Origin of the sequence: Synechococcus sp. L2F (assembly GCF_024345695.1) — a bacterium.
In the GTDB taxonomy this organism is placed as follows: domain Bacteria; phylum Cyanobacteriota; class Cyanobacteriia; order PCC-6307; family Cyanobiaceae; genus MW101C3.
In genome coordinates this window covers 785409-841019 of sequence record NZ_JAGQBP010000002.1, presented here as the reverse complement: position 1 = coordinate 841019, position 55611 = coordinate 785409, and the positions used below count along the sequence as shown (strand labels likewise).

The following is a 55611-nucleotide window of genomic DNA, read 5'->3' as shown; positions in this document are numbered from 1 at the left end:
GCTCCAGGCGGCGCCAGCTACACGCTGCGACGGGGCCACCACACCCAGCGCACCAGTTCGACCACCGCCCAGAGCAGCAGAGCGCCCACTACCCAGCCGGGCAACACCCGCAGCGGCCAGAAGGGGCGGAGGAAGAACACCCCCGCCGCCAGGGCGGTGACGGCCAGGGCGCGGCGGCGCTGACGGGCACCGGGCAGGGTCGTCAACCAGGGAGGCAGGGAGGGCCGCAGCGCCATGGCGATCGGAGACGTGGTTCCAGAATGCCAAGACTTTGCCGGCGTCAGCGCCACCCCTGCCGCCTGTGCCCAGTCCGCCAACGGCCGCTGCCCCGACGCGCGGCCCACGCACCTTGGCGCTCACCGTGCTGGGAAGCCTGGCCCTGCTGGTGCTGGGCCGCCAGGCGCTGAACGCCCGGCCCCTGCCCACCCCCGACACCGCCACGGCGGCGCTGGAACGCACGCGGCAGTGGGACCTGGACCCGGAGCGGCGCCGCGAGGCCAGCCTGCTGCTCACGGCCCGGGCGGCGGCCACGCCGGCCCGCCAGCACCAGCTGCTGCAGGGCCAGGGCTGGGGGCGCGATCCGCTCGCCGCGGTGGCGCTCAAGCTCGATGCACTGGCGGCCGGCAAGCTCGGGCAACCCCTGCTGGCCACGGCCCGCTGGCGCGAGCTGCTGCGCCGTTTCCCGGCCGACCCCGCCAGCGCCGATGCGCTCTATGCGCTGGGCCGCAATGACCCTGCCCTGCGCGCACAGCTGTGGCGCCGTTTCCCCGCCCACCCCGCCGCGCTCGCCGCCGCCGCCGAGGCGGGCCCGGGGCCGGCCCAGCGCCGGGCAGGCGCCCTGCACCTGGCCCGCTGGGGCGCGCGCTGGCCAGGGGCTGAAGGGCTGCTGCGCCAGACCTGCCAGCTGAAGGCGCCACCACTGAGCGCCGCCGAGCGGCGGGTGCTGGCACGGGGGCTGGGGGAACTGGGTGATGGCGCCGCCGCCGCGGCCTGCCTGGCGGGGGCGCCGTCTGATGCGGCCACGGAGCTGGTGATCGGCCGGGCGTTGCTGAAGGGCACGGCGGCCCAGAACCAGGCGGGCGAAGCGCGGCTGCTGGCCCTGGCCAGCCGCTGGCCGAAGGCACCGCAAGCGCTGGAGGCCGCCCGCCTGCTGAGCGGCAACGACAGCCCGACAACCCTGGCGCGGCTGGCACGGTTGCCACAGGCGTTGCAGCAGAGCGCGCCGGTGGCAGCCCGCCGCGCCGCCACCAGCGGCAGGGGCTGGCAGCAGGTGCTGGGCCGCTGGCCCACCGATCCCGCCAGCTGGGAGCTGCAGTGGGAGCTGGCGCGCGAGGCCCTGCTGAAGCGCCGCTGGGCGGCGGCGGCGGTGCTGCTCTCGGCGCTGGAGCCGCAGCAGTTGCCCAGCCCACTGGCGGCACGGCAACTGTTCTGGCTGGGCTACGCGCAGCAGGAACTGGGCGAGCAGGAGGCCGCACGCCGCTCCTGGAGCCAGCTGCTGGAGCGCAACCCCTGGGGCTACTACGGCTGGCGGGCACGGGTGCGGCTGGGGCTGGATGCCCCGCTCGCCCTGCGCAGCAACGGCAGCAGCGAGGACACCATGCCGCCCGCCCCCCCGTGGCAGCCGCTGCGCAGCGGCAACGGCAACCTCAACCGCCTGTGGCGGCTGGACCAGCCGCTGGAGAGCTGGGAGCGTTGGCGCACGGCGCGCCGCAACCAGCCGCCCCAGCAGCCGGCGGACCTCACGGTGGAGGGCCGCCTGCGCCAGGGCGTGGGCGACGACTGGACGAGCCTGGGGCAGCTGGAACTGGCCAGCCTGCGCTGGGTAGGCGCCAGCTGCCGCGCCAGCCTGCCGCTGGAGCAGGCGCTGCATCCGTTGCGTTTCGGCGCGATCTTCGGGGCGGCGGCCACGGCGGAGCGGCTCTACCCTGCCCTGCTGCTGGGGGTGGCGAAGCAGGAATCGCGCTTCACGCCGGGGGTGCGCTCGCCGGTCGGCGCCGTGGGGCTGCTGCAGCTGATGCCGGCCACGGCGGCGGAGCTGGCCGGGGCGCCCGTATCGGATGAACAGCTGCGCCAGCCGGAGGTGAACGTGCCGCTGGGGGCCCGCTACCTGAACCAGCGGCTGCGCCAGTGGAGCGGCAATCCCTTCCTGACAGCCGCCAGCTACAACGCCGGCCAGGGCTCCGTGGGCTCCTGGCTGGAGGAGCCGGCCGACCCCAGCCTCTCGCTCAGCCGCGAGCCGGAACTGTGGGTGGAGGCGATCCCGTTCCCCGAAACCCGCCTCTACGTGAAGAAGGTGCTTGGCAACGTGTGGAGCTACCAGGCGCTGGCGCAACAGCAAGGCTGCTGAGCATCCACCGCAAGGCCGCAGCCTCGATCAGCTCACTCACACCTGCAGCGGCCGCCAGATCCCCTCGAGGAACAGCCAGCGCCCCAGGCCGATGCCCACCAGCACGTAGAGGCTGAGCACCAGGGCCAGCTGCGGCGGCGGGGGCACCACCCGGATGCGGGCGAGGTCGAGGCGGGCCAGGAACACCGAGGAGCCGAGGATCATCACCTCGGCCACCAGGCGGCCCAGATCGATCATGTAGATGGCGAGCACGCTCACCACCAGCAGCGAGAACACCAGCGTGAACACCTTGCTGGCGTTCATCAGCCGCGACACCTGGGCCAGCAGGTAGCCGGGCATGGTGCAGAGCACCACCACCATCAGCGAGTGGAGGCACTCCACCGACCAGAACAGCTGCTGGTGGCGTGGCAGGGCCAGCAGCGACAACGCTTCGTGCGGGTAGACCAGCACCCACTGCATGCCGAGGTAGGCGCTCACCGCCAGCAGCACCACCAGGAACGGAGCGCGCACGGGCAGCAGCGTGAGCCGCAGCAGAGCCCGCACGGGGCCGTTACGCGGTTGGGCCTTCACCATGGCCGGCGCAGACGGGGGGCAGGCGAAGTCATCGGGGCTCCAGCACCAGCGCGATCGCTTCGAGCGGACAGCTGGGGATGCACTGTTCGCAGACCAGGCAGCGTTGGGCATCGAAGCTAAGCCGCCAATCGGGTGGCGCACTGCTAAGGGCGCCACTGGGGCAGACACTGGAGCAGATGCCGCAGTCGACGCAGCGGGCCGGGTCGATGCGGATCTCCCCGGGGGCGCGATCGAGCGATAGGCCAAGGCTTTCCAGCCACAGCTCGGCGGCGTCGAGCTCGTCGATGTCGCCGGAGAGCTCCACCACCATGGTGCCGCTCTGGTTGGGGGCCACCTGGGCGCGCAGGATCTTGGCGGCGATGTCGAAATCCACCGCCAGGCGGTAGGTGATCGGCTGATGCACCGCCTGGCGCGGGAAGTGAAGGGTGAGGCGGCGCTTCAACGGAGGGGTGGGCGCTGCGAAACCCCATGCTGACGCAGGCAGCCCCGGCCTGCAGCACGTAGCTGCCAGAGTGCCCCAGCCCGAGGCGAGCCATCCACGCCCCGATGACCGAACCGCCCATCGACCCCATTTCCTCACCACCACTGGGGCGCCGCGAACGCATGGTGCTGGCCGGCCTGGCCGCCCTGCTGGCACTGGTGCTGTTCTTCGCGCGCGGCTGGCTGCAACCGCAGGCGCCGCTGGAGCAGCTGGCGCGGCGGTCGCTGGAGCTGCCGGTGGCGCTGGCGAATGGACGTCCCACGATCCTGGAGTTCTACGCCGACTGGTGTGAGTCGTGCCGAACGATGGCGCCAGCGATGGAGGCGGTGGAAAGCCAGAACCGCGGGAAGCTGAACGTGGTGCTGCTGAATGTGGACAACCCGCGCTGGGGCCCGGAGCTGGATCGTTATGAGGTGAACGGCATCCCGCAGCTGGAGCTGTTCAACCGCAAGGGCCAACCGATCGGCCGCTCGCTGGGCCTGCGCAGCCCGGCGGAACTGGCCGCGATCACGATTGCCCTGCTCGACGACAAACCGTTGCCGCGCCTGGCCGGCGTCGGCAAGAGCAGTGGACTGGAGCAGGGCCCGCAAAGCAGCGAACCCGCCGCCGTCGGCCCGCGCAGCCACGGCTGACGACACACCCACCCCTCACCGAGCCTGCCGATGGATCCCCGCTTCCGGGTTGAGCTGATCGCCGCCACCCCGAACCCGCAGCAGTGCGTGTACGCCGGCATGCATCAGGACTACAGCGAGGGCTTCGTGGCCGCCGACCGCGCCGACTGGCCCGATGAAACCAAGGCTGGTGAGATCTGCGTGAAGCGCCTGCTGGCCGGCGAACGCGGCCATTACGGCCCACTCGAGCACGCCCAGATTGTGCTGAACGTGGGCTGGTTCCCCCATTCCGTGATGCAACAGGCACGCACCCATCGCGTTGGTGTGAGCTTTGATGTGCAGTCGATGAGATACACGGGCGACCGGATTCGCAAGGCTGCTAATAATGAGATAGACCTGGAAGAAGTGTTCTATCTACGGCCCGTGGGCGCCTATAGCGACCGCCAAGGCAAGAAATACATCTACGACGAAACGCAGCGGGCCATTGATCTGGAGCTCTGCCGTGCTGCAGCGGCGCGTTACCGCGATCTGCTGGATGCCGGCTATGCGGAAGAGCACGCCCGCGGCATCCTGCCGTTCGACTACCGCCAACACTTCGTGGTGAGCTTCACTCTGCGCGCCTTTCTGCACTTCCTCGATCTACGCGCCAAGCTCGATGCCCAGCAGGAGATCCGCGAACTCTGCGATCTGATGTGGCCGCACCTGCAGGGCTGGGTGCCGCAGTTTGCGGAGTGGTATGAGAAGAGCCGGCTGCATAAGGCAAGGCTGGCGCCTTGAGGACGAAAGTCTGACGTGGACGAAAAGCCTGGGGCACACAAAAAGCCTGAGGACTTAGCGAGAGAGGCATCCAAATGCTCGACGTATCACCCAGCCCTCTCAAACCACCGCTCGATCAAGTCAACGCCCGTTGAAACTCCATCCTCCGCCCGAATCCGCTCACCGAGCGTGGTTGCCTTGGCGCGGATCGTGTCATCACTGACAGCAACCTCGATGGCCTCACTCAGACGTTCAACAGTGAGCTTGCGCCGAGGTACGCACGTCGGCCCGACTCCCAGGTCGCTGACACGCCTGGCCCAGAAGCTCTGATCGCCCAGCACAGGCGTGACGATGGAAGGCACGCCAGCCGACAAGGCTGCGGCTGTGGTGCCGGCGCCGCCGTGGTGCACGATGGCCGCCATGCGCGGGAACAACCACGCGTGTGGGATTGACCCCACCATGTAAACGGAATCGGGCAGATCGTTCGTTGTGAGTCCGCCCCAGCCGGAGGAGAGAACACCACGCTGGCCGGTCCGCTGCAGCGACTCCAGCACCAGCTCTGCCGTCGCCTCCGGGTTGCTGCTTCCCATGCTTCCGAACCCGACGTACACCGGAGCTGCCCCCCCTTCAAGGAAGGCCACCAGCTCTGCCGGCGGGTGCCACTCCTCTGAAGGTTCAAGGAACCAGTAGCCCGTGACATGGTTCCGGGAGGACCAATCCGGCGGCACCGGAATCACGTGTGCGCTGTATCCATACAGGCACAGCTGGCCCGCGCCAGCCAGCGCAGCGAACGGCCCCCAGAAGCCCGACGGCTTGAGACCCAGAACCTTCACCCGGACGATCGCGTCCGCCGATCGCGACGATTGCCACAGGATCTGCTGGGTGACGCGATGGGACGCAGCGTTCGCCCAGGACGTGAGCGGCGTGTGAGGGACTGGCGTGAGCACGCCCGGAAACGCGCTGGTTGGCGAAAACGGATACAGGTAGGCCTGCACGAACGGAACAGCAAGCTTCTCTGCAAGCGCCTGTGCAACAAACAGCCCGCCCAGCCCACTCACGATCACGTCGACGCCTTCGCAGGCGGCAAGACCATTCGTCGCCGCCTGGACCGCCACCCGTTCTGCCGACACCCCCATCGCGGCCATGATCTTCAGAACGTTGCCTGCTTCCAGGAGGTCATGCATCTCGCTGGCGATCGCCTCGGTGCTCACCCCCGTGTCGCAGAACTCCAGCCCATGAGCCCGCACGAGCTCGCCGAAGTCGCTGGATGTGACAACGCGAACCGAATGCCCCGCCTGCTTGAGCCCCACTCCGAGCGCAACGTGCGGTTGCACGTCGCCACGACTACCCAGCGCAATGATGGCGATTCGCACGTGGCCTCAATCCCGTGGTTGGTTTGTCCAACGCTAAAGATCAGCAGCGGACCGGAGCGCCTAGTCGAGCATAGATTCTGCGTTCCCGCCGTTTAAATCTGGATGCCAGAAGGGCATTACCCTATACAGAGACAGGCGATGACGCCCTTGACTTGCGGACAGAGAAACACGCCTCCAACTAACAACAAGGACGTGCTAGGTTGCTAAGGATAGTAGTTCTATTTCCATTCAAAAGTTGAATAAATTCCCCGCACCGCCCCCACCGCATCCTACATCGAGTGACGACTCAGGCCACCAACCCCATCGGCTGGGCAAGCATAAGCCGCTGCTTGGCATTATTGGACTAGTTGCACTGCTAGCAATTACTGTTCATGCTTGCGTGACAGATCAGAAGAAAAAAGAGATTCAACGCGCTGTTGCGAGAATGGACAAACTCGAAACAGATTGGAATTCTGATCTTCAGATTGCTACTGCGACTGGCAGGATTGCCCTTGCGGGGCCAGTATTGAAGTTACGCGAGCGAGAGGAGGAGTTAGCCAGCAGGGAGGTTCCAGAGTGCCTTTCTAAGGGAAAGACCGCATTCTTGGCGCACATGCGTGCATCCATACAAGCCTTTACGTCGTTCATGGCAGACCAAGAATACACATCATCGGCTTACATGCTTGAAGCAGCAAAGCAAATTGAGACCTACAATAAGTCAAAGGTCCAGTGTGAGAAGCTTCTATAGCACAATGAATTAATGCCTCCTAAGGTCCGCGCCTCTACATGCAGAATGAGTCCACAATTCCTATGCCACGAGAAAGACTAGATTGAGCATAGATCGGTCACTAGAATCACGTCTTGCTCCTTCTAACGTGGTACGTGTGAGCTGTGCGCCTGCTCGAAGCGCCTTTTAGACATTAGCTCGACTTGCTGCGAGAACACTCTCGATCACAAGATCCACGTCGACTGAAGGGTTCGCCGCTACCGACCGAGCCCAAACCTCACCATCAAGAACACACGTCGACAACATGCCTGCGGGAGCTGCCTGGATGAAGGTGTCGCTCTGTCGGTTCGTTGGACGAAACACATTGATCGCTGATTGCGGCCGGTTCCAGAGCTCCAGGTGATCGCTTGACTCGATCGCATCCGCCAGCGCGTCAGCCACCTCCATCAAGCGATCAAGTCGCTGCGCAAGACCTTCGCGCCCCCAGGCGAGCAGGGTCGCGAGCAGCGGAATGGCCGCAGCAGATCGCGAGCCCTGTACACCGATGTTGGGCTTGGCCAGATAGCCTCCGCCGAAGCTGATTGCCGCGTTTGCGACCTCGAGCTCGCGGAATAGTACGAGTGCCGAATCCTTTGGCTGGAACAACCACTTATGAGCCGATACCGCCACGGAGTCAGCGCCATCGAGCCCGTCGAGCTTGCCGGCGTGAGCGTGGCTGAGTCGTAGTGGGCCTGCCCACGCGGCGTCGACATGTGTCCATTTCGCGGTGCCGACCAGATCGAGAGGGTCGATCGAACCCGTCGAGGTCGTGCCAGCGGTCAGCACCAGGCAGGCGTCGGTCAGGTCAGGCAGTTGCTCGCGATCAAGCCGCCCTAGCGCGTCAACAGGGACCTTCACCAACGCGAGCCCGAGCAGTCGGGCGGCCTTCTCGACGCTGAGGTGCGCAGCAGCCGACGTCACGACGGTCTTCACGCCTGCGGCGTCTCTCGCCGCCCAGAGTCCAGTGAGATTGGCAAGCGTGGAACCGGAGCAGAAGTGCCCGCCCTGCATGCCGAAATACGGCGTCAGCCAAGCCAGGACGAGCGCCTCCGCCTGGGTGGCAAAGGGCGATGTGACCTCATGGAGCATGTTCTGGTTGAGGCTGGCGTCCCACAAGGCCATCGCCCACGTGATCCACGGCGTGGGCGGGTCCATGTGAGCGAGCGAGCTGGATGAACCGAGCCGGGCAGCCTCTCCAAGGACGCGTCCGGACATCATTTCGAGCACCCGAGCCTCACCGACCCCGGTCTCGGGCAGCCCAGGTGGCAGGTCGCCCGTAAGACCATCCGGTGACATGAGCAGTTCGAGGGCTCGTCTGAGTCCGTCGCCTGCCACAAAGCTTGGGTCGGGCGTGTGCATGCTCAGCCAGCCCATCGACTCTGCGCACCATAGGCACTGAGCCGGGGATCGTTGCTGATGATCGCCGTGGCGGCCGCTCTGGGATGATCCCGTGCGATATGAATGTCCTGCGCAGGGAAGTAGAGCGTTCGGTACGCACGGGCTGTGTCGTCTGGAGACAGGCCCTCCTGGCCTCGTGAGACGGCACGTTCCAACGCCGTCTCAAAGGTGCAGTCGATCCAGAATGATCTGTCGTATTGAGATTGCAGAGAACGTTTCAGGAGATAAATCCCCTCCAGCACGATCACGTCGATCCGTTCGAACTCGTAAAGGTGCCGCCTGTATGCGGTGGCAGTTTCCTCCGCGAAGTCAACCTCAACGCACAACGAACGGCGATCGCGGAGCGGAAGGACAAGCTGGGTGAACATGTCGTCGAAGCGGATCGCGTTGAGGTAGAAGTGTTCAGCGGCGTTGGCTGAAGCAAAACGTCTACTGGGAAGGTTCAACCACGCGTCCGCATTGATCGTCGCTACCCGAATCCCATGTGTTCGGAGGAGCTTCGCGATCCGTGCCGTCACAAAGCCCTTGCCACAACCGTCGATTCCGGTGATTGCCACCAGGGTGCTTCGACAAACGGGCGTTGCCCCCCTCGCGTCGAGGATCGAAGTCACGGCGCGGTCCAGGTCGTTCATGAGCTGCGTGATTCGTCTGGCTAACACTGCCCTTGAGTGGCAGGCAAGCAGCTTGTGTTTGCGGAGCAGAGGTAAGATGGGGCCTGTCCACTTAAGGGGAATGTCACATGGTATCTGCGTGTAAAGGTTTAGGCTGGAACCGGCCATCTCTTTTTCCTAACGTAGATCGGTCTCCCAGCGCTGAAGATCCCACCATCAAATTTTGAGCATATGCACGGCATGCGAAACGCCTATTGACAAACCTGGTCTGTACTGAGGCCAGTTGCCTCGAGACTTATGTTGGGCAAACTATGCCGACAAGCCACTATGACTGAGTGGAGGCCAATGCCCCGTGGCCGATCAAGCATCGAAGCCAAGGAGGCTATAGTTAGAGCGAATTTCACAATGATGAAGAGACGTGTAATTCCTCAATGGAACTACAATGGTAGCGAGTCGCAATGGGTCTTATTCGAAGTTGGCGAAGGCCCTTGGGCGGGAGTAGTACTACAGCAAAGATATAATTTGGCCAGGAATCGCTACCTTGGAGGCAACTGTCATAACGAGTTTACTCTCACGAGCGTCCATGACAAGGACTCGTACATTAGAAGTGCCTTTTTGAATGCCAAGCCCTCAAGAATAATCTCCAGTACATGGACTTTCGAGAGTGCGACGGAGCCGATCCCATTCTATTTTGATCCTTTGGATCTTAAAGCACTGACTAGTTGCAATAACAGTCTCAGCCTTTTTGCGTCTGAGCATATCATATTTCTTCAGCCATGGTGTGAATTTTCTCGAAGCTTAGATGATGCCACTCAAGAAGTCTGGATCCGGTCCCTGGAGAATATTGACGAGTCTATTCGCTACGCATGGCGATCACTGACAATTCCTGGCAGGATTATTAATAAAGACTGGACATATGTTAATACGACGACGCCTGTCAAATTCACCCTTGACCAAGACGAGAAGCATGACTTCAGCGGAATCGAGTTTCAACAGACAGTCAGCCACTGGACTCATCGTGGAATCAACTTAAGATCTGTGGTGGACATGAACCAAGCGCTTGATGTGATCTTGTCAAAGATTGATTGCTCGCTAGTTGATGCATCATTTGATTACTATGCGGCGAGTGAACATCCGGAGGAGAGATTCCGGCAACCTATTGTCATTGTTGACGAGTTTTTTCAAGAATACACCACAACACTTGAGTGTTTGACTAAGGGGATGACTTCCATTTCAGTTGGCGCCGGGCAATTGCCATGGAACAGGGGGACCTCAAGGCTAACTCCGAGCAAGATTCGCTCAAATCCTCGATTCCTCGGCTCACCGGGGATATTCTATGTAGCCGAAATACCAGACTCCGCCGGGAATAGCTATTTGAAGATGGGCATAACAACTAAGCAATCTCCTAGCCATAGATGTCCTTCATACAAGACCCTAACTGCAGTTTCCAGCAATAGCCTATTGGATGTTTCTATTCTAGAATGTGCGCTGCTTAGGGCTACAATTAGGCATAGGCCTTCCAACTATCGGGAGCTCCTGTTCCCTCTTGGCTTTGGAGGGGGGAACTCCGAAGTTCGGAACTTATCTGTTCTCGATCACTATTACCTTGTGGGAAATGATTCGGAGCGAAGACTTGCATCAGCATTATCAGTCGCCGCTTCTTTTCGAGAGGTTAAAAACCTATCTTCAGAGCTAATACATCAGACTGTTGCCGCCTTGGCGATATAACGTTTGAGTTCAGCCGCCCACGGAGGGCGTAGCCCGGAGTGGGTCGGCTGGAACGAATGGTTAGGCATCATTCTCTCTCAGGTATGCGTTGCGATGCCGGAACCGTATTCATGAGCGTGCGAAGCCTTGAAAGCGAGATAGCTCTCTGCCCATTCTTCTGCATTTCGCCGCAGTGTGACCAGACCAGGTTCCCTGGACCATTGAAGACTTCTGTGGCATGGCCTTCCTTGCCAAGATGCAAGACGACCAGCTGTTCAGGTTCAGCGCTGAGGGCAACGGACTTTCCTTGTGTTGCTTTGATCTCGACCTGCTTGCCATTTGGCGCCACAGCATCATGACCGGTGCTCGAAGCGCGGTGAAGGGTGAGGTTGTAGCGATAGGCTGCCATGACCTCGGCGGTGCATCCGACGAGATGACCGTCTGGTGTGAATGCACGCCCAGGGAAGAGTGATTCGAACTCGCCGACAAGAGCATAGAGCCTACGCACGAGCTCCGGCACGAGTTCCGTGGCGTGGGGTTCGAGTCTGTTCATGATGCCTAACACTGCGCAAAGTGGCGAGGCGAGACTCTAATGACTTCCCGACAAGCGTGCAGTCCAGCTCGCCTCGTCCGTTCCAACCCATTGTTCTACGTCGCATCGATGGGGGCGCCCGTCCCTACATCATCGGGCAAAAGCATTGCACTACTCCAGACCATCTATTACGTCTTTCTTGGCAATTTCGATGAGATGCTGGATCGGTGACATGTCCTGGAGCGCCGTTATATCCTGAAGCACCTCGAACGTCGCCGAGTAAGTAAAGCGATTGGCGCGCACGTCGTTGTGAAATGCCCTGACGTGAACAACATCTCCCTCAGGTATGACCCTAATCTCATAGGACTTACCGTCGTGCTCAAAGCTCGCAGCTGCCATTGCCAGTCCTCCCTTTTTCTGGCAGCTTAGTCTTCCTTTGTGGAATTTGCTGGCACAGGAACACCCCCGGCATCACAACCGTGCGTAGCGCTCATCATCACCCGCCCGTAGGAGGCCAAGCCGATGACCAGTTCTGTTTAGCCGGGTCGGGTGCATGATGATGTTAGACGGGCCTGCGCGGGACAAGCGCCCTTACGCTATAGGGCACAGCTGGAGTGCCAATTGTAAATGTTCCGCCTCTCAGGAAAACCGCGCCACCCTTCATGCGGTCGCCCTCTAAAGTATAGAGCCGAATTCCAGCCAGGGCTAACTCGCTAATACACAGATCACCTGATAGCATGCATTCGCCCCAAACTTTGGCCACACCTTCATCAACGCTCCTTCCTTGGAGATCCTCTCCACCGAGCACCTTAAACTCCAGAGTGAATACGGCTGCAATTGCATTTGGACGCTCCGTTGCGTATAGCTCCACGGATGAGCCGATCCGATGACCTACATGCCATCCTTGATCAGAAGTAAGCAATTCCATTTCAGACAAGACAGCTTCGGCAAGGACTTTTGTAATAGCCTCGTCTTCGACGTGCGGGAGCTGAGATTGAATCGACCTAAGAACGTCTGAGATAGTTGCAAACAACCTAACTCTTCCACCGGCTTCCTCTGCCAGATCCGGCGAAAGAATAGTTCCCTTTGCTTGCCTGTCGAGAAAGTCTCCATCATCGGTGACGAATAGACAATTCTGATTCACGTCCAAGATGCACTCCCATAGGATGCAATCTCTGTACTGCTCGGATGTCCTGGCTGGAGGGCGATGATCAAGAACCCGATCTAATGCATTCCTCAGATGCCTTTCAAGGACCTCGACTGGCAGGACTAAATCACTTAACTCATTCAACCTATTCTCGGCAGATTGTCGAACATCATCTTCAGAAGGGAAAGTAATTCCTGGACGACTACCGGTCAGTTGCTGGACTATTCCCAGCCCTCGCTCAATATTTCGCACAGCATCCGCACCAACTCGTTCCACACAGGCAAGAATCTCTCTGCGTGTCGTATCAGGAAGCAGGATATTTCCGCCAACCTGTCGAACTGCATATAGAAAGGCAACTCCAGTGGCAGTTCTCAAGAGCCGCTCCTTAATCCAAACGTTCGTGTCTAGTGCAAAGATCATGGTCATCTCCGTCTAACGCTTGCCATCACCTGGCCGCATTGATTGACGGCTGCATAAGAAGGCCTTGAGGTGGCGGCGCAGGTGAATGGCAATGTTATACGCCCAGCATGGCAATGCCTTGTGCAATGTCGTATATTGCAGACTTTAGGACTTGCAATGATATCTTTGCGGTGCCCTCCCTAGGGCTAAATCCAACGCTCATCTGCTCAAACGGATGGATGTAGTTTCGAAAGTCACGCAATGTGTGACTAAACTTCTTTGTATCGTGTTCAATTATCTTCAGTTCGGCCGCAACATCAATCAAAGCATTCAAATTCCACTGATGAAACTTCATAGGCTTTCCATCTGAGTCTTTGGGAGATGCTTGGGCTTGATTGAAATGACGTGGATGCTTTCCCGCAATGCCAAGTAATAGGCCTTCTAAGGTGCTCCCAGCCAGTATAAGTACAGCCAGATATGCGCCTGACTGGAAACATCGTTCAATCTCTTTTACTCTCTCATTAAGAACATCAACCAAGCCTCCCTCAAGTCCAAGTGCATCAATGGATAAATTAGAAAACTCTCGCTTGAGGAACTGATCCTCTTCGTTCAACTCAAGTTTAGCAGTGTTGGTCGCAGCCTGATTCTTATCAACACGCGCAAACCGAAGATCGGCTCCCTCTCTCACGACTTTCCAGCTGTCAAAAGCCAGATACTGGTTGAACTCTTCCAGGAGCCTATCAAGATAGTCAAACTGGCCGACAAAGTTAACTGGAGCGAATACTGTGCATATGCATTGGTCAATCCCAGGAGTTCCGTTTAGCCTGGCAAGCCTTTCATCGGTGTATGCCCATCGCGACGGGAAGCCTTGGCCATAGCTGTCACTGAATCCAAGGCTGTTAAAGAATTGCACAAGTTTTGGCCCTGACCTATATTCAGTCTCCTCGTTTATCAGTTGTCGTAACTTTTCGAGTGTCTTCTGATTGAGAATCATTTTACTGGAGCTTTGGCGAGCACTTTAGTGCGTATAACGCTCAAGATCAGAAGCGGGCAGGGAACCTTCGCATAGCGACCTCCCTTAGGCCCCGACTTCTGCATCTTGATGTTATGCGTCACGTTCTTCCTTATGCGAGATCGGCCAGCCGAGGCTTGAGTTTCTCTGTCAAAGCGGCGAGGCCTTCGCTGTTGTTCAGGTACTTTACGTACCTCAGGTGTCGCAAATCGAACGGTATGTCTGCCTCAGATTGCGTGATAAGAATGACGTCTCGCCCGAGCGTATGGGCGATACCGATCTCGTAGAAGACATTAGGATTGCGCCCGGTGCAATCGCATATCACCACGGACGACCGATCGATCAGAGAAACTATGTCTTGGATTATTGCTGGATTCTCCCAGATGTCATCTGCTCGCCTACATCGAAGACCAACGGCCTCGACTGTGCTCTTCAGGGCTGTATAGACTGCATTAAAGTTGGGGTGAAAAGGCATCATTGCGGACACCAGCGTCGGCTCTATGTTCTCTGGATCGGCGATCTGAAAGATTCTCGGCATCTGTCTCCTCGGCTGGGTGTTCCGAAGCAAGACACGAAAGAGATCAATGTCTTTAACAGCCCAGTGGGTGCGACTGAACTCGAAATCTTCAATATCAAGGTCAGCGGCAAACCCTTTAATGATGTTGTTGGTCAGAGGAGGAATCTGAGGATCGTATGCATATTCTAGAATGATCTCCCGTCCAGACACGCGAACACTAATGATCGTGCCAACCCGAGCTACAGGATTCCTGCTCCGAGAGCTTTCCTCAAGAAACAAAGCGGGTAACGTCAAAAGCTCCGAGGTCGCAAGCGTCCCTTTCGGGCGAAATCTCTCCTTTAGATCGGGCTCGGTGTACTCGAACGCTCGGTCCTCCGGCATAGTGTCGCGCCCATTTGCCCAACCTCCTCCGCTCACAAGAAGATGGAACACAAATCACTCCTGTTCACAGGGACCACTCAGCTACTGTAGAAGCGCAGCCGAGTGACGCATAACTTGTTCTTGGACAGTTCCGCAAACCACACCCCATAGGCGTTCCCTTTCTGCAAACCACAGTGACAAGGCTTCCCCAAGCATCCTTCAAGCCTGATGCTGCAGGGGTTCTGGTCAGTCTGCTGAGAGGAGCCACAGTGGTTCGCGGGTCAGATAACCACTGTGCATGACGATACACAGCCTGCTGGCTTCTTCTGATGGGAAGGCTTCTTGAACAACACTTTTAAGCCCTGCAATCGCATCAGCCCTCTCAGCTTCTAAGCCCATAAACAGAACACAAACGCAAACCCATCAACCTCCCCGCGTCTCCAAGCACACCCGCTCCCCCAACCAACTTCAAACCTTCGCCAACGTCACCCGCTCCGGCTGGTGCTGATACTTCCCGGCGCGGTCGCTGTAGGTGGTCTGGCAGGGTTCGCCTTCGAAGAACAGCAACTGGCAGATGCCTTCGCTGGCGTAGATGCGACAATCGGCGCCGGAGGAGTTGCTGAATTCCAGGGTGAGGTGGCCTTCCCAGCTGGCTTCAGCGGGGGTGGTGTTCACGATGATGCCGAGGCGGGCATAGGTGCTCTTGCCCAGGCAGATCACGGTGATGTTGGCCGGCACCCGCAGCAGCTCCAGGGCCACCCCCAGTCCGTAGGAATGGGCGGGCAGGATGAAGTAGTCGCCGTCGTCGTCGTGATGGAGCGGCGCCGGCTCCAGGTTGGCCGGGTTGAACCGCTTCGGGTTCATCACCGTGCCCGGCACGTGCCGGAAGATCAGGAACTCCTTGGGTGAAAGCCGCAGGTCGTAGCCGTAGGAGGAGCAGCCGTAGCTCAGCACCGGCGCCGTGCGGTTCTCGGCATCGAGGTGGCGCACCAGCGTGGCCTGGAACGGCTCGAGCATGCCCGCCGCGGCCTGTTCGTTGATCCAGCGGTCGCACTTGAGCATGGGGTCAGCAGTTGCGGCGGAGCTGGGTCACCTGGTCGGCCATCGCCAGCAGCGCGGGCGGCATCGATGGCCCCGTAAGGATCACATCGAGATGGGCGGGCCGTTGCTCCAACGTGGCCTCCACCTCCGCCGCCGGCAGGTAGCCCAGCGCGATCGCCAGCCCCAGCTCGTCGAGCACCATCAGATCCACCGCCCCATCCAGCAGCTGGCGCTGTGTGTAGCCCCACACCTCCAGCACCGCTTCTTGCTCCTCCGCTCCGGGCCCTTCGGGCTCCGCGTCGGCTGGTTCAGTCAGGCAGGCGGGCATGGCGGGCCGCAGCCACTGCAGCCGGCCGCACAACCACAGGCTGCGCTCCAGCCCCTGATCCACGCCGCCCTTGAGGAACTGGCTGATCAGCACCCGGCTGCCCAGCCCCGCGCTGCGCAGCGCCTGGCTGAACACGCCGGAGAAACTGCCGCGAAACGGTGCCGTGTGCACCTGCAGCTGGCCTTCGGTCTGGGCGGGGGGCACCAGGGCCAGCGGGCGCGGTGCCACGGGTGCCACAGGGGCCACGGGCGCAGCCGCGGCCGCGCCATGGGGGCGGCCCGGGCCGTGGGAGCGGGGGCCACCGGCAGGGCCAGCACCAGAAGGCACACCACCAGTGGGCATGGAGGGGTTGAGCAGGCTGGCCGTCATCAACACCCCGGTGGATCGCGAAGCCGAATGTAGCGGCGCCAGGCCCCGAAACACCAATCGCACACCACCCCTAGTGTGTAGCCCTGTACTACTTTGCGGAAATCCCGTCGGCACTGGGATTCTGCAGACGGATGTCCACAGGGAACCGTCCAGTTAGTGTGATCGGCTACATGGAGCACGGAAGTCGATCCGTAGCTTCCAACCACTTGTCCAACCGTCATGGTCGGCGCGATGCGCGGATTCAGCCGCACCAGCACCACCCCCGCGCCCGTCAACAGCGGCTTGGCCTCCTCCGCCAGTGGCTCCAGCACCCTGCTGGACGTCATGCGTGGGCTGAGCGGCTGCACCAGCGAAACGGTGGAGCGCGGCAAAACGATCTTTTTCCCCGGCGACCCGGCCGAGCGCGTCTACCTGCTGCGCCGTGGCGCCGTGCGGCTTTCGCGCGTTTATGAGAGCGGCGAGGAGATCACCGTGGCCCTGCTTCGCGAGAACAGCCTCTTCGGCGTGCTCTCGCTGCTCACCGGCCAGCGCTCCGATCGCTTCTATCACGCCGTCGCCTTCACCCGCGTCGAGCTGGTGGCCGCCCCCGCCAGCTCCGTGCGGCGTGCCATCGAGCAGGACGCCAGCGTGGGCCTGCTGCTGCTCCAGGGCCTCTCCTCCCGCATCCTGCAGACGGAGACCATGATCGAGACCCTCACCCACCGGGACATGTCCTCGCGGCTGGTGAGCTTCCTGCTGGTGCTCTGCCGCGATTTCGGTGTCCCCGGCACCGAGGGCATCACCATCGATCTGCGCCTGTCGCACCAGGCGATCGCCGAGGCGATCGGCTCCACCCGCGTCACCATCACCCGCCTGCTCGGCGACCTGCGTCAGGCCGGCCTCGTGCAGGTGGACCGCAAGAAGATCACCGTGTTCGATCCGGTGGCCCTGGCCAAACGCTTCAGCTGAAGGCCCGCGGCCGATACTGGACCCCCTCGCCCTGAATCGTGTCCGGCTGGCTGCTGATCCTGGCCCTGCTGACCCTCGGGGGGGTGCTCGCCACCCTCGGCGATCGCCTCGGCAGCCGCGTCGGCAAGGCCCGGCTCAGCCTCTTCAACCTCCGCCCGCGCAACACCGCGGTGCTGATCACGGTGCTCACCGGCAGCCTGATCAGTGCCGTCTCGCTCGGCCTGATGCTGGCCGTCAGCCAGCGGCTGCGCACCGGCCTGTTCGAGCTCGACAGCCTCGAGCAGAAGCTGCGGGACAGCCGCGACGCCGTCCAACGCAGCGATGCCGCCCTGAAGCGCAGCCTCTCGGCCCAGCGCGACGCCCAGCAGGCGGTGGGCCGGGCCGAACGGGGCCGCCAGCAGGCGCGCCGCCAGCTGGTGGCGGTGGAGCAGCAGGCGGGCCGCCTGCGCCGTGAGCTGCAGCCGCTGCAGAACCAGCAGCAGCAGCTGCTGCGCCAGCGCGATCGGCTCAACAGCGACATCCGCGCCCGCGACCAGGACATCCGCCGCACTGAAGCGGAGCTGGCCCGCGTGAAGGGGCAGATCGCCTCCGGCCAGGCCGAACTCAAAGATCTGGAAACCAAGCTGATCGCCCTGCGCCGCGGCGATGTGGTGATCAGCAGCGGCCAACCGCTGGCCACGGCCAAGGTGAGCGTCAAGCAGCCGGGCCAGGCCCGTGCCGCCATCGATGCCCTGCTGCGCCAGGCCAACCAGTCGGCCTTTCAGCGGGTGCTGCCGGGGGAACCGGTCAACCGGCCGATCCTGCTGGTGCCCCGCGAAGACATCGCCAAGCTGGAGGCCCTGATCCAGAAAGGTGGCAACTGGGTGGTGAGCATCCTCTCGGCCGCCAACGTGCTGCGCGGCGAGCAGCAGGTGCTCGGCTTCCCCGACCTGCGGCCCAACAAGCAGGTGATCCGCCAGGGCGAGGTGATGGCCACCACGCGGCTGGAAGGCAACGAGATCTCGCCAGAGCAGGTGCGCAACCGGCTCAACCTGCTGCTGGCCGCCTCCTTCGCCAAGGCGCAGCGTCAGGGGTCGCTGGTGGATGGGGTGCAGTTCGATGTGGCCAGCTTCAACCAGCTGGGGCGGGAGCTGAGTGAGCGGCCGGCCGGGCAGGCGGTCAGCCTGGAGGCCGTGGCCGTGCGCGAGGCCGAAACGCCCGATCCGGTGGTGCTGGAGATTCGCCGCCTCGATGGCGGCCCCACGCCCCCCTCCTCGCCGAAGCGCCCCTCATGAGCCCCACGCCGGCGGCCGCCGCGTCACCACCGCCAGAGCCACCTCCAGAGCCGCAGCCAAAGGCCCTGCCGCTTCCCGCCGATGGCCCCCTCGCCGCGCTCGATCCAGGCCGCTGCAAGTGCGGCCTGGTGCGCTGCGACCCGGCGCGGCAGCAGGTGCTGGACGCCCTGATCCTGGAGCCGGAGCAGGCGCTGGCGCAGCTGCGCGCCTGGCAGGCCGAGGGCGCGGTGGCCGGCGTGGTGCTCGGCGATGGCACCGGCAGCCGGCACTGGAGCCAGCGCCTGGCGCCGCTGCTGCCCCTGCAGCTGGTGGATGAGCGCAGCACCACCCTGGAGGCACGGCGGCGCTTCTGGCAGCTGTTCCCGCCACGCGGCTGGCGGCGCCTGTTGCCCGCAGGCCTGCGCCAGCCGCCCCGCCCCTGGGACGATGTCGTCGCCCAGCTGCTGCTCGAACGCCACCTCGGCCATCCGCTGACGCGGCCCCCTTCCCTGCCGCCGGCCGCCTTCTAGAAGCGCGCCCGCACCGTGAAGGCGTAGTCGCCGCCGGGCTCCAGCTGGTAGTCGGCCTTGAGCAGAAAGCGCAGCAGTGCGTCCTGGATCAGGGCACGACCCAGCGAGGGCTCCACGGTCAGCTCGCCGCGATCGAACGCCCAGCGGAAGGTCCAGGCGAAACCACCGGCCACCACCTCGCCCTCCAGCAGCTTCTGGGTAAAGCTCTGGTGCAGCACCCGCAGCTGGGCGGTGGTGGCGGGAAGACGGCTCACGGAGGAAGAAAACGCACGGAGTCAGACGGGAGGCGGAGCATCGGCAGGCAGATGGAGCCAGACGAAAGCGGGACCAGATGAAGCTGCTGGAAGCAGCCTCAGGCCGTTGTGGGCTGAAAACTGTTCAGGCGATTACCGGCCCGTTCATAGCCCAGCCGCTGGATCACCCCCAGCCCCGCCAGCACCTCGTCGAGCACGGCATCCACGCAGGCCTGCTCGCTGGGCTCGAAGCGGCCCAGCACGTGGGAAATCGTGCGGGCCTTGCGCGTGACCGGGTCATCGGCCGGGGCGCTGATGCCGATGCGCAGGCGGGGAAACTCCTGGCTGCCGAGATGGCTGATCGTGCTGCGCAGGCCGTTGTGGCCGCCGGCACTGCCGGCCAGGCGCAGCCGCAGACGGCCCAGCGGCAGGTCCATGTCATCGACGAGCACAAGCATCTGGTCAGGACGCAGGCCGAACCAGTCGAGCGTGGCACGGATCGACCGGCCGCTCTCGTTCATGTAGGTGGTGGGCATCAGCAGCCGCAGGCGCTGGGCCCCCTGGCCCACATCCGCCAGCAGGCCCTGCAGGCGCGCATTGGCGCGAAAGCTCACCCGCTCGCGCGCCGCCAGCCGCTCCAGGGCCATGAAGCCCACGTTGTGGCGCGTGCGGGCGTACTTGTCGCCGGGATTGCCCAGGCCCACAACCAGCTGGAGGTCGCCCGTGCGGGCCTCACCGCCCGGCGTGGAAGAGGCGGTCATGGCCGTGGCGGAACGAAGCGGCGGAAAACGTAGCGGCGGAAGCAGAGTGGCAGAAGTGAAGCGTTGAACTCAGGCGGCCGCCGCAGGCGGTTCGCTGGCAGCGGGGGGTTCAGCCGCTGCGGCGGAGCTGGCTGCTGGAACGGGAGAAGCAGTGGTGGCGGCCTGTGCAGGTGCAACAGTCTCAGCGGCGGGGGCGGGAGCCTCGTTGATCGCCACGCTGTTGGCGGTCACCACCGTGTCGGCTTCGGAGTCGATCGCCTTGCGGAACTCCTGCTCGAAGTTGCTGGAGGCCGACTGGAACCCCTTCAGCGTGCGCCCCAGGGTGCGCCCCAGCTCGGGCAGACGCTTCGGGCCGAACACCAGCAGGCCGATGGCCGCGATGACCGCCATTTCCGGCAGCCCGATCCCGAAGATGTTCATGCAGCGGAGCCTGGGTCAGGAACTGAGGCGAAAACAGGCGGCAAAGCGGCAGGCCCGGCAGCCTGTGCCGCCGGACTCTTAGGCCGGAGGATTCAGAGGCAGATCAGCCGAGGCCGTTCCAGTTCACGGTGATGCCATCGAGCAGAAGCGACTTGTTGTACAGCTGCAGGATCACGAGCAGGAACACCAGGAACAGCACCATGAAGATGCCCATCACCGGCGTGGTGCCCCAACCGGGCACCACCTTGCCGTACTCGGAGTTGAGCGGGCGGAGCAGGTTTCCCAGTGGGGTGCGTTGCGCCATGGCGGGTGAGCCTCTCGGACACATGGATGGGGATCGTTACTGTAAGGGTCGAGGCGGAGACCGGCGCGGTCACTGTCGAGAGTTGTGATCCACCTCCGCCACCCCCAGCAGCCGCCCCTTCCTTGACCGAAACCTCCTCCCCCGCCCTGTCGATCGCGATCACCGTGCTGGTGGCGCTGCTCGCCCTCACCGGCTTCGGGGTGTACCTCGCCTTCGGCCCGCCGTCCAAGGGCCTCACCGATCCCTTCGACGATCACGACGACTGATCCTGAGCGCGCGCCAACCGCCGCACCCGCAGCTGGCGCAGCTCCCAGGGCCTCAGCAGCGGTTCTGCAGACCCGTCGTCCACGACTCCATCCATCCGCGCCTGAGCGCCACCCTCCACCGGCCCGATCACCTGCCACCCCGCTGACAAACCGAGCGGCTGCCGGCAGGGCGAGAGGTTCTGCACCGTGAGCCGCACCACGCCCGGCTCCGGATCCGGCGCGATCACCACCGGGTCGAGCTGGGCCGAGCCCAGGCCAAGCGCCGGTGGTGGCGTGGCCGCTGGCTCGGCCGCTGGGTGGCACCAGGTGGGGGCGCGAAACGCGCGGGCCGCCGCCGGCACCGCCGCCTGACGCCACCCATCCGCGCAGGGCATCAGCGCGAGCTGCAGGCGCTGCAGACCGTTGTCGGCGCCGGGATCGGGCCAGGTGGGGCCGCGCAGCAGCGATACGCCAAGGCGCTCCGCCGTGCCCGACACGCCCTGCGGCCCATCCAGCAGCAGCGCCAGGCCGCCGCGCTCCGCCTGGCTGCAGGTCCAGGCGATCGCCGGCACCTCCCAGCGGGCCTGCTCACGGGCGGTGCAGGGCACGGCAGGACGCTCCAGCACGCCCGCCGCGGTGTCCGCCGCCCAGCGGCAGGCCCGCTGTTGCAGCGGCACCTCCAGCTGCAGCAGCTCATGGCGCTGGCGCCAGTGCACCCGCAGCACCAGCTCCAGCCAGGGGCTGCCCGCCAGCAGGCGCAGATCCAGCCGCAACGGGCTGGCCCCGCACTGCCCCCGTGCCACCAGACGCACGCACAGGGGGCCCTGCTCCACCAGCTCCAGCGCCGGCTCCCACACCAGCGGCAGCGGGTGCTCGCGGTGGTCCGCCGCCAGATCCCAGGCATCCCAGAACTCACCCCTGTCGCGCCAGCGGCGCCACTGCAGCGGTGCCGCCAGCTGGGGCTGCCCGTCGGCGCCGCAGAGCTGCTCCAGCCCGCCCGCCCCCAGTTCCGCCGTCAGCAGGCCGTTGCCGATCCGCCAGCGCCCCTCCCCGAGCGACGCGCTCCACACCGGCGCCTGCACCTCCTGCGGCGGCGCGGCTGGCGCCACTGCCGGCAGCGGCCGGCGCTCCAGGGCCAGGGGTGTCAGCCCGGCCGCAGGCGGCAACTGCACCCAGCAGCCGCCTCCCGCTGCCTCCTGCTGGGGCAGGGGCCGCTGCGCGAGTGTCCAGCTGCCCGCCGGCAGCCGCAGCGTCAGCGCCGCCGCCGGCAGGGGCTGCAGCCGCATCACCCACCAGGGCTGGCCGGCCGGCAGGGCCTCAGCCGCCGGCGCCCCTCCCTGCAGCCAGGCCAGCAGCAGGCGATCGCGGCGCTGCCGCGCCTCACGGCGGGCCCGGCGCCACTGCGGCTCCGCCTGCTCGAACACCTCCGCCACCGACGTGCCCGGCAGGATGTCGTGGAACTGCTGAAACAGCAGCGTGCGCCACCCGGCGCGGGCCGAACCAGCTGCCTGCATGTCGCCCTCCGGCGCCGTGACTCCCGCCGCACCAGCCCACAGCAGCGCCGCCGCCAGGTCGGCTTCGCGCAGCAGCCGCTCCAGGGTGCGGTTGTGGCGTTTCTGGTCGGGCCGGCTGGTGGGGCAGGCGCGGTGCAGCTCCAGGTAGAGCTCGTCGCGCCATACCGGCAGCTGGGCGCGGCAGGGCTCCAGCCGTGCCAGGTAGGGGCGCACACCGCCATGCACCTGCGGGGCAGCGGCGGGCTGCTGCTGCCACAGCGCCAGTTGCTCGTACATCTCCGCCGTCGGGCCGCCGCCGTGGTCGCCCACACCCGGCAGCCAGAGAGCTTCCTCGTGGCCGGTGGCCCGCTGCCACTCCAGCCGGTAACGCTCCATCGCCAGCGGATCGCCGCCGGTGCCGATCGGGGCGGTCATCAGCGCCAGCACTTCGGCGCCGCAGCGCCCCCGCCAGCGGAACAGCCGGTGCGGGAACGGATTCGTGGCATTCCAGGCCAGCTTGTGGGTGCAGAACCAGCGCACCCCGGTGGCCGCCGCCACCACCGGCAGACCGGCGCCGAAGCCGAAGCTGTCGGGCAGCCAGACGAGCGGGTGTTCCCACTCCGGGAAGGTGGCGCGGCTGTACTCCTGGCCTTCCTCGAACTGGCGCAGCAGCGACGCGGTGCCGATCAGCACGGCATCGGTTTCCACCCACGGGCCATTGAGCGGTTCCCAGCGCCCTTCCCGCATGCGGGCGCGGATCGCGGCAAATAGCTGGGGGCGGTGCTGCTCCAGCCAGGCGTAGAGCGCCGGGGTGGAATGACCGAAATGGAGGGACGGGTCGCGCTCCATCAGCGCCAGCGTCGAGCGGAAGGTGCGCTCGGCCGCCTGCCAGGTGTCGGCCACCGGCCACAACCAGGCCAGATCCAGATGGGCATGGCCCGCCACCTGAAAACCACCCGGCGGCGCCAGCACCGCCCGGGCCCGCGCCGCCGCCACCTCCAGGCTCAGCGCCGCCGGGTCATCGCCTGGCGCAGGGCTGACGGGAGCCAGGCTGCCGGCCGTTTCGCGCAGGGCGGCGAGCTCCAGGGCCGTGGCCAGCAGCAGGCCGCCGGGATCGCCGCGATCGAGGGGTTCGGCCTCGATCCGGCTGTGGATCAGCGCGCCATCGTCGTGCAGCGGGCTGCGCAGCTCCAGCTCCAGCTGCAGCGGCTCCCCGCGCCACCAGCGCTCCGGCAGCCGCCAGCGGCAGGCCGCGTCAAACAGGTCACCGCGATGCACCGGCTGCCCATCGACGCGCAGCTCAGCCTCAGCGGCCCACCAGCTGAGCACCAACCGGGCCAGGCCCGACGGGTCAGGCTCGCCGCGCCACGGCTCGGGACACACCAGCGTGGTGCGCAGCAGCAACTCCTGGCCACCGCGGGGCCAGAGGATCAGGCCTCGGGCATGCCAATCGGGCCGGTACCGCCGTCCCCAGGCCTCACCGAGGGCCACACGCCACTCCCCATCAGGGAAGCGGCGGCACCAGCGGGGCTGCAGGTCGAGGCAGGAACGTGATCGAAACGTTTCAATCCAGGGGCGAAGCTCGGGATCGAGGCCCTGCGTCATCGTTTCCGGTCGGGTGCGACCCATAGGATGATGCCGCTGCCGAAGGGTCGTTCAGGGCCCGCCTGGCGCCTGTCACTCCCTGTCACCCGCCGGACCGGACCATGCTCGCTCTCAAGATTTCGGTTTACTCGGTCGTTTTCTTCTTCATCGGCATCTTCGTCTTCGGCTTCCTGGCCAGCGATCCCAGCCGCACCCCCAGCCGCAAGGACCTCGAAGACTGAAATCCCCCGGCCCAGCGCACCGCGTCCCGCTTCGGGCCGGCGCTGGGCCAGTGCTCGCCCTGCCCGACAGCGGCCTCTGACCACGGCCGTCGTGGCAGGATCAGCCGCTGATTGGGAAATCGCGTGCCCTCAGCCAACCCACTCAGCTGGGCCATTGGGGTTGCAGGCGTGCTCGTGGCCTGGTCGGGTGCTCCCAGTGTGGAGGCCCGCAACCTTCCCCCATCCCCCCAGCCCCTGGAAGCCGCCGGCGTCACGCCGGGCACCGAGTCTGCTGGGGATGAGGGCGCGCTCAGCCCCTTGGTACTCGGCGACGCGAGCGCTGCGGGCGCGGCCACCCCATCGAGCAATCCCGGCAATCCCGCCTCCCTGCCCGCCCCGCCGGTGCCACCCCCGGCCGCTGGCACCGGCAACGCCAACGCCACAACCCCAGAGAACGGTCGCCCGGATTCCTTTCCCAGCCAGGGCCAGGACCCCAGCCCGGTGCCGCAGCCCGGTGGTGGCCCAGCGGCTGATCTGGCGCCCGCACCGGCGGCCGCGGCGGCCTCCCCGCCGCCCCTGCTGCTCGACATCACCGCCGATCAGCAGGGCTTCGATCTGGTGATCAACCGCTATGTGGCCACCGGCAATGTGTCGGCCCAGATGGCGGGTGGCCGCCTGATGGCCGACCGGCTCGAATACGACACCGTGAGCCGGACCGTCTACGCCACTGGCAGCGTGCGGTTCCAGCGCGGCAACCAGTTCCTGCAGGCCAGCAAGCTGCGTTTCAACCTGATCGAAGGTCGTGGCGAGATGGAGGACGTCTACGGCGTGCTCGACCTCACCACTGCCGCTGTGGATCTCAATCCGGAGGTGCCCCCGGCCGAGCCCCTGGGCCCACCACCATCGCTGGCTTGCCCCACCGAGCTGCCGCCGATCCCGGACTGGCACCCCTATCCCTGGGCTGCTACGGCATGGGCCGGTCAGACCACCAACGCCGGCTTCGGCGAAACCTTTGTGTTCCAGGGGTCCCTTCGCCAGGACTACCTGCTGGGCGCAGGCCTGCAGCGGCGCCTGCTCCAGGCCGGACCCTTCGCCCTCGAACTCGACCTCAACCTGCTGGGGCACAAGGCCGCCGCTGAGAACAGCGCCGGCATCGCCGCCCAGAGCTTCGGGGAAATCACCGCCGGCATCGGGCTGCGGGCCTGGCTGCAGCCCTGGCTCAGCCTGGGCATCGTGCAGGGGGTGAGCCTCAACACCAGCTTGAGCAACTTCGAATGCAGCACCCGCGAGGATTGCGCGCAGTTTCTCAACTATCTCGCCTTCGAGGTGGAAGGGGCGTTCTCGCCGCAGTGGTCGGTGGTGGGCCGGATTCATCACCGCTCGGGCGCCTTCGGGGTCTACAGCGGTGTACGGGAAGGAAGCAACGCCTACCTGGTCGGGCTCCGGCACCGCTTCGGCAACCCGCCGGCCCGCACGGTGAACCCACAGGCTGAGCTGCTGCCGCCCAAGGGCTGCCCCAACCGCGGCGCCGAGCCGCCCGAGCGGCCCCGCTCGCTGGCCGAAGCGCTGGAGCAGGTCGCGATGGGCGGCACCGCCCCCGCCGAGCCCCAGCCCCCCGCCCGGCCCCCGGCCGGCACCGGTGCCGGTGCAGCGAACGGCACTGGAACTGGCACTGGCACTGGCACCAACGCGGGTACCACCAGCGCCGACCCGACGACTGAGCGGCCCAGCTTCCGCGCCCTGCGCGCCCAGGAGGCGGAACGCCGCAAGGCGATCGCCGCCCTCACCGATCAACGCATCAGCGATGTGCAGGTGCGCGCCGGCCTGGCCTCCGAGCGCCGCTTCGGCGTTCCAGGTGGCGGCAACGCCAATACCGATGACGGAGATAACACCAACAACGACTTCGGGCCCGCCAGGCCGCCCCAGGTGCGACAGCTGGAGAGCAACCGCAACCCGAAACTGGTGGACGGCACCCTCACCCGGCTGCGCTTTCAAGCCGCCCGCGCCGTGCTCACCGCCGAAGGCTGGCGGGCCGATCGGGCCAGCTTCACCAACGATCCATTCACGCCCGCCCAGTCGTGGATGGATGCCGACGACGTGCTGGCCGTGCAGGACAAGAACGGCGACACGGTGATCACCTCCCGTCGCAACCGGCTGATCCTGGAAGATCGCCTGCCGATCAATGTCACCAGCCGCACCCGCATCCGCAAGGAGCAGGAGGTGCAGAACCGCTGGGTGCTGGGCGTCGACAACGAAGACCGCGACGGCTTCTACGTGGGCCGCCGCCTCAAGCCGATCGGCATCGGCCAGCGCGGCACCCTGCAACTCGAGCCCCAGTTCCTGCTGCAGCGGGCCTACGAGGGCACCACCAGCAGCTATCCACTGCCCGGACAATCCGCCGGAGCGGATCCTCAGTCGCAACCGAGCACCCTCGGCGATCTGTTCGGCCTTGAAGCGCGCCTGCAGGCGCCGCTGTTCGGCTTCGACGCCGACCTCAACCTCGACATCTCCACTTTCGAACCCGCCAACTTCGCCAACGGCACCCGGAGCTGGGGCGAACTGGTGCGCCCGCTCAAGTTGCCGCTGCTGGGCACGGTGAAGTCGCGCATCTTCGGCGCCTATCGCTTCCGCATCTGGAACGGAACGCTCGGCGAGCAGGACGTCTATTCCGCCTACGGCACCTCGATCGAACAGCGTGGCGAGCTGCCGCCTGTTGGCAACTTCACCAACAGCTACTTCTGGCGGCTGGGTATTGGCAACTATCAGAGCAACGAGTTCTTCGAGAACGGCGGCGAATCGCAGAACTTTGCCCAGCTGTGGCGCGGGAATGCCTTCGGCGCCATCAACAGCTCCCTCACCCTCTGGCGAGGCAAGCCGCTGCCCTCCACCCCGGAAGGGGCACTGCGCTATTCGCCGGTGCCGATTGTGCCGGGGCTCACCTTCAACACCAACATCTCTGCCAGCCTGGCCTACTTCGGAGATGGCACCCGCCAGAACGTGTTCTCGCTCTCCGGCGGGCCCACGCTCACCCTGGGCCACTTCAGCAGGTCCTTCCTCGATTACACCCAGCTCACCATCACCGGTGGCATCAGCTTGCGTGATGGCCTCAGCCCGTTTGCCTTCGATGCCGCCGTGGATCTGGGCACCGTGGGCATCGGCCTCACCCAGCAGCTGGTGGGCCCCCTGGTGCTCAATGGCGGCATCGGCCTGAACGTGGATGCCAGCTCACCCAACTACGGCGAGATCACCGGTTCGTACGTGGAGCTGCGCTGGCAGCGCCGCTCCTACGCCTTCAGCGTCTACTACAGCCCCTATGAAGGGATCGGTGGCGTGCGCGTGCGGCTGAACGATTTCGGCTTCAAGGGCACCGGCGTGCCCTTCGTGCCGTATGAGCAGCGCATGCGCGGACAGACCGGCGATGGCCTGTTCTGAGCGAGCAGGCGCCCCTGCTGCTCAGAACCCGTTCAGGTAAGGCAGACGGGCAACAGTGGCCACCAGCGCGTCGTCGTTGGCAAGCAGCTGGCCGGTGGCGTCCCACTGGCCGGTGGTGAGCATCTGCCGCGGCCCGGGCGCCAGCTCAAGGGCCCACACCTGATCGCCGCAACGCAGCTCGGCGGCCTGCACATCCAGCAGGAAGGAGGCGGAAGGGTGGGCGCTGGCATGGGCCTGGATGGCCAGCATCTGCTCGTGGCCGCTGGTGAGACAAGGCAAACCGAGCGCCAGGCCATTGCCGTGGAAGATCTCAGCGAAGCTCTCGCCGATCACCGCCCGGATGCCCCAGCGCATCAGCGCCTGCGGCGCATGCTCCCGGCTCGATCCGCAGCCGAAGTTGCGGTTCACCAGCAGCAGCCGGGCACCGCTGTGCTCGGGGCGGTCGAAGGGATGGCTGCCGCCCAGCTCACTGCGGTCGTCAGCGAACACCTGTTCCCCCAGGCCTTCGAAGGTGACGCACTTGAGGAAGCGGGCCGGGATGATCCGGTCGGTGTCGATGTCGTCGCCGGCGAGCACCAACGCACGGCCTTCGACTCTGGGGATCGGGCCGATCGGGAAGCTGCTGGCACTCACCGCATCGGTGAGGGGGGGCAGGGAAGGGGAAGCGATCACGGCGTCAGGCGGTGAGAGAAGGCTGGCGGGAGGCGGTGGTGGTGCTGGGGCCGGCTTCGGCGAGCAGTTCGCGCACGTCGGTGACGTGGCCGCGGACGGCGGCGGCGGCCACCATCGCCGGGCTCATCAGCAGGGTGCGGCCACTGGCGGACCCCTGCCGGCCCTTGAAGTTGCGGTTGCTGGAACTGGCGCTGATCTGGCGCCCCTCCAGGCGGTCGGGGTTCATCGCCAGGCACATTGAGCAGCCGGGTTCGCGCCACTCGAAACCAGCCGCGCGGAACAGCTGGTCGAGGCCTTCAGCTTCGGCGGCGCGGGCCACCTGCTCGGAACCCGGCACCACGAACGCCCGGATGCCATCGGCCACGTGGCGGCCACGGGCCACCAGGGCGGCGGCACGCAGGTCGCTGAGCCGGCCGTTGGTGCAGCTGCCGATGAAGCAGACATCCACCGGCAGACCGGCGATCGCTGCGCCGGGGCTGAGGTTCATGTAGCGGTAGGCCTCCTCGGCGATGGGCCGCTCCTGTGGATCGAGCTGCTCAGGGGTGGGCACCGCTTCATCCACGCCGATGCCCTGGGCCGGGGTGATGCCCCAGGTGACCGTGGGCGACAGCGTGGAGGCATCGAAGCGCGCCTCATCGTCGTAGCTGGCGTCGGCATCGCTGGCCAGGCTCGACCACCAGGCCACCGCCCGCTCCCAGGCAGCGCCAGAGGGGGCCATCGGCCGCCCCTCCAGGTAGGCGAAGGTGGTGGCATCGGGATTGACGTAGCCGCAGCGGGCGCCGCCCTCGATCGCCATGTTGCAGAGGGTCATGCGCTCCTCCATCGACAGAGCCGCCACGGCGGGGCCGGCGAACTCATAGGCATGACCGACGCCTCCTTTGACCCCCAGCACCCGGATCACGTGCAGGATCAGATCCTTGGCATAAACGCCGGAGGGCAGGGCGCCATCCACCCAGATGCGGCGCACGCGCAGCTTGTTCAACGCCAGGCTCTGGGTGGCGAGCACGTCGCGCACCTGGCTGGTGCCGATGCCGAAGGCGATCGCCCCGAAGGCGCCATGGGTGGAGGTGTGGGAATCACCGCAGGCCACGGTCATGCCGGGCTGGGTGAGGCCAAGCTCAGGGGCGATCACGTGCACGATCCCCTGCCGGCCGCTGCCGATCCCGTGCAGGGGAATGCCGTGGGCGGCGCAGTTGCGCTCCAGATTCACCAGCATCTCCTCGGCCAGGGGATCGGCGAAGGGGCGGGCCTGGGAGGTGGTGGGCACGATGTGGTCCACCGTGGCGACGGTGCGCTCCGGGTGACGCACCCCCAGGCCGAGATCCCTCAGGGCGGCGAACGCCTGCGGGCTGGTGACCTCATGGATCAGATGAAGGCCGATGAACAACTGGGTGGAGCCACCCGGCAGTTCCGCCACGCGGTGGAGATCCCACACTTTGTCGTAGAGGGTGCCGGCGCTCACCGTTTGTCCCCAGGGGTCTGACGACACCCTAAAACCGAGCCGTGCGGGCGGTCGGAATCAGGCGGGCGCGATGAGCTGCAGCCGCAGGCGGTTGAGCGCCTCCCCGGCGGTGACGGACTGGATCCAGGCGCGGCCCCGGGAGCTGCCGAAACGCACCGCCTCACTGCGGCTGCCCTGCGGGCCCGCCAGGCCGATGTGCACCAGGCCCACCGGCTTCTCGTCGCTGCCACCGCCCGGGCCGGCGATGCCGGTCACCGACACCGCCCAGGTGGCGCCGGTGCTGCGGCGCACCCCTTCCGCCATGGCCAGGGCCACCGGATCGCTCACCGCGCCATGGCGCTCGAGCGCGGTGGCCGTCACCCCGAGCAGTTGCTGTTTGATCGTGTTGGCGTAAGCAATCACCCCGCCGAGGAACACGTCGGAGGCCCCGGGCACGGCCGCCAGAGCAGCGCCGATGCCGCCGCCGGTGCAGCTCTCCGCCACCGCCAGGGTTTCCCTACGGGCCCGCAGCAGCGCCAGCACCACCGAGGCCAGCGATTCCTCGTCGGCGCCGAAGCAGAGGGTGCCGGTGCGGGCGCGCAGCTCCGCCTCCAGCGGCGCGAGCAACGCCCCCGCCTCGGCGGTGCTGGCGGCCCGGGCCGTGAGGCGCAGCTTCACCTCACCGGTGCCGGCATAGGGGGCCACAGTCGGGTTCTCGAGGGCCAGCAGGTCGGCCACCTGCTCGGCCAGTGTGGATTCGCCGATGCCCCAGAAACGCAGCAGCCGGCTCTGGAAACAGGCCCCCGCCAACCCCTGCTCCCGCAGCCAGGGCACGGCGCTCTGCTGCCACATCGGCCTCAGTTCGCTCGGCACCCCCGGGAAGGTGAGCACGGTGAAACCCGGCTGTATGTGGCCGTCTGGCAGGGAGGTGGCCGGCGGACTCCAGAGCATCCCCGGCGCGGTGCCGGTGGGGTTCGGCACCACGCGGGCGCCCTCGGGCAGCAGCGCCTGGCGCCGGTTGCTGGCGGCCAACGGCCGACCCCGGCCGGCCAGCTTGGCCTGGATGTCTTCCCACACCTGCGGCACCTCCACCAGTGGCGTGCCGAAAGCGGCGGCGATCGCCTCGGTGGTGAGGTCGTCGGGGGTGGGGCCGAGGCCACCGGTGCAGATCAGCAGACGGCTGCGGGCCGCGGCCTCCCTCACCACCTCGATCAGCCGCTCGCGGTTGTCCCCCACCACGGTCTGGCGGAAATGCGGAAGGCCGAGGGCAGCGAACTCTTCGGCCAGCCAGCGGGCATTGCTGTTGAGGATGTTGCCGAGCAGCAGCTCGGTGCCGATGCAGAGCACCTCGGCCGCGGCCCTGTCACCTTCGCCCATCTGCGCACCGCCCACTGGCTGAGAACTCATCGGTTCAGCATCATCCCGGCCAACCCAGGCTGGCGGCGCCGGCGCTCAGCTGGGTCGGTTGCCGCCGCCGTCGCAGGGGGGAGCGGGCAGCTGGGTCGCGAGGTGGCTGCGCGACCCCATCACGGCGCCGATCAGGATGGCGGTGGCGATCGCCAGCCAGAGGAAGCGCATCTCCACGTTGGCGGCCACCAGCGCCAGGGTGGCCAGCCACTGGGTGAAGGCATAGATCAGCAGCACCGTGCGGCGATGGCTGAAGCCGGCCCGCAGCAAGCGGTGGTGCAGGTGGCGCCGGTCGGGATAGAAGGGGGAATGGCCCTCGCTGAGCCGGCCCATGATCACCGCCGACATGTCCGCCAGGGGCAGCGACAGGATCAGCAGTGGAAACAGCAGGCTCACGGTGGTGAGCCCCTTGGCCGGCCCCACGATGCTGATCGCCGCCAGAGCGAAGCCGAGGAAGTAGGAGCCGCCATCGCCCATGAAGATGCGGGCGGGGTTGAAGTTGTGGCGCAGAAAACCGAAGCAGGCCCCCGCCAGCGCGGCGGCCAGCAGCCCGGCGGCGCTCTGCTGCAGGCTGAAACTCACCGACAGCAGACCGATCGCGGCAATGCCGCCCACGCCCGCGGCCAGCCCGTCGAGGCCGTCGATCCAGTTGATCGCATTGGTGATGCCCACCAGCCAGATCAGCGTGGCCAGCAGGCTCAGCGCATCGGGAAGCACGAGGCTCGCCGGCGGCTGGCCGAACAGGCCGAACGGCAGATCGATCGCGCCGATGCGCACGCCCTGGCTCCAGACCACCATGGCCACGGCCACCTGACCCGCCAGCCGGGGCAGGGGCGGCAGGGCGAACAGGTCGTCCGCCAGGCCGATCACGAAGAAACAGAGCGAGCCCGCCAGCGTCGTCCAGATCAGCTGGTCTTTCGCGGGCGAGAGGGTGCCGAAGCCCCCCAGCGCCCAGATGCAGGTGAGCGCCAGCGAGAACCCGAGCACCATGCCCACCCCGCCCAGCCGCACCATCGGGATGCTGTGCTGCTTGCGTGAATCGGGCGGGTCGAACAGACCCAGCCGCAACCCGAGCCGCCGCACCAGCGGCACCACCAACGCCGTAAGCAGGGACGCGACACCGAAGGTGACGAAGGCCGCGATGACCGGGTTGCGGAGAAGACTCACGACTGCGAAAGGCTTCTCAGCTGAAAGCTCAGGGCGTGGCTGGGGGGATGGAACGCCGACAGCGCACAGGCCAAGGCGGGATGGTTCATCACAGGGTGAGCCATGGGCCTGGTTGTCCTGGCGAGCAGCTTAGGGAGGAGGTGCAGCTCAGACCGGCTGGGCCACGCGGACCGGGCCGTACAGGGGGAAACGCGAGCACAGCGCCCGGACCCGCTCGCGGCAGCGCAGTTCCACCACGGCGTCCTCGGGATGGAGCAGGCGATCCGCGATCACATCGGCCACTTCCACGAACGCCTCGGCATCGAAGCCGCGGGTGGTGAGCGCGGCGCTGCCAACGCGCAGGCCGCTGGTGACGAAAGGCGATTCGGGGTCGAACGGCACCGTGTTCTTGTTGGCGGTGATGTTCACATCGCTCACCAGCAGGTCGGCGACCTTGCCGGTGAGGCCCACCGAGCGCAGATCGAGCAGCACCAGGTGGTTGTCGGTGCCTCCCGACACCACCCGGATGCCGCGTTCCATCAACCGGGCCGCCATCGCCTTGGCATTGACCACCACCTGCTGGCTGTAGGCGCGGAAGGCCGGCTGGAGGGCTTCGCCGAAGGCCACGGCCTTGGCGGCCACCACATGCTCCAGGGGGCCGCCCTGGCTGCCGGGGAACACGGCCTTGTCGAACTGCCGACCGAAGGCGGCATCGCCGGTGAGGATCAGGCCACCGCGAGGGCCGCGCAGGGTCTTGTGGGTGGTGGTGGTGACCACATGGCAGTGGGGGACAGGGCTGGGGTGCACACCTGCGGCCACCAGACCAGCGATGTGGGCCATGTCGGCCAGCAGATAGGCGCCCACCTCATCGGCGATGGCGCGGAAAGCGGCGAAATCGATCGTGCGGGGGTAAGCGGAATAACCGCAGATGATGAGCTTGGGCCGGTGCTCGAGCGCCAGCTCACGGATGTGGGCGAAATCGAGCTGTTCGGTGTCGGGGGAAACGCCGTAGTGCACGGCCTTGAACCACTTGCCCGACACGTTCACGGGAGAGCCGTGGGTGAGGTGGCCGCCGTGGGAGAGGTCCATGCCCAGGATCGTGTCGCCCGGCTGCAGCAGAGCCAGGAACACGGCGAAGTTGGCCTGGGCGCCGCTGTGCGGCTGCACGTTCGCCCAGTCGGCGCCGAACAGCTGGCGGGCGCGGGCGATGGCCAGCTCCTCGATCGCATCAACGTGCTCGCAGCCGCCGTAGTAGCGCTTGTGGGGCAGGCCCTCGGCGTACTTGTTGGTCAGCACCGAGCCCTGGGCTTCCATCACGGCCCGGGACGTGAAGTTCTCGCTGGCGATCAGCTCGAGATGGTGCTGCTGACGCTCCTGCTCCTTGCCGATCAGGGCGGCGATGGCGGGATCGCCGCTCGCCAGGGAATGGTTGAGGGCCTCGCCGCTGGAGTCCGTCATCGATCGGTACGTCGCCTGATGGAACGGATCGTAGGAAATCGACCCACCCGCAGGGCTGCTGGCGCGGAAGCGCAAAAAAAACCGCCCGGGTGGGCGGTGAGAGGAAGCGAGAACGGGAAACGTTGAAAGCGCGCCTGGAGAGATTCGAACTCCCGACCCTCTGATCCGTAGTCAGATGCTCTAATCCGCTGAGCTACAAGCGCTTGCCCACACATTCTCACCGCACGGAGGGCCCTTCCGTCAACAGGCCCAGGCCCTGGGGCCACAATCGAGGCAGCTTCCTGCGGCGGCTCACCGCGCAACAACCATGCCGATCCGCTGGTACGGCCCCGCCGATCCCACCGACCCCACCTACCGCCACTTCGAGCGGATCGTGAACCTCACCCTGCACGGCATGGCCTTCGCCGCCATCAACAGCGGGCTCTGGGTGGTGCAGGGTCTGCGCCACCCCTGGAACCATCTGGGCTGGCTGAGCCTGGGCTGGGGGGGGCTGTGGCTGGTGCATCTGTGCGTGGTGCTGAGCCGGCGACCGCCCGCTTCCGATGGGGCTACACCATGAGCAGTTCCCCTTGCCCCCTGCGGCCATGACGCTCTCGGCCACCGAGATCGAAGACCTCCGCCAGGCCCTCGCCGAGCGGCTCTACCTGCAGATCGCCGGCTGGCACCTCTATCTGGGCGATGCGGGCCTCGATGGCCCGTTGGCGATCGAATGTGCCGCCCGGCTGGACCAGGGGGCCGGGGTGTGCGCCCGCCAGGCGCTGGAGGCGGTGCAGGTGCCGATCGGTGGCGGCTCCAGCCGCCTGCCGCTGGCGCGGCTGATCCCCCCTGGGCAACTGCGCGACCTCGAAGATGTGCTCGACGGCTTCAGCCACTGAAGTTCGGCGACAAGCCGGGCGCAAAGGCAAGGCTGCGCATAAGGTTGCTGCCACCGCAGGCGCCGGATGCTGGTCATCGAGGTCACCAACGCCCGCGAGGTGGTCCGTCAGCGCATCGGCCGTCTGGGTGGGCGGCTGATCGGCAAGGTGGTCGACGCCGAAGCCCAGGTGGAGAAGGCCTTGATCCAGGAGCTGGAAACCGCCTTCCGCGAGTTCGGCATCGAAGCCCGCATCTTCTCGATCGACGGGCCCACGATGGTGGGCCGCAGCCACATCGAGGTGCCCGTTCACGTGCGGGAGGAACGGCAGGTGCGGCTCAAGAGCGGCGCCTGAGCCGCTGCAGCACCTGCTGGCTGAGCTGGCGCGCTTCCGGCACCCCGGCCGAGGTGGCCAGCAGCCCGTAGACCACGAAGGCCAGGGAAGCACTGAGCCCGCACTCCAGCAACTGGCCGATCAGGCCGGCCGGCCAGGGCACGCCGATTGAGAGCAGCCAGGCAACAAGACCGGCCCCCACTGCCGCCAGCAGCAACAGCAGGCTGTCGCGGCCCCACTGACGCAGGGGCAGCTGGCCGAGGCGATTCTGGAGGGCGAGCAGCAACCCCAGGCAGGTGAGCACGTTGACAGCGACGGTGGCCATCACCAGCCCAGCAGCGCCGAAGTTGATCGCCGGCAACTGCAGGCCCCAGGGAGTGGGCCCTCCGACGAACAACCAGCAGAAGACCACGTTGAAGCCGATCCCGGCCAGAGAGAAACGGAACGGTGTGGTGCCATCACCAAGGGCATAGAAGACGCGCACGATCACGTCGCGACCGAGGTAAGCGGGCATGCCCACCCCATAGGCGATCAGCAGGCTGGTCACCAGCTGGGCCGCGTCCGCGTCGAAGGCTCCCCGCTTGTAGATCAGGGCCACGATCGGGCCGGCCAAGCCCACCATCAAGGCCCCCAACGGCAACATGCTGGCGTTGGAGAGCATCAACCCCTGACGGATGCGTCCCACCAGGGCTGGCCGGTCGGCCGGTTCTGTGAGCCTGGAGAGCACCGGCAGCAACGGCACCAGCAAGGCGTTCGAGATCAAGCCCAGCGGTGTCTGTACCAGGAGGTTGGCGTAGCCCAGACCGGCCGCCGCACCCACCATCCCCGAAGCGAAGAACAGGCTGGTGAACACATTGATCTGCAGCATCCCGGAGGAGAGCGTGGCCGGCGCCATCACCTGCAACACCTCCTGCACACCGGGGTGGTGCCAGTCCCACACAAGCTGGAAGCGATGCAGCCCCTGCTTCGCCAGGGCCGGCAGCTGGATCAGCCACTGCAGTACGGCTCCGAGTGTGGTGGTTCCCGCCAGCACCACCCCACCGAGCACGGCCGTGGCCGGCAGGCCGATCTCCGGGCCTACCAGCCACCAGAGCGCGCCGATGCCGCCGATCATCGCCACGCTGGAAACAAGTGGGCTCACCGAGGGCAGCCAGAAGACATCGGCGGCGTTGAGAGCCCCGAAACCCAGGCCAATCAAGCCAGCGAACAGAGCCATCGGCGCCATCCAGCGCAACTGGAGCACGGCGATCGCGTGGCGCTCCCCCTCCAGGCCCGGGCCCACCAGGCTGATCAGCGGATCGGCAGCCAGCACCAGCAGCACGGTCACGCCCAGCAGACCCACTCCCACGAGCGTGTTGATCGCCGCCAGCACGTGGGCCCCCTCCTGGCGCGGCCGCCGGGCCAGCACGCTCACCATGGCGCTGTGAAATGGCCCGTTGATCCCGCCCAGCAGGATCAGCAGAAATCCCGGCAACACGTAGGCGTAGTTGTAGGCGTCGTAGGCGGCCCCCACCCCGAAGGCGGCGGCGATCACCAGCTGGCGCAGCAGACCTGCCACCTTGCTCAAGGCGGTGGCAAGGGCCACGATCAAGGCGATGCGCCGCAGGGATTTCACCATCCGGTATCGACCGCAGGCCCATTCGTTCGGCTGATTCTCCACCGCGTCCCCCCACCCCATGCCACCAGCCCCCAGAGACGCGGCATCCGCCCACCAAGCGGCCGCCCCCGTACTGCGCTTCGAGCCCTTGGTAGAGGGGCTGCTGCTACGGCGCTACAAGCGCTTCCTGGCCGATGTGGAGCTCACCGATGGCGCGGTGGTGACGGCCCACTGCGCCAACACCGGCCCGATGACCGGGGTGCTGATTCCCGGCGGCCGCGTGCGGCTGCGCCACGATCCCCGGCCCGAGCGCAAGCTGGCCTGGACGTGGGAGCAGGCGGAAGTGCCCAGCGCCGACGGCTCCCTCTGCTGGGTGGGCATCAACACCGCCTTGCCGAACCGGCTGGTGCGCGCCACGATTGAAGCTGGTCTGCTGGAGCCCTGGCTGGGGCCGATCGGGGCCATCCGCGCGGAGGTTCCCTATGGCCGCGGGCGACGCAGCCGCATCGATCTGCTGCTCACGCCCGCCGAGGGAGCGGCCGATCCCCGCCTGATTTATGTGGAAATCAAGAACACCACCTGGAGCCGCGGCTCCCTGGCGCTCTTTCCCGACACGGTCACCGAACGGGGCCAGAAGCATCTGGAGGAACTCACCGACCTGCTGCCCGAGGCCCGTGCGGTGCTGGTTCCCTGCCTGAGCCGTGGAGACGTGGACCGCTTCGCACCAGGCGACTCCGCCGATCCCCGCTATGGGGAGCTCTTCCGCACGGCAGTGGCAGCCGGGGTGGAGGTGCTGCCCTGCCGCTACGACTTCCGGGAGGACACGGTGACATGGCAGGGCACCACACCGGTGTTGACGCATGAAGTCTTAGACGGCACATCCTCTTCTCTTTGATCGATTTGTAGCCGTCGACACCACAGGAACACGCATCAGAAAGGAAGTTTGGCGGCCAGGGACGCGCTTCCGGGCGTCATCCACTTCCGACAACCCTCCTGGTCTTTTCTTACATGACCATTGCAACCCAACCCCCTCGACAACGGCGCCCCAAGCGCCTGTCGGAGGCGAGCCTGCTCGAAGCTCCCCCACTGCTGCTGCGTCGCATCAGTGGCATGAGCAGTTCCCGCACCCTCACCTGGATGGCCTGCGTTCCGCTGGCGCTCTTCGGTCTTGGTGTGTTCAACCTTTCGGCTCACGCCGCTGAGCTGCCTGAGCTCACCCCTGCCTTCCTGATCAACAACCTCTGGCTGCTGATCGCCTCGATCCTGGTGATCTTCATGAACGCCGGTTTCGCCATGGTGGAAGCCGGGCTTTGCCGCCAGAAGAACGCCACCAACATCCTGGCCAAGAACCTGATCGTGTTCGCCCTGGCGGCGAGTGCCTACTGGCTGATCGGGTATTCGCTGATGTACGGCTCGGCTGTGGTGCCCGGTTGGCTCTTCTACGGCAAGGGTGGCCACCTCGGCCTGTTCTTTGATCCCACCGTCACTCCGGCGATGGTCACGGATGGCGCTCTGGTTCCCAGTGTTGACTTTCTCTTCCAGGTGGCCTTCGCCGGCACCTCCGCCACGATCGTTTCCGGCCTGGTGGCTGAGCGCATCAAGTTCTTCGAGTTCGTGATCTTCTCGCTGGTGCTGGTGGGTTTCATCTACCCGATCGCCGGAAGCTGGAAGTGGAACGCCGAAGGCTGGCTCAACAAACTCGGTTTCATCGACTTCGCCGGCTCCACCCTCGTCCACACGGTTGGTGCTTGTGCTGGTCTGACCGGAGCGATCATCCTCGGCCCCAGGATCGGCAAGTTCGTTGATGGCAAAGTCAAGGCCATCCCTGGCCACAACCTGGCCATCGCCACCCTCGGTTGTCTGATTCTCTGGATCGGCTGGTACGGCTTCAACCCCGGCTCCGTCCTTTCCATGACCGAAGCCGTTCCCTACATCGCTGTCACCACCACCCTTGGTGCCGCAGGCGGAGGCATCGCCGGCACGGTGGTTTCCCAGCTGCAGTCGGGCAAACCCGACCTCACCATGACCATCAACGGCATTCTTGCCGGCCTCGTGGGCATCACCGCGGGTTGCGACGGCTTCGGCATGGCCGGTGCCTGGATCGTCGGCTTCATTGCCGGTGCGATTGTTGTTTACTCGGTAGGCATCATTGACGGCCTCGGCATCGATGATCCTGTGGGTGCCTGGTCAGTGCATGGAACCTGCGGCATCTGGGGCACCCTCGCCGTGGGCCTGTTCAACAAAGACGCAGGTCTCTTCTTCGGCGGTGGCTTCGGGCTCCTCGGCCTGCAGATCCTGGGCTCGGTCTGCTACGTGATCTTCGCCCTCGTCACCTCCTGGATTGTCTGGTCCGTGCTTGGCGGTATCAGCGGTGGCATTCGCGTCACGGAAGCTGAGGAAGTCGAAGGCCTTGACATCAGCGAGCACGGCATGGAGGCCTATCCCGATTTCGCCTCCACGGCCAGCTGAACCCCGGTTCACCAAAGCGCGGCCTTTTGCTTCCGCGCCCCCACCCACGGCTCACCCCGTGGGTTTTTTGTCGTCAATCGCCCGGGCCCGCCCATAGAGTCGTCAGCGATGTGGGGCGATGCCGTGGACACCCGTGCCTTCAAGCGCTCGCTGCACCATTCGGAGCGCTACAACCGCCGCGGCTTCGGCCGGGCCGAAGAGGTGGCCGGCAGCCTCGAGCAGGCCTATCAGAGCGCGTTGATCGCCACGATCCGCGAGCAGGGCTATGAGCTGCGCCACGGGCGCCTCACGATCAAGCTGGCCGAGGCCTTCGGCTTCTGCTGGGGCGTGGAGCGGGCGGTGGCGATGGCCTACGAAACGCGGCGTCACTACCCGAGCGAGCGGATCTGGATCACCAACGAGATCATCCACAACCCGTCGGTGAACGACCACCTGCGCCAGATGAACGTGCAGTTCATTCAGGTGGAGGAAGGCGTCAAGGATTTCTCCGAGGTGGGCACCGGCGATGTGGTGATCCTGCCGGCCTTCGGCGCCACGGTGCAGGAGATGCAGCTGCTCAATGAGCGGGGCTGCCACATCGTTGACACCACCTGCCCCTGGGTGTCGAAGGTCTGGAACACGGTGGAGAAGCACAAGAAGCAGGCCTTCACCTCGATCATTCACGGCAAGGTGAAGCACGAGGAAACCCTTGCCACCAGCTCCTTCGCCGGCACGTACCTGGTGGTGCTCGACACCGCCGAAGCCCAGATGGTCTGCGATTACATCCTCGGCCGCGGCGATCGCGAGGCCTTCATGGAACGGTTCGCCAAGGCCTGCTCGCCTGGCTTCGACCCCGACCGCGACCTCGATCGGGTGGGGGTGGCCAACCAGACCACCATGCTCAAGAGCGAAACCGAGGACATCGGACGCATGTTTGAGCGCACGATGCTGACCCGCTACGGCCCCACCGCCCTCAACGATCACTTCCTGGCCTTCAACACGATCTGCGACGCCACCCAGGAGCGGCAGGACGCCATGTTCTCGCTGGTGGACGAACCACTGGATCTGCTGGTGGTGATCGGCGGCTACAACTCCTCGAACACCACCCACCTGCAGGAGATCGCCATCAGCCGCGGCATCCGCTCCTTCCACATCGACACGCCCGAGCGGATCGGCCCCGGCAATCAGATTGAGCACAAGCCCCTGGGCGGCGAACTGGAGAGCGTGTCCCCCTTCCTGCCGGAGGGGCCGCTGAAAGTGGGAATCACCTCCGGAGCCTCCACCCCCGACCGGGTGGTGGAGGATGTGATCCGTCACCTGATGGAGCTGTGCGAGCCCTGAGCACCCTTGACGGCCTCCCTGTCGCCTTGCACCGTGCCACCCGCACCCGTGCCAGCGGCGTCAGCGCCAGGAACGGCAGCACCCAGGAACGTGCCCTTCTGCATGACACGGAGGCATCCCAGCTTGCTGTCACATCGGCTGCGTATCAGTCGGACGCTGCGATTTACGGTTGCCTGTGACAACCAGAAACAGTTCATCCACTCCGGCCTCCGGTAGGTCCAATCCTTTGACCTTCACCCAGCCCCGCCATCTGTCCGACGCTGTCGCGCCCGTTTCCCAGTTACGCAACGGGGACGATGCACGCATCCGGTGCTACACGAGCGTCTTCGCCGACCTGATGGAAATGCGTGCGGAGCCACGCACCGTTGCCACCTACCTCGACCATCACGACGGCTGGTTCCGCCGCTGCGCGGCTCCGATGCAGGTGTTGCCGCTCGGGCACAACGGCTATGCGCTCACCCTGGGCCGCTTCGGCAACTTCGGCTTCGAAGTGGAGCCCACGATCGGGCTGGAGCTGCTGCCACAGAGCGAAGGGGTCTACCGGATCGTGACGATCCCTCTGCCGGAAGGCGACCCCGCCCTGCAGCAGATCTACGACGTGGCCTTCAACGCCTCGCTGCAGCTTGAGCGTGGCGAAGGCGATCAGGCGCTCGCCACCATGGTGCGCTGGACCCTGGATCTGAGCGTGTGGATCCGGCTGCCCGCCGTGATCGGCCTGCTGCCTGAAGGGCTGGTGCAATCCAGCGGCGATCACCTGTTGCGCCAGATCGTGCGGCAGATCTCGCGCAAGCTCACCTGGAAGGTGCAGGAGGATTTCCACGCCACCCATGAGCTCACCTGCCCGCCACGGCGTCAGGCGCGTTTCTGAGCGCCTGGCATTGCGGCAGGAGAGGCCCTGAGTGGCCCACAGCGGCTCAGGGCTCAGAATCCGTGCGCCCTCAGCGGCTCGTCCAGATCTTGTTGACGATCTGCATGCCGCTGACCGCCTGCCACAGGAACAGCGACATCACGGTCATGTTCAGGCCCACATGCGCCTTGCGGGCAAGCATGTTGCCCTTCTGCATGGCGGGAGCGAAGGCGGCGGCCACGGCGATCAGGCTCACCATGGAGATGCCCGCCAGCAGGTGCGGCCCCACGAACAGCTTGCCGTTGTTGCTGTAGGTGACGGCCATGCCGCCGAAGCTGCCGAGCACCATCAAGGCAAGCACCAGGCTGCCGATCTGGAAGTGGCGCTGGGCGAACTTGCCCTTGATCAACTCCTTGCGCTGTTCCGGTTCAGCGGTACGGGTCTTCTTGGCCTTCACCCCCAGATAGAGGGCGTAGCCGAAGAGTGCCAGCAGCGCCCACATCAGCAGGGGATGCAGGAAGTTGAGATTGAAAGCCAGGGCGTCCGGCATCGCAGTGAGAACGGTGACGTTGCGAAGCTACAACTCACGGTGTCGTCCCGTCCGTTCAGTGGAGGAAGTGGCGACGTCCGGTGGTGACCATCGCCAGACCCAGCTCCTCGCAGGCCCGGATCGAATCGCCATCGCGCAGGCTGCCGCCCGGCTGGATCACCGCCGTGATGCCGTGGCGGGCAGCCAGGCGCACGGTGTCGTCGAAGGGGAAGAAGCCATCGCTGGCCAGCACCGCCCCCCGGGCCGCCTCTGCCGCCGCCTCCAGCGCGAGCCGCGCCGATCCCACCCGATTCATCTGGCCCGCACCGATGCCGAGGCTGGCCCCATCGCTGGCCACCACAATCGCGTTGGAACGCACGTGACGCACCAACCGCCAGGCGAAGCGCAGATCGTCCAGTTCAGCCGCCGTCGGCGCCCTGCCCGTCACCACCTGCCACTCGGCTTCGTCCACCGGTTGATCGTCAAGGTCCTGCTGGAGCAGCCCACCCAGCACGCTGCGCCACTGGTGGCGAGGGGCCCGGGCGATCGCGGCTGCATCGAGCTCCAACAGGCGCAGATTGGCCTTGGCGCCCAGCTGCTCGCGGGCCTCGGAGCTGTAGCCCGGTGCCACCACACACTCCAGGAACAGGCCAGTGAGCAGCTCGGCGGCCGCCTGATCCACCGGTGTGTTGAGCGCCACGATGCCGCCGAAGGCCGAGGTGCGGTCAGCGTCGAGGGCCCGCCGCAGGGCCATCGCCCCATCGGTGGCGACCGCCACGCCGCAGGGGTTGGTGTGCTTCACCACCACGGCGGCCGGCGTCTCAGCGGCCGTGCCCTGGGCCAGGTCGGTGTAGCCGAACTCCCGCACGGTGGCGAGGGCGGCTTCGAGATCCAGCAGGTTGTTCATGCTCAGCTCCTTGCCCTGCAGCTGGCGGGCCGCGCCCCAGCCGGCGGCGGGAGCGGAGAACCAGGACGCCTGCTGATGGGGGTTCTCCCCGTAACGCAGGGTCTGCTGGAGGGGCAGCTCGATGGCCAGCGGCCGTGGCGGCGCAGCGGCTTCCAGGCGGCTTTCCAGCCAGGCGCTGATGGCCGCGTCATAGGCGGCGGTGTGGCGGAAGGCCTCCAGGGCGAGACGCTGGCGCAGCGCGTCGTCGAGCGCGCCGGCCGCCAGGGCGGCGAGGAACGGTTCGTACTGGGCTGGGCTGGTGAGTACGGTCACGGCCGCATGGTTCTTGGCGGCGGCACGCACCATCGCCGGGCCGCCGATGTCGATCGTTTCCACGGCCGTTTCCCAGCTCACGGCTGGGTCGGCCACCGTTTCGCGGAACGGATAGAGGTTCACCACCACCACATCGATCGGGGGGATGCCCTGCGCCTCGAGGTCGGCCTGATGGGCCGCGTCATCGCGGCGGGCCAGGATGCCGCCATGGATGCGGGGGTGAAGGGTCTTGACCCGGCCGCCAAGGATCTCCGGAGAGCCGGTGTGCTCCGCCACCCGGGTGACCGGCAGGCCGGCCGCCGCCAGCACCGCGGCGGTGCCGCCGCTGGAGAGCAGTCGGAAGCCGTGGGTGTGGTGGAGGGTGTGGGCCAGCGCCACCACGCCCTGTTTGTCCGACACACTCAGAAGCGCCGTGGGTGCCATGTCGATCGAGACGCGATTGCCACAACCTACGCAGCAACTCCCCGTTTGTTTTCGCCGCCACCCCTCCGATGTCTACCGATCAGCGTGTCCATGGACCGGCCGAGGCGAAGCGGCGGCTGGTACTGCTGCACGGCTGGGGCGCCGATGCGGATGATCTGATCGATCTCGGCCAGGAGCTGGCCGGCCCTGCCATCGGCCTGGTGGGGCTGCGGGCCCCCGAGCCCCACCCACAGGGCATGGGCCGCCAGTGGTACGACCTGCAGAATCCCCTCTGGCCCGAGCTGGTGGCGGCGGCAAGGCAAGCGCTGCAGCTGCGCCTGCTGCAGCTGGGCGAGCAGGTGCCGCTGGAGAACACGGTGCTGCTGGGCTTCTCCCAGGGCGCCGCGATGGCGGTGGATGTGGCCAGCACCCTGCCACTGGCGGGCGTGATCGGCTGCAGTGGCTATCCCCACCCCGACTGGCTGCCCCGTGGCCCCCTGCCCCGGGTGCTGCTCACCCATGGGCGCGAGGATCCGGTGGTGCCCTTTGCCGCCAGCGAGCGGCTGCAGCAGCTGCTGCAGGGCGCAGGCGGGAAGGCTGAACTGTTGGGTTTCAGCGGCGGGCACAGCATCGATCCGGCGCTGTTTCCGCAACTGCGCACGTTTCTCCAGGATCAACTCGGCGCTGCACCGGCCTGAGCAGATCCTGGGATCGGGGCCTTGCGGCGGTTATCGCGGGAAGGCCCGCCCCCTGGAGGGCGGCCTTCCCGCAGGGGAAAGTCAGACGAAGGCGTATTCGTACTCTTCCATTTCCTCCCAGTCGTCTGCGGCGCTGGATTCGATGCCGGCAAACAGGTTTTCTTCGCCGATCTCATCGACGATCAGGCGAAGGGAGGGGAACAGGAAGTGGTTCTCCTCGGCGTACTGCGCGCTGAACAGGCCTTTTTCACCCCAGAAGAAGCGGTCGGTGGTGTGCTCGTTGCGGCGCACGTTGAGCAGGGCCGGCGGCACCAGCGCGGATTCGGCGATGAAGCGCCGGGCGGCCGTGACCGGTTTGTGCTCACCGGTTTCGAGGTTGTGGGTGGGCACATGGGCCAACACACGCTGACCGGCAAGACGACGGCGGCTGATCCGCTTGCGCTTCTTCGACATGGAACGACTCCCGAGGGGGAGGAAAGGAGGATGGGTTTTGTGGCGTGCCGAGGCGAGCCACGGCGAATGCGCACCCGGGATGGATGCAGCAAACGGCCAATCAGGGCAGGGCGGGAGCGGTGGTGCACGGGGTGGCCTGCTGGCAGATCACGCCCGAACACGACACGGATAACGGCGCGGCGGACCCGAGCGGGTCGCCGAACGGCAGAGGGACGATTCAGCCTCTGCTGTAGCCTCGGTCGCAAGGGAAATGCAACCGCTGCCGCCGATACCTCCGCAGTGCCATCCGCTCCCGGACAGCGAAGTATTGGTCGATACGTAAATCTTAAGCCTTTTTCCGAAATCCGGATCATCGGATCGCAATTTCTTTCGGCAACCCGTCCGTTTCAGTGCTGATGGAGGTTTCTGCGCGCTTCACCGCCTTCCTGACCCATCAGCTGGATCAGTTTTCCGATCGCCCCGACCTCCACTCCCTGGTCGTCTACCTCGCCATGACGCGCCAGGGCGGCAAGCCGGGCCTGGTGCCGGTGGGCCAGTGGCCACGCCGTTCCACCGCCCTGCCTGCCGTCGATGAAGACCGCAGCCTGCAGTTGCCCTGCCCGGAGCGACGCTGGCTGCCGCTGCGCCGCGAGCAGCTCCTGCTCGGTGCCATCCGGGTGGAAACGGCCTCCCTGCCGTGGTCGCCCACGCTCACGCCCCGGCTGCAGGCCACGGCCCAGGCGGTCACCGAAGTGCTGTGCCTCGATCTGGAGGAGCAACGGCTCACGCGCCAGCTGAAGCGGAACCAGGAGGATCTGCGGCTGCTGGTGCACCAGCTGCGCAACCCGCTCGCCGCCCTGCGCACCTTCGGCAAGCTGCTGCTGCGGCGCCTGGAGAGCGACCCCGACAACCGCTCCCTGGTGGAGAACCTGCTGGCGGAAGAGCAGCAGCTCAACCGTTACGTGGAGGCGATCGATGGGCTGATCGAGCGGCCCCTGATCGGCCCCGGCAGCCAGGATCCCCAGCCCCTGCTGCTGCCGCCCTCCCTGAGTTCGGGCCAGCCACAGGCGCTGGCGGAGCGCCTCGATCCCCTGCTGAAACGGGCCGCCGCCACGGCCTTGCTGCAGGGCCGTCGCTGGCTGGGCGGCGAGGTCCTGCCCCAGTGGTTCGGTGACAGTGGTGCGGTGGCCGAGATCGTTGCCAATCTGCTGGAGAACGCCTTTCGCTACTGCCCGCCCGGCGCACCGATCGGCCTGGAGGTGGCCCACGCCCCCGGCGACGCCGAGCGGCCCCGGTTGATCGTCTGGGACGGTGGAGCACCGATCGCCGCGGCCGAGCGGGAGGCGATCTTCGAGCGCGGCATGCGGGGAGCGCAGGCCGCCGGCACAGCCGGTACGGGCCTCGGGCTCACCCTGGCCCGGGCGCTGGCCCGCAGCCTGGGTGGTGATCTCACCCTGCACATCCCGCCGCAGGAGCTGGATCCGGCGCTGCCCGGCACCGGCAATGCCTTCTGCCTGCAGCTGCCCGCCAGCAGCGCACCTGCCGTGGGCCGGCTCAGGCCAGCGCCACCATCAACGCCATGAGGGCCAGCGCCAGGGCTTCACACCACTCCACACAGGCGCCGTAGGTGTCGCCGCTGTGCCCACCCAGGCGGCGCCCCAGCAGCCAGGGGATCACCAGCGCGGGCACCAGGCCAAGCGCGCCCAGACCGCCCAGACCCACCGGGCCGGACGCCAGGGCCAGCAGCACGAGCAGAGGCAGGGAGGGCAGCAATTCGCGGCCAAGGCCGCGCCAGTGCTGGCGATGAAAGCCGGCGCTGCCGCCGCTGGTCTGCCGCAGATACGGAAACCATTGGATGGCGACCAAAGGGGCGAGGCGCCCCCACACCGCCGCCCAGATCAGGGCCAGCGCCACCAACGGCGCCGGGGCCACCTCCGCAAGGGTGAGCAGGGCGGCGGCGCGCACCAGCAGCACCTGCGCGAACGCGACCACGCCACTGGCTCCCACCCGGCTGTCATCCATCGCCTCCAGCGCCCGCTCGCCTGCCGCGAGGCCGTCGGCGGTGTCCATCACCCCATCAATGTGAATCCCGCCGCTGAGGCTGAGGCCACAGGCCAGCACCAGCGCCACCTGGGCCGCGGGCGGCAGCCCGCCATCGCTGAGGATCCAGAGCAGGCCCTGCAGGCTGCCGAGCACGGCGCCGATCCAGGGGCCGAAGCGGGCAATGCGCTCAAAGCGAGGCTGCACCCGCGGCCAGGCCGGCAACACGCTGTAGAAGATCCAGGCACCGGCGAGCTCCTGCCACCAGGCCGGCGGGGCGGACGGGGATGGCGGACGGGAAGACACGAACCGCAGCGCATCGGAAGGGAGCACCTAGGTTCGTCGACCGTGCGCGCGCTGATGCCGTGAACCGCTCCGCCCCCGAGGCTGCCGGGCCTGAGGCCGCGGCGCCATTCCGCTTTCAGGTGTCCCACCGCTGCAGCCACAGCCATGCCCGCTGCGGCAGCTTCCACACCCCTCACGGGGTGGTGAACACGCCGCGCTTCATGCCGGTGGGCACCCTGGCCACGGTGAAGGGGGTCACCCCCGAGCAACTGCGCGCCACCAAGGCCCAGATGGTGCTGGCCAACACCTATCACCTGCATCTCCAACCAGGCGAACAGGTGGTGGCGGAAGCGGGCGGCCTGCATCGCTTCATGGGCTGGAGCGGCCCGCTGCTCACCGATTCCGGTGGCTTCCAGGTGTTCAGCCTCGGGGCGATCAACACGATCAACGACGACGGCGTGGTGTTCCGCTCCCCCCGTGACGGCGCCCGCATCACGCTCACGCCGGAGCGGTCGATGGAGATCCAGATGGCGCTCGGCGCGGATGTGGCCATGGCCTTCGACCAGTGCCCCCCTTATCCGGCCAGCGAAACCGATGTGGCGGAAGCCAACCGGCGCACGCACCGCTGGCTGGAACGCTGCATCGCCCACCACAGCCGGCCCGATCAGGCCCTGTTCGGCATCGTGCAGGGGGGCACCCATGCCCACCTGCGCGAAGAATCGGCGCGGGCGGTGGCGGCGATGGGCCTGCCCGGCATCGCCATCGGTGGGGTGAGCGTGGGCGAACCGGTGGAGGCGATGCATCGCATCGTGCGCCAGGTGACGCCGCTGCTGCCGGACGACCGGCCGCGTTATCTGATGGGGGTGGGCAGCTACCGCGAAATGGCGATCGCGGTAGCGCAGGGGATTGATCTGTTCGACTGCGTGCTGCCGACCCGGCTGGGCCGGCACGGCACCGCACTGGTGGGAGGCGAGCGCTGGAACCTGCGCAATGCCCGCTTCCGCCACGACCACACCCCGCTCGATCCCAGCTGCCCCTGCCCGGCCTGCGACCACCACAGCCGCGCCTACCTCCACCACCTGATCCGCAGCGAGGAACTGCTGGGGCGCATCCTGCTCAGCCTCCACAACCTCACCCAGCTGCTGCGCTTCACCAGCGCCATGGCACAAGCGATCCGCGAGGGGTGTTTTTCAGAGGATTTCGCTCCGTGGGAGCAGGGATCTCCGGCGGCGCACACGTGGTAGCGTCCGAGCCACACAGGTTTCCAAGGCCCGCGATGCCTTTCTCCATGCTGTTCGCCCTCGCGACTGCCAACGCCGCGCCGGGCTCCACCCTGGCCCAGCTTCCCGAGGCCTATCAGGCGTTCGGTCCTCTGGTGGACATCCTGCCGATCATCCCCCTCTTCTTCCTGCTGCTGGCCTTCGTGTGGCAGGCCTCGGTGGGCTTCCGCTGATCTCCTTGTCTGGATCGCGCTCCGCTGATCGCATCCTCTCTGGCATGGCCAACCGCCACTAGCGGTTGATCGCTACGGGAAATCGCTCTGTGGCGATGCCAGGTTCTTCAGCGGCGCTCCCGGATCACCGCCCAGGCAAAGGCCGGCAAGGCCAGCATCCGCTGCCAACGGGCCGGTTCCTGAATCAGCCGGAACAACCATTCCAATTGCAGGGCGCCCATCCACCGGGGCGCCCTTTTTTTGACGCCGGCCCAGACATCAAAGCTGCCACCCACCCCCATCCACAGCCCGCGGCGGCCGTGGTGGACGCGTTGAATCCAGGTTTCCTGGCGGGGCACCCCCAGCGCCACCAGCACCAGATCCAGCTGGGCGCTCTGCAGGGCGTGCTCCAGGCCTGGCCAGGCTTCCGGCGCCTGGTAGCCGTGGATCGTCATCACCAGCTGGAGGGCGGGCAGGCGCCGGCGCAGTTGCTCGCTCAGTGAGGCCATCACCTCCGGGCTGGCCCCCACCAAGGCCACGCGCCAGCCGGCCTCGGCGGCCTGCTGCAGCAGCCGATCCGCCAGCTCAATGCCGGGCGTGCGCCGCACCCGATGCCCCTGCCGGCGCAGGGCCCACACCACGCCGGCGCCATCGGGTATCACCAGCTCGGCCGCATGGATCACCGCGCCCAGCTCCGGCTGCTCCAGGGCGGCCATGGTCATCTCGGCATTGAGGGTGACGATCTGGCCGCCGCCGGCACCATGGAGATCCAGCGCTGCCGCGAACACATCCGGGCAGACATCCACCGGCAGGCCGAGCACCAGGGAACGCCGGCCAGCCAACGGGGTGGATTGTGTGGCCATCGCTGCCTGAGGGCCGTGGGGCCGCGGGAGAGAATGAGTGGAGAGTACCGGTGCCGGTGGCGCCGCGATTCCCGTCGCACGGAGCCGGAGCAGGAATGACAGAGAGCTGGGCGGCGGACACCTGGAGCAGCGGCGATGCCTCCCATGGCCTGCCCGCACCTGAAGCGCCGGTGATGCAGGGTCCGCTGCGGCTGGAGCGGTCGGAGGCCGAAGCGCTGCTTGAGCGGCTCCACGCCCAGATCGACCATGTGGTGCTGGTGCGCCAGCACCCGATCAGCGGCCTGCTGCCCGCCAGCACCGCCCACACCGTGCACGGCAACTACGGCGACGCCTGGGTGCGGGACGGGGTGTATTCGATTCAGTGCGTCTGGGGGCTGGCCATCGCCCAGCGGCGCCTGCACGGAGCCGGCACACGCGTGTATGAGCTGGAACAGCGGGTGCTGCAGCTGATGCGCGGCCTGCTCACGGCGATGATGCGCCAGGCCCACAAGGTGGAGCGCTTCAAGCGCAGCCTCGACCGCCTCGATGCCATTCACGCCAAGTTCGAGACCTCCAGCGGCGATCCAGTGGTGCCCGATGACGGCTGGGGCCACCTGCAGCTCGATGCCACGGCGCTCTACCTGCTGCAGCTGGCGCAGCTCACCTGGGCGGGGCTGGTGGTGGTGCGCAGCCATCACGAGCGGGATTTCCTGCAGAACCTCGTGTACTACGTGGCCCGCGCCTACCGGGTGGCCGATTACGGCATCTGGGAGCGGGGTGACAAAGGCAACCACGGCGAACCGGAGCGGAATGCCAGTTCGATCGGCCTGGTGAAGGCGGCGCTCGAGGCGCTCGAAGGGCTGGATCTCTACGGCCCCCATGGCGACGGCCACTGCCGTCTGCACATTCCCCACGACGCGATCGTGCGGCTGCGGCGGGCCCTGCAGGCTCTGCTGCCCCGGGAATCGGCCAGCAAGGAGGTGGACAGCGCCTGCCTGGCGGTGATCGGCTACCCGGCCTGGGCGGTGGACACGCAAGAGCTGGTGGAGCGCACCCGCACCAAGATCCGCCGCGAGCTCGGCGGCGCCTACGGCTACAAGCGCTTTCGCCGCGATGGCCACCAGACCCTGATCGAAGACCACAACCGCCTCCACTACGAACGGGAGGAGCTGGCGCAGTTCGAGAGCATCGAGTGCGAATGGCCGCTGTTCCTGGGCTACGAGCTGGTCACCGCCTGCTGCGAGCAGCGCTGGGAGGAAGCCTGGCGCTGGCGGCGGCGGCTGGAATCCGTGAGCGTGCTGGTGGAGGGCGTGCCGCTGCTGCCTGAGCTCTACCTGGTGCCGGAGGAGGCGATTGCCGCAGAGCGGCGCCAGCCCGGCAGCCAGGCCCGGGTGCCAAACGCGAACGTGCCGCTGCTGTGGACCCAGAGCCTCACCTGGCTGGGGGATCTGCTGCTGCACGGCCTGATCGAGCCCGAGGACATCGACCCCTGCGGGCGGCGGCTGCCACGGCCGCTGGGGGCGGAGCAGGTGCTGGTGGCCCTGGCGCCGGCCACAGCCGAGATCGCCGACGCCCTGGAGCAGAAAGGCCTGCCGGTGAGCCGGCCGGATGGCGCCGTGCGCATCGCCAGCTCCCAGCAGCTGGCACGGCGCAAGGCGCAGGTGGGCGCCAACGCCCGGCTCGGTCTCAGCGGCCACCCGCCCGTGCGGATGGAAACCATGGCCACGGCGCGTCTCTACCGCTGCCCGGGCGCCGACGGCGAGGACCCCATCGCCTTCCTGCCCGCCGTGCTGGAGGAGGGCACCTTCTACCTGGCCGACGACCCTGAACAGCTCGCCGACACGGTGGTGAGCGAGCTGCGGGTGCTGATGCGCCAGTGGCGCGGGCCGGGGCTGCCGCTGCTGGTGATTCCCCTCGCCGTGGTGCCCTTCGGCAGGGATCCCGGCGCCTTACTGCGGCTGGGTGAAAGGCTGCAGGAAGGGCTGGTGGAGGGGGTACCGGTGCGGCTCGACCGCCTCGAAGCCTTCACCGAGCTGGCCGGCTGGGAAACACTGCCGCCGCTGCCGGCCGCCACCGCGCCGGCGGCCAACAGCCGCCCCCCACTCCTTCAGCAGAGCACGAGCCAGCAACCGCTCACGATCCAGCAGGAGCAGGAACTGGATGACGCGCCCCTGCCGGTCCTCGCAGACCGGCTCTGGAGCAGCACCTCCCTGCCCGAACAGGCCGAGGTGCTGGAGCAGCTGGTGCGGCGGCTCGGCCCCAACGCCATCCTGCAGGGGCCGTTCAGCAGCGGACCGGTGACCCTGCGGGGTCTGGTGGAGGAGGTGTACCGCCGCGGACTGATGACGGGCGACTGGAACGTGGTGCGCCGCTGCGGCGGGCTGATGCAACTGGTGCACCCCCAGCTGGAGGATGCGCTCACCGATCTGCTGGTGCACCAGAAGCAGCTGGTGGTGGGCCGCAACTACACCCGCGACTCGCTGATCACCGAACCGCAGGGCAGCGTGGCGATCGCGGCGATGATCCAGCGCTTCAGCGGCGAGGACGGCCGTGAATGGATGCTGCAGCAGGAGCTGCTGCTTGCCCTCGATGGCCTGGCGCGGCTGGAGCCGAAACTGCTGCAGGGCAGCCTCACCCTGCAGCTGGGCCAGCTGCTGCTGCTGCTCACCGGCGAGCTGGCCGCCGAGCAGGATCTCACCCCCGACGAAGCCTTCGAAACGCTCTGCAGCCTCCCTCCCCATGCCATCCGGCGGCGGTTGCGGGCCGTGCTCGCCGACGTGGATCACGCCCGCGAGGCGCTGCTGGCCAAGGAGCAGCTCCACCTGCAGGGGCGGGTGCAGTGGGAAGTGCCGGATCCGATGGAAGATCTCCCCCCCGGCGGCACCAGCTGGCTGCAGCATCGCCAGCGGCTGGGGGCCCTGCAGCGGGTCCCGCGCGATTTTTACGCCGGCATCTGGGACCTGCTGCACCATTGCCGCGGCCTGGTGATCGGCGACAAGCTGGAGCGCCGCAACCGCCTCGAGAGCGAACCGCTGCTGTCGGAGAAGACCCGGGGCGAACGCAACTTCGCCGCGCTGGTGGAGCACCTGCTGATCAAGATCGAAGCGCCGGAATACCGGCAGCTCTGCACGGAAACACTGCTGTCGCTGGTGGCCTTCGTGGGGGCCAACCCCCAGGTGCGCTTCGACGACTACCTGGCCCTCGATGTGGTGATCGGCTACGCGGTGCGGGCCGGCTGGGCCCAGACCCATCCGCACCAGCCGATCGAGAGCTACCCACAGCAGAAGGCGTCGGCCTGGGATCTCTTCTACCGCTCCTCACCGGCCACCTGCCGCCGCTGGCAGATGCTGGCGCTGCGCGACCTGGCGGTGATCCCCCGGGCACCGGCCCCGGCTCAGATGGGCGCGTCGAGGGCCATGCAGAGCGCCGGCTGATCCACCGCCCGCTCGATCAGGTTGGCCAGCAGCAGGGCGCGGGAGGCCTGCTGGCCATCCACCGCCGGGGTTTCCCGGCCACGCACGCACTGCAGGAAGTGCTCCAGCTCGGCGTAGAGCGGCTCGATCGAGGTGGTGCTCACCTCCTCGATGAAGCCATCGTTGCGGTAGAGCAATTCGCCGTGATCGGCCGACACCCACTCGTGGGCGCGGCGGTGGATGTGCAGGCTGCGGTTGAGGAAATCGGTTTCCACCAGGCTGGCGCGGCAGTGAGCGCTGAGGCTGCGGATCTTGCGGTGGGCCATCTTGCTGGCCGTGAGGCTCGCCACCACGCCGTTCTCGAAGCCGAGCGTGGCGTTGACGTAGTCGATCGGGCCTTCGCCGCTGCGCCCGCCGGCCGCCGCCAGCCGCACCACCGGCGCCTGGGCGAGCTCCAGCACCAGGTCGATGTCGTGGATCATCAGATCGAGCACCACCGACACATCGTTGGCCCGATCGGCATGGGGGCTATGGCGGCGGGCTTCCAGCACCACCACTTCCTCATTGGCCACCACCTTGCGCAGTTCGCGGAAGGCGGGGTTGAAGCGCTCGATGTGGCCCACCTGCAGCTGGCGGGCGCTGGCTTCGGCGGCTTGAATCAGGGCGCTGGCCTCCTCCTGGGTGGCAGCGATCGGCTTCTCGATCAGCACGTGCAGGCCGGCCTGCAGGCAGGCCATGCCGACCCGGTGGTGCAGGAGGGTGGGAACGGCGATGCAGACCGCCTCCACCTCACTCAGCAGCGGGCCGTAGTCGGGGAACCAGCGGCAGCCGAACTGCTCGACCGCCAGGCGGCCGCGCTGGGCGTCGGGGTCGGCCACCCCCACCAGCTCCGCATCGCGCAGGAGGCTCAGCACCCGGGCGTGGTGCCAACCCATGTTGCCGATGCCAATGACCCCTACCTTCACCGGCGTGATTGGATCCGTCGTCATCGCGTCACATGCTCACGCGTCAACGGCCCAGACCTCGTTCCTGAGACGGCATTATCAACGATCACCCTGCGCTGCGGGGCCCCGTTCATCGGCAGACCGGCAGGTGATGTGAACCCGCTCAATGCGGGGGCCGTCCATGGCGGTGATCTCGAAGTGGTGGCCCTTCCAGCGCAGGCTCTCTCCGGGCGCCGGAATGTGCTGCAGCCGCTCCAGCAGGAAGCCGGCCAGGGTGTGGTGGCCATCGGCTTCGGGCAGACGCAGGCCCAGCTGCCGGTTCAGCTCGAAGATTTCCAGCTCGCCGGCCACCAGCCAGCTGTCGTCCGGCAGCTGCTGAAGATCGTCGCCACCCTCGTGCTGATCGTCTTCCTCGCCGACGATCTCGCCGGTGAGATCGGCCACCGTGACCAGCCCCTCGGTGCCCCCGTGCTCATCAACCACGACCAGCAGCGGCTGGCCGCTGCGGATCAGCGGCAGCAGCTCCGCCAGCGAGGCGGTTTCCTGCACGCGAGCCACCGGTGAGATGAAGGGGGCCAATGGGGTGTCCCCCTGCAACTGGCCGCGGGCGATCGGTTCGGCGAGGCGGCGCAGGTCGAGCATGCCGCGCACGTCGTCCAACGACTGACCGATCACCGGGAAGCGGGCGTGATGGGTCTGATGGACCGCATCCATCAGTTCGGCGAAGCAGGCATCAAGAGGCAGGGTGACCATGCCGGAGCGGGGCACCATCACCTCACGCACCTGCGTGTCCCGCAGGGAGAACACCCCTTCGAGGATGTTGCGCTCATCCGGCATCAGGCCCGTGACGCTGTTCGATTCGATCAGGGTTTCCAGCTCCCCGGCTGACAGTGCCGGCACCAGCGCATCCCAGTTGCGGGGCAGCCCCAGCAGGCGCAACAGCGTCACGGTGACGCGCTCGAACGCCGTGAGCAGTGGCGCCAGGGTGCGGCTCACCGACTCCAGCACCGGCGCCAGCCGCAGGGCGGAGGCCTCCGGGCGATGCAGCACCCAGGCCTTCGGGATCAGGCCGCCCAGCAGGGTGGCCAGGCTCACGATCACGGCGAACACCAGCAGGTCAATCCAGGGGCTCTCACCCTCGGGATCGAGGCTGGCCGCCAGGCCGCGCCCCGACCAGCCCAGCGCCACCACCGCCAGCGTGGCGCCCAGCTGGGTGGCCAGCAACGTGCGGCGCAACCGCTTCTGCAACCGCTCCACCGCCTTGGCGCCCGGCGTGCCCCCGCTGGCGAGCACCTGCACCCGGCTGGGGCGCAGGCGGATCAGGGCAAATTCGGCGGCGGCGAAGAAGCCCAGCAGGGCCACCAGGGCCACCAGCAGGAGACTCAGGCGCAGGACCAGCACGATCGGAGCGTCAGGGGCGAAGGGAAGGGTCACTCCACAGTGACGCTCTTGGCCAGGTTGCGGGGCTGATCGACGTCGAGGCCGCGATGGGCCGCGATGTGATAGCTGAGCAACTGCATCGGGATCACGGTGAGCAGGGGCGAGAGCAGCTCGTCGACGGCCGGCACCGGCAGCAGCACATCGAAGAGTCCGGTGTCGGGGCCTTCCGGCGCCACGCCGATCAGACGGGCGTCACGCGCCTTGGCCTCCTGAGCGTTGGAGAGCACCTTGTCGAACACCACACCTGGCATGGCGATCGACACCACCGGCACACGCGCATCGAGCAGGGCGATCGGCCCGTGCTTCATCTCGCCGGCCGGGTAGCCCTCGGCGTGGATGTAGCTGATCTCCTTGAGCTTGAGGGCCCCCTCCAGGGCGATCGGGTAGTTGATGCCCCGGCCCAGGAAAATCACGTCCTGGGTATCGGCGAACAGGTGGGCCAGCTCGGCGCACTGGCGGTCGTGCGTTTCCACCAGCTGCTGGAGCTGGGCCGGCAGGGCCCGCAGGCCGCTCACCAGGGCCTGCAGCTGGGCCGGGCTGCGGCTGGAGCGCCGCTCGGCGAACGACAGGGCCAGGCCATAGAAGGCCAGCAGCTGGCCCATGAAGGTCTTGGTGGCGGCCACCCCCACCTCGATGCCGGCGCCGATTTCGAGCAGGTGG

General features: G+C 66.6%; 54 protein-coding genes and 1 tRNA gene (1 of these 55 cut by a window edge). 23 read left to right on the top strand and 32 right to left on the bottom strand.

Features of this window, described 5'->3' with window-relative positions; genetic code table 11:
* Positions 1-17: 17 nt before the first annotated feature.
* A complete protein-coding gene (locus tag KBZ19_RS08975; RefSeq protein ID WP_255100652.1) occupies positions 18-236 on the bottom strand; it encodes a hypothetical protein in 219 nt (72 codons plus the stop codon).
* 65 nt (positions 237-301) lie between these two features.
* Here KBZ19_RS08975 and KBZ19_RS08970 point away from each other — a divergent pair, with 65 nt between their 5' ends.
* Positions 302-2347: a lytic transglycosylase domain-containing protein gene (locus KBZ19_RS08970; protein ID WP_255100651.1), complete on the top strand. Its 2046-nt coding sequence runs from the start codon at positions 302-304 to the stop codon at positions 2345-2347.
* Between the two features lie 36 nt (positions 2348-2383).
* On the opposite strand, the gene KBZ19_RS08965 is transcribed toward KBZ19_RS08970, so the two are convergent.
* The gene (locus KBZ19_RS08965; RefSeq protein WP_255100650.1) at positions 2384-2920 is read right to left on the bottom strand and encodes a hypothetical protein; all 537 of its coding nucleotides are present in this window, start codon (positions 2918-2920) and stop codon (positions 2384-2386) included.
* Between the two features lie 28 nt (positions 2921-2948).
* Positions 2949-3362, bottom strand: a complete 414-nt coding sequence (locus KBZ19_RS08960; protein ID WP_094513552.1) for an NIL domain-containing protein — start codon at positions 3360-3362, stop codon at positions 2949-2951.
* A 104-nt stretch (positions 3363-3466) separates the two neighbouring features.
* On the opposite strand from KBZ19_RS08960, the gene KBZ19_RS08955 reads away from it, so the two are divergent.
* Both KBZ19_RS08955 and thyX read left to right on the top strand, forming a co-directional pair.
* Positions 3467-4033 (top strand): thioredoxin domain-containing protein, encoded by a 567-nt coding sequence (locus KBZ19_RS08955; RefSeq protein WP_255100649.1) that lies wholly within the window; start codon positions 3467-3469, stop codon positions 4031-4033.
* Between the two features lie 30 nt (positions 4034-4063).
* Positions 4064-4789 (top strand): FAD-dependent thymidylate synthase, encoded by a 726-nt coding sequence (thyX, locus tag KBZ19_RS08950; protein ID WP_255100648.1) that lies wholly within the window; start codon positions 4064-4066, stop codon positions 4787-4789.
* An 86-nt stretch (positions 4790-4875) separates the two neighbouring features.
* Here the strand turns inward: thyX and KBZ19_RS15105 are convergent, their stop codons facing one another.
* Entirely contained in the window at positions 4876-6141 is a 1266-nt protein-coding gene (locus KBZ19_RS15105; protein WP_255100647.1) for a glycosyltransferase, read from the bottom strand.
* Positions 6142-6520: 379 nt separating this feature from the next.
* Here KBZ19_RS15105 and KBZ19_RS08940 point away from each other — a divergent pair, with 379 nt between their 5' ends.
* Positions 6521-6868, top strand: a complete 348-nt coding sequence (locus KBZ19_RS08940; protein WP_255100646.1) for a hypothetical protein — start codon at positions 6521-6523, stop codon at positions 6866-6868.
* Between the two features lie 165 nt (positions 6869-7033).
* Here the strand turns inward: KBZ19_RS08940 and KBZ19_RS08935 are convergent, their stop codons facing one another.
* Both KBZ19_RS08935 and KBZ19_RS08930 read right to left on the bottom strand, forming a co-directional pair.
* Positions 7034-8260 carry an aminotransferase class V-fold PLP-dependent enzyme gene (locus KBZ19_RS08935; RefSeq protein WP_255100645.1) on the bottom strand — a complete coding sequence of 409 codons (1227 nt, stop codon included), beginning with the start codon at positions 8258-8260 and terminating at the stop codon, positions 7034-7036.
* On the bottom strand, positions 8248-8916 hold the full coding sequence (locus KBZ19_RS08930) for a uridine kinase (protein WP_255100644.1): 669 nt from the start codon (positions 8914-8916) through the stop codon (positions 8248-8250). Before KBZ19_RS08930 ends, KBZ19_RS08935 begins: the two co-directional genes overlap by 13 nt.
* Positions 8917-9222: 306 nt before the next feature.
* Between KBZ19_RS08930 and KBZ19_RS08925 the strand changes: the two genes are divergently transcribed.
* Positions 9223-10623, top strand: a complete 1401-nt coding sequence (locus KBZ19_RS08925) for a hypothetical protein (RefSeq protein WP_255100643.1) — start codon at positions 9223-9225, stop codon at positions 10621-10623.
* A gap of 67 nt (positions 10624-10690) precedes the next feature.
* Here the strand turns inward: KBZ19_RS08925 and KBZ19_RS08920 are convergent, their stop codons facing one another.
* The 6 genes from KBZ19_RS08920 to KBZ19_RS08895 form a co-directional block, all read right to left on the bottom strand.
* Positions 10691-11155 carry a DUF6998 domain-containing protein gene (locus tag KBZ19_RS08920; RefSeq protein WP_255100642.1) on the bottom strand — a complete coding sequence of 155 codons (465 nt, stop codon included), beginning with the start codon at positions 11153-11155 and terminating at the stop codon, positions 10691-10693.
* Between the two features lie 541 nt (positions 11156-11696).
* Positions 11697-12707, bottom strand: coding sequence for a PIN domain-containing protein (locus KBZ19_RS08915; RefSeq protein WP_255100641.1), 1011 nt, complete (start codon positions 12705-12707; stop codon positions 11697-11699).
* 88 nt (positions 12708-12795) lie between these two features.
* Positions 12796-13674, bottom strand: a complete 879-nt coding sequence (locus KBZ19_RS08910; RefSeq protein WP_255100640.1) for a hypothetical protein — start codon at positions 13672-13674, stop codon at positions 12796-12798.
* Positions 13675-13804: 130 nt separating this feature from the next.
* Entirely contained in the window at positions 13805-14419 is a 615-nt protein-coding gene (locus tag KBZ19_RS08905; protein ID WP_255100639.1) for a hypothetical protein, read from the bottom strand.
* A 618-nt stretch (positions 14420-15037) separates the two neighbouring features.
* Complete coding sequence (gene dcd, locus KBZ19_RS08900) at positions 15038-15631, bottom strand: dCTP deaminase (RefSeq protein ID WP_094513575.1); 594 nt, start codon at positions 15629-15631, stop codon at positions 15038-15040.
* A 4-nt stretch (positions 15632-15635) separates the two neighbouring features.
* The gene (locus KBZ19_RS08895) at positions 15636-16307 is read right to left on the bottom strand and encodes a cob(I)yrinic acid a,c-diamide adenosyltransferase (RefSeq protein WP_255100638.1); all 672 of its coding nucleotides are present in this window, start codon (positions 16305-16307) and stop codon (positions 15636-15638) included.
* 219 nt (positions 16308-16526) lie between these two features.
* Between KBZ19_RS08895 and ntcA the strand changes: the two genes are divergently transcribed.
* The 3 genes from ntcA to KBZ19_RS08880 are packed head-to-tail and all read left to right on the top strand — an operon-like array spanning position 16527 to position 19038.
* A complete protein-coding gene (gene ntcA, locus KBZ19_RS08890; protein WP_255100637.1) occupies positions 16527-17255 on the top strand; it encodes a global nitrogen regulator NtcA in 729 nt (242 codons plus the stop codon).
* A gap of 38 nt (positions 17256-17293) precedes the next feature.
* Positions 17294-18529: a DUF3084 domain-containing protein gene (locus KBZ19_RS08885; protein WP_094513586.1), complete on the top strand. Its 1236-nt coding sequence runs from the start codon at positions 17294-17296 to the stop codon at positions 18527-18529.
* The gene (locus KBZ19_RS08880) at positions 18526-19038 is read left to right on the top strand and encodes a resolvase (protein WP_255100636.1); all 513 of its coding nucleotides are present in this window, start codon (positions 18526-18528) and stop codon (positions 19036-19038) included. Before KBZ19_RS08885 ends, KBZ19_RS08880 begins: the two co-directional genes overlap by 4 nt.
* Here the strand turns inward: KBZ19_RS08880 and KBZ19_RS08875 are convergent.
* From KBZ19_RS08875 to psbH, 4 genes are all read right to left on the bottom strand, one after another.
* Positions 19035-19292, bottom strand: coding sequence for a DUF3146 family protein (locus KBZ19_RS08875; protein WP_094513590.1), 258 nt, complete (start codon positions 19290-19292; stop codon positions 19035-19037). The two genes, KBZ19_RS08880 and KBZ19_RS08875, sit on opposite strands and share 4 nt — an antisense overlap.
* 98 nt (positions 19293-19390) lie before the next feature.
* Positions 19391-20032: an aminoacyl-tRNA hydrolase gene (gene pth, locus KBZ19_RS08870; protein WP_255100635.1), complete on the bottom strand. Its 642-nt coding sequence runs from the start codon at positions 20030-20032 to the stop codon at positions 19391-19393.
* Between the two features lie 69 nt (positions 20033-20101).
* Complete coding sequence (locus KBZ19_RS08865; protein ID WP_255100634.1) at positions 20102-20452, bottom strand: TatA/E family twin arginine-targeting protein translocase; 351 nt, start codon at positions 20450-20452, stop codon at positions 20102-20104.
* A gap of 103 nt (positions 20453-20555) precedes the next feature.
* A complete protein-coding gene (psbH, locus tag KBZ19_RS08860) occupies positions 20556-20756 on the bottom strand; it encodes a photosystem II reaction center phosphoprotein PsbH (RefSeq protein ID WP_071800830.1) in 201 nt (66 codons plus the stop codon).
* A gap of 122 nt (positions 20757-20878) precedes the next feature.
* On the opposite strand from psbH, the gene psbN reads away from it, so the two are divergent.
* Positions 20879-21022 carry a photosystem II reaction center protein PsbN gene (gene psbN / locus KBZ19_RS08855; protein WP_233133062.1) on the top strand — a complete coding sequence of 48 codons (144 nt, stop codon included), beginning with the start codon at positions 20879-20881 and terminating at the stop codon, positions 21020-21022.
* Here psbN and KBZ19_RS08850 read toward each other — a convergent pair.
* On the bottom strand, positions 21010-24123 hold the full coding sequence (locus KBZ19_RS08850; RefSeq protein WP_255100633.1) for an alpha-mannosidase: 3114 nt from the start codon (positions 24121-24123) through the stop codon (positions 21010-21012). The genes psbN and KBZ19_RS08850 overlap by 13 nt on opposite strands.
* Positions 24124-24200: 77 nt before the next feature.
* Here KBZ19_RS08850 and KBZ19_RS08845 point away from each other — a divergent pair, with 77 nt between their 5' ends.
* Positions 24201-24320 (top strand): photosystem II reaction center protein I, encoded by a 120-nt coding sequence (locus KBZ19_RS08845; RefSeq protein ID WP_006172424.1) that lies wholly within the window; start codon positions 24201-24203, stop codon positions 24318-24320.
* 168 nt (positions 24321-24488) lie between these two features.
* Complete coding sequence (locus KBZ19_RS08840) at positions 24489-27731, top strand: DUF3769 domain-containing protein (protein ID WP_255100632.1); 3243 nt, start codon at positions 24489-24491, stop codon at positions 27729-27731.
* A gap of 21 nt (positions 27732-27752) precedes the next feature.
* Here KBZ19_RS08840 and KBZ19_RS08835 read toward each other — a convergent pair whose 3' ends face one another.
* The 6 genes from KBZ19_RS08835 to KBZ19_RS08810 all read right to left on the bottom strand — a co-directional run bounded on the left by KBZ19_RS08835 (position 27753) and on the right by KBZ19_RS08810 (position 34058).
* Positions 27753-28403 (bottom strand): 3-isopropylmalate dehydratase small subunit 2, encoded by a 651-nt coding sequence (locus KBZ19_RS08835; RefSeq protein WP_255100631.1) that lies wholly within the window; start codon positions 28401-28403, stop codon positions 27753-27755.
* A gap of 4 nt (positions 28404-28407) precedes the next feature.
* A complete protein-coding gene (gene leuC, locus KBZ19_RS08830) occupies positions 28408-29865 on the bottom strand; it encodes a 3-isopropylmalate dehydratase large subunit (RefSeq protein WP_255100630.1) in 1458 nt (485 codons plus the stop codon).
* Positions 29866-29922: 57 nt separating this feature from the next.
* A complete protein-coding gene (locus KBZ19_RS08825; RefSeq protein WP_255100629.1) occupies positions 29923-31251 on the bottom strand; it encodes a competence/damage-inducible protein A in 1329 nt (442 codons plus the stop codon).
* A gap of 45 nt (positions 31252-31296) precedes the next feature.
* The gene (locus KBZ19_RS08820) at positions 31297-32418 is read right to left on the bottom strand and encodes an MraY family glycosyltransferase (protein ID WP_255100628.1); all 1122 of its coding nucleotides are present in this window, start codon (positions 32416-32418) and stop codon (positions 31297-31299) included.
* A 147-nt stretch (positions 32419-32565) separates the two neighbouring features.
* Positions 32566-33855 (bottom strand): serine hydroxymethyltransferase, encoded by a 1290-nt coding sequence (gene glyA, locus KBZ19_RS08815; protein WP_094513607.1) that lies wholly within the window; start codon positions 33853-33855, stop codon positions 32566-32568.
* Positions 33856-33984: 129 nt separating this feature from the next.
* Positions 33985-34058: transfer RNA gene (locus tag KBZ19_RS08810), tRNA-Arg, on the bottom strand.
* Positions 34059-34162: 104 nt separating this feature from the next.
* On the opposite strand from KBZ19_RS08810, the gene KBZ19_RS08805 reads away from it, so the two are divergent.
* The 3 genes from KBZ19_RS08805 to KBZ19_RS08795 all read left to right on the top strand — a co-directional run bounded on the left by KBZ19_RS08805 (position 34163) and on the right by KBZ19_RS08795 (position 35063).
* Positions 34163-34414: a hypothetical protein gene (locus KBZ19_RS08805; protein WP_094513610.1), complete on the top strand. Its 252-nt coding sequence runs from the start codon at positions 34163-34165 to the stop codon at positions 34412-34414.
* 25 nt (positions 34415-34439) lie between these two features.
* Positions 34440-34730 (top strand): DUF3181 family protein, encoded by a 291-nt coding sequence (locus KBZ19_RS08800; RefSeq protein WP_094513613.1) that lies wholly within the window; start codon positions 34440-34442, stop codon positions 34728-34730.
* 66 nt (positions 34731-34796) lie between these two features.
* Positions 34797-35063 (top strand): cytochrome-c oxidase, encoded by a 267-nt coding sequence (locus KBZ19_RS08795; protein WP_255100627.1) that lies wholly within the window; start codon positions 34797-34799, stop codon positions 35061-35063.
* Here KBZ19_RS08795 and murJ read toward each other — a convergent pair.
* Positions 35047-36660, bottom strand: a complete 1614-nt coding sequence (murJ, locus tag KBZ19_RS08790) for a murein biosynthesis integral membrane protein MurJ (RefSeq protein WP_255100626.1) — start codon at positions 36658-36660, stop codon at positions 35047-35049. The genes KBZ19_RS08795 and murJ overlap by 17 nt on opposite strands.
* 58 nt (positions 36661-36718) lie before the next feature.
* Here murJ and sfsA point away from each other — a divergent pair, with 58 nt between their 5' ends.
* The 4 genes from sfsA to KBZ19_RS08770 all read left to right on the top strand — a co-directional run bounded on the left by sfsA (position 36719) and on the right by KBZ19_RS08770 (position 41296).
* Positions 36719-37534 (top strand): DNA/RNA nuclease SfsA, encoded by an 816-nt coding sequence (gene sfsA / locus KBZ19_RS08785; RefSeq protein ID WP_255100625.1) that lies wholly within the window; start codon positions 36719-36721, stop codon positions 37532-37534.
* Between the two features lie 113 nt (positions 37535-37647).
* Positions 37648-39108 carry an ammonium transporter gene (locus tag KBZ19_RS08780; RefSeq protein WP_255100624.1) on the top strand — a complete coding sequence of 487 codons (1461 nt, stop codon included), beginning with the start codon at positions 37648-37650 and terminating at the stop codon, positions 39106-39108.
* Positions 39109-39231: 123 nt separating this feature from the next.
* The gene (locus KBZ19_RS08775; protein WP_255100623.1) at positions 39232-40428 is read left to right on the top strand and encodes a 4-hydroxy-3-methylbut-2-enyl diphosphate reductase; all 1197 of its coding nucleotides are present in this window, start codon (positions 39232-39234) and stop codon (positions 40426-40428) included.
* Between the two features lie 250 nt (positions 40429-40678).
* A complete protein-coding gene (locus KBZ19_RS08770) occupies positions 40679-41296 on the top strand; it encodes a DUF1997 domain-containing protein (protein WP_255100724.1) in 618 nt (205 codons plus the stop codon).
* Between the two features lie 70 nt (positions 41297-41366).
* On the opposite strand, the gene KBZ19_RS08765 is transcribed toward KBZ19_RS08770, so the two are convergent.
* Positions 41367-41825, bottom strand: a complete 459-nt coding sequence (locus KBZ19_RS08765; protein ID WP_255100622.1) for a DUF4079 domain-containing protein — start codon at positions 41823-41825, stop codon at positions 41367-41369.
* Between the two features lie 55 nt (positions 41826-41880).
* Entirely contained in the window at positions 41881-43446 is a 1566-nt protein-coding gene (gene purH / locus KBZ19_RS08760) for a bifunctional phosphoribosylaminoimidazolecarboxamide formyltransferase/IMP cyclohydrolase (protein WP_255100621.1), read from the bottom strand.
* Positions 43447-43514: 68 nt separating this feature from the next.
* Here purH and KBZ19_RS08755 point away from each other — a divergent pair, with 68 nt between their 5' ends.
* Entirely contained in the window at positions 43515-44123 is a 609-nt protein-coding gene (locus KBZ19_RS08755; RefSeq protein WP_255100620.1) for an alpha/beta hydrolase, read from the top strand.
* Positions 44124-44204: 81 nt separating this feature from the next.
* Here KBZ19_RS08755 and KBZ19_RS08750 read toward each other — a convergent pair whose 3' ends face one another.
* The gene (locus KBZ19_RS08750; RefSeq protein WP_094513636.1) at positions 44205-44576 is read right to left on the bottom strand and encodes a DUF3155 domain-containing protein; all 372 of its coding nucleotides are present in this window, start codon (positions 44574-44576) and stop codon (positions 44205-44207) included.
* A gap of 395 nt (positions 44577-44971) precedes the next feature.
* Here KBZ19_RS08750 and KBZ19_RS08745 point away from each other — a divergent pair, with 395 nt between their 5' ends.
* Positions 44972-46138 carry a sensor histidine kinase KdpD gene (locus KBZ19_RS08745; protein WP_094513963.1) on the top strand — a complete coding sequence of 389 codons (1167 nt, stop codon included), beginning with the start codon at positions 44972-44974 and terminating at the stop codon, positions 46136-46138.
* On the opposite strand, the gene KBZ19_RS08740 is transcribed toward KBZ19_RS08745, so the two are convergent.
* Positions 46110-46901, bottom strand: coding sequence for an adenosylcobinamide-GDP ribazoletransferase (locus KBZ19_RS08740; protein ID WP_255100619.1), 792 nt, complete (start codon positions 46899-46901; stop codon positions 46110-46112). The genes KBZ19_RS08745 and KBZ19_RS08740 overlap by 29 nt on opposite strands.
* Positions 46902-47020: 119 nt before the next feature.
* On the opposite strand from KBZ19_RS08740, the gene tgt reads away from it, so the two are divergent.
* Both tgt and KBZ19_RS08730 read left to right on the top strand, forming a co-directional pair.
* Positions 47021-48124: a tRNA guanosine(34) transglycosylase Tgt gene (gene tgt / locus KBZ19_RS08735; protein ID WP_399220129.1), complete on the top strand. Its 1104-nt coding sequence runs from the start codon at positions 47021-47023 to the stop codon at positions 48122-48124.
* Between the two features lie 44 nt (positions 48125-48168).
* Positions 48169-48333, top strand: coding sequence for a photosystem II reaction center protein K (locus KBZ19_RS08730; RefSeq protein ID WP_094513972.1), 165 nt, complete (start codon positions 48169-48171; stop codon positions 48331-48333).
* Between the two features lie 107 nt (positions 48334-48440).
* Here the strand turns inward: KBZ19_RS08730 and KBZ19_RS08725 are convergent, their stop codons facing one another.
* The gene (locus tag KBZ19_RS08725) at positions 48441-49175 is read right to left on the bottom strand and encodes a WecB/TagA/CpsF family glycosyltransferase (protein ID WP_255100617.1); all 735 of its coding nucleotides are present in this window, start codon (positions 49173-49175) and stop codon (positions 48441-48443) included.
* 173 nt (positions 49176-49348) lie between these two features.
* Between KBZ19_RS08725 and KBZ19_RS08720 the strand changes: the two genes are divergently transcribed.
* Positions 49349-52588, top strand: a complete 3240-nt coding sequence (locus tag KBZ19_RS08720) for a glycoside hydrolase family 15 protein (RefSeq protein ID WP_255100723.1) — start codon at positions 49349-49351, stop codon at positions 52586-52588.
* On the opposite strand, the gene KBZ19_RS08715 is transcribed toward KBZ19_RS08720, so the two are convergent.
* The 3 genes in view from KBZ19_RS08715 to glmS are tightly spaced (at most 54 nt apart) and all read right to left on the bottom strand, a layout consistent with a single transcriptional unit that may run on beyond the window.
* Positions 52549-53556 (bottom strand): Gfo/Idh/MocA family protein, encoded by a 1008-nt coding sequence (locus tag KBZ19_RS08715; protein ID WP_094513644.1) that lies wholly within the window; start codon positions 53554-53556, stop codon positions 52549-52551. The genes KBZ19_RS08720 and KBZ19_RS08715 overlap by 40 nt on opposite strands.
* Positions 53557-53610: 54 nt before the next feature.
* On the bottom strand, positions 53611-54903 hold the full coding sequence (locus tag KBZ19_RS08710) for a hemolysin family protein (RefSeq protein WP_255100722.1): 1293 nt from the start codon (positions 54901-54903) through the stop codon (positions 53611-53613).
* 38 nt (positions 54904-54941) lie between these two features.
* Positions 54942-55611: the end of a glutamine--fructose-6-phosphate transaminase (isomerizing) gene (gene glmS, locus KBZ19_RS08705; RefSeq protein ID WP_255100616.1), read on the bottom strand. The gene runs 1268 nt beyond the window's last position; only the last 670 of its 1938 coding nucleotides appear in the window; its start codon lies beyond the right edge, outside the window — the gene reads right to left on this strand; it ends in the stop codon at positions 54942-54944.

Bases quoted from the DNA above. Each gene is read 5' to 3' on its own strand.
- KBZ19_RS08730 (WP_094513972.1), top strand. From the start codon at position 48,169: ATGCTGTTCGCCCTCGCGACTGCCAACGCCGCGCCGGGCTCCACCCTG.
- ntcA (WP_255100637.1), top strand. From the start codon at position 16,527: ATGGTCGGCGCGATGCGCGGATTCAGCCGCACCAGCACCACCCCCGCG.
- KBZ19_RS08780 (WP_255100624.1), top strand. From the start codon at position 37,648: ATGACCATTGCAACCCAACCCCCTCGACAACGGCGCCCCAAGCGCCTG.
- KBZ19_RS08850 (WP_255100633.1), bottom strand. From the start codon at position 24,123: ATGGGTCGCACCCGACCGGAAACGATGACGCAGGGCCTCGATCCCGAG.
- pth (WP_255100635.1), bottom strand. From the start codon at position 20,032: ATGACCGCCTCTTCCACGCCGGGCGGTGAGGCCCGCACGGGCGACCTC.
- KBZ19_RS08715 (WP_094513644.1), bottom strand. From the start codon at position 53,556: ATGACGACGGATCCAATCACGCCGGTGAAGGTAGGGGTCATTGGCATC.
- KBZ19_RS08845 (WP_006172424.1), top strand. From the start codon at position 24,201: ATGCTCGCTCTCAAGATTTCGGTTTACTCGGTCGTTTTCTTCTTCATC.
- KBZ19_RS08920 (WP_255100642.1), bottom strand. From the start codon at position 11,155: ATGAACAGACTCGAACCCCACGCCACGGAACTCGTGCCGGAGCTCGTG.
- KBZ19_RS08745 (WP_094513963.1), top strand. From the start codon at position 44,972: ATGGAGGTTTCTGCGCGCTTCACCGCCTTCCTGACCCATCAGCTGGAT.
- KBZ19_RS08765 (WP_255100622.1), bottom strand. From the start codon at position 41,825: ATGCCGGACGCCCTGGCTTTCAATCTCAACTTCCTGCATCCCCTGCTG.
- thyX (WP_255100648.1), top strand. From the start codon at position 4,064: ATGGATCCCCGCTTCCGGGTTGAGCTGATCGCCGCCACCCCGAACCCG.
- KBZ19_RS08930 (WP_255100644.1), bottom strand. From the start codon at position 8,916: ATGAACGACCTGGACCGCGCCGTGACTTCGATCCTCGACGCGAGGGGG.
- KBZ19_RS08935 (WP_255100645.1), bottom strand. From the start codon at position 8,260: ATGGGCTGGCTGAGCATGCACACGCCCGACCCAAGCTTTGTGGCAGGC.
- KBZ19_RS08895 (WP_255100638.1), bottom strand. From the start codon at position 16,307: ATGACGGCCAGCCTGCTCAACCCCTCCATGCCCACTGGTGGTGTGCCT.
- KBZ19_RS08805 (WP_094513610.1), top strand. From the start codon at position 34,163: ATGCCGATCCGCTGGTACGGCCCCGCCGATCCCACCGACCCCACCTAC.
- KBZ19_RS08825 (WP_255100629.1), bottom strand. From the start codon at position 31,251: ATGAGTTCTCAGCCAGTGGGCGGTGCGCAGATGGGCGAAGGTGACAGG.
- KBZ19_RS08880 (WP_255100636.1), top strand. From the start codon at position 18,526: ATGAGCCCCACGCCGGCGGCCGCCGCGTCACCACCGCCAGAGCCACCT.
- KBZ19_RS08965 (WP_255100650.1), bottom strand. From the start codon at position 2,920: ATGGTGAAGGCCCAACCGCGTAACGGCCCCGTGCGGGCTCTGCTGCGG.
- sfsA (WP_255100625.1), top strand. From the start codon at position 36,719: ATGCCACCAGCCCCCAGAGACGCGGCATCCGCCCACCAAGCGGCCGCC.
- KBZ19_RS08755 (WP_255100620.1), top strand. From the start codon at position 43,515: ATGTCTACCGATCAGCGTGTCCATGGACCGGCCGAGGCGAAGCGGCGG.
- KBZ19_RS08865 (WP_255100634.1), bottom strand. From the start codon at position 20,452: ATGAACATCTTCGGGATCGGGCTGCCGGAAATGGCGGTCATCGCGGCC.
- psbH (WP_071800830.1), bottom strand. From the start codon at position 20,756: ATGGCGCAACGCACCCCACTGGGAAACCTGCTCCGCCCGCTCAACTCC.
- KBZ19_RS08975 (WP_255100652.1), bottom strand. From the start codon at position 236: ATGGCGCTGCGGCCCTCCCTGCCTCCCTGGTTGACGACCCTGCCCGGT.
- KBZ19_RS08910 (WP_255100640.1), bottom strand. From the start codon at position 13,674: ATGATTCTCAATCAGAAGACACTCGAAAAGTTACGACAACTGATAAAC.
- KBZ19_RS08800 (WP_094513613.1), top strand. From the start codon at position 34,440: ATGACGCTCTCGGCCACCGAGATCGAAGACCTCCGCCAGGCCCTCGCC.
- murJ (WP_255100626.1), bottom strand. From the start codon at position 36,660: ATGGTGAAATCCCTGCGGCGCATCGCCTTGATCGTGGCCCTTGCCACC.
- purH (WP_255100621.1), bottom strand. From the start codon at position 43,446: ATGGCACCCACGGCGCTTCTGAGTGTGTCGGACAAACAGGGCGTGGTG.
- glyA (WP_094513607.1), bottom strand. From the start codon at position 33,855: ATGACGGACTCCAGCGGCGAGGCCCTCAACCATTCCCTGGCGAGCGGC.
- KBZ19_RS08955 (WP_255100649.1), top strand. From the start codon at position 3,467: ATGACCGAACCGCCCATCGACCCCATTTCCTCACCACCACTGGGGCGC.
- KBZ19_RS08720 (WP_255100723.1), top strand. From the start codon at position 49,349: ATGCAGGGTCCGCTGCGGCTGGAGCGGTCGGAGGCCGAAGCGCTGCTT.
- KBZ19_RS08725 (WP_255100617.1), bottom strand. From the start codon at position 49,175: ATGGCCACACAATCCACCCCGTTGGCTGGCCGGCGTTCCCTGGTGCTC.
- KBZ19_RS08795 (WP_255100627.1), top strand. From the start codon at position 34,797: ATGCTGGTCATCGAGGTCACCAACGCCCGCGAGGTGGTCCGTCAGCGC.
- dcd (WP_094513575.1), bottom strand. From the start codon at position 15,631: ATGCTCAAGTGCGACCGCTGGATCAACGAACAGGCCGCGGCGGGCATG.
- KBZ19_RS08925 (WP_255100643.1), top strand. From the start codon at position 9,223: ATGACTGAGTGGAGGCCAATGCCCCGTGGCCGATCAAGCATCGAAGCC.
- KBZ19_RS08750 (WP_094513636.1), bottom strand. From the start codon at position 44,576: ATGTCGAAGAAGCGCAAGCGGATCAGCCGCCGTCGTCTTGCCGGTCAG.
- KBZ19_RS08915 (WP_255100641.1), bottom strand. From the start codon at position 12,707: ATGACCATGATCTTTGCACTAGACACGAACGTTTGGATTAAGGAGCGG.